Genomic DNA, 53929 nt, shown 5'->3' on the forward strand with positions numbered 1-53929 from the left:
ACGGCCGCAGCAGCGCGGCGCGCTCGGCCGGGGTCAGGCCGGGCGCGGCCGACTCCAGCGCGGCCGGGTCGGACAGCAGGCCGGCGACCAGCTCCTCGGGGGTCAGCGGCGGCCACAGCGCGTCCAGCGCCCGGCGGACCGGCTCCTGGGCCCACAGCGCCCGGCGGGCGTGACGCAGATCCTCCTCGTCCTCCGGGGCGTCCAGCCGCCGGGCCTCGTCCAGGGCCAGCGCCCTGAGCATGTCCATCACGAACAGCTTGCGGGCGGCGTTGTGCGGCAGGCGGGCGCGGGCGGCCCGGTCGCGGGCGCGCACGCAGACGTCATGGCCGGCCCGCAGCGTCATCCACTGCACGACCACCTCCACGCCGTCGCGCAGCGAGGTGCGCACCGGGACGTCCACCTCCAGGTCGCCTTCGGGGACGCGCCGGCGGTCGCGCAGCGCCGCGGCGAGCACCTCTGCCATGCCCGGGCCGCCCTTGAGCGCGGCGGCCGCCGGGGGGTCGGCGGCGACGGCGTGCACGCCCGGGTACAGCTGCCCGACCGACGACAGCACCACGTCGGTCTCACCCAGCGACGGCAGCACCTGGCCGATGTAACGGGAGAAGACGGCGTTGGGACCCACGATGAGGATGCCGCGCCGTTCCAGCACGTCGCGGTGGGTGTAGAGCAGGAAGGCCGCCCGGTGCAGGGCGGCGACGGTCTTGCCGGTCCCGGGCCCGCCCTGCACCACCAGCGCCCCCGCCAGGCCGGAGCGGATCACCCGGTCCTGCTCGCGCTGGATGGTGGCGACCACCTCGCCCATCCGCCCGGTACGGCCGCGCCGCAGGGCCGCCAGCAGCGCCGCCTCGCCGACGAGCGTACGGCGCTCGCCCTCGCCGAGGTGTTCCAGGTCGAACACCTCGTCGTCGAGACCGACCACGACGCGGTCGCGGGTGTGCAGGTGACGGCGGCGCACGAGCGCGCCGGGATCGCCAGGGGTGGCGGTGTAGAAGGGGCGGGCGGCCGGAGCCCGCCAGTCGGTCAGGATGATCTCGCCGTCGGCGTCGCGCAGCCCGGCGCGGCCGATGTAGCGGGTGTCGCCGTCGGTGTCGTCGATCCGGCCGAAGCACAGGCCGCGCTCGACCGCCTCCAGGCGGGCCAGGCGGCGGGCGTGCTCGTCCGCGCTGACCTCGCGTTCGTAGCGGGCCTGGTGCAGGCCGCCGGTCTCGCGCCCGTAGGCCTCCTCCAGCGCGGCGCGGGTGTGCCGCCGGACGGCGTCCAGCCGCTCGTAGGTCCGGGTGACGTGGGCTTGCTCGACGCGCAGCGCGGCGGCGAGAGCGGATTCGTGTTGACGGAGTTCCATCTCTCTGATAAACTCCTACTGAGGGATTCTAATCTTTTCCGAGGAGAAGGATCGAGCATAACGCTCTCGTTCTCCCGTGTCATCCTCTGTCCTTCTTTTTCTGCCGCCCTCTGGGTCGCCTGCTCCCCGACGTGTCCTTGACGAGCCGCTGACAGGCCCGCTGCGCCGGGCGCCGACGGGTCCTCGGCCACCGCACCACGGACGTCACCGGGACCGGCGGCACCTGATCGACGCCCTTGTCACCACGATGGGCGACCGCTGGGTCCGGCGCTCAGGTGGACGAACATTCCGGGGCCCGTAAGCTTTCGATCATGGACGTTACCCTCAGCGACTCCGTACGGCGGATCCTCGACGCCCCCAACATCGGCGTCCTCGCCACCCTCAACCCCGACGGCGGCCCGCAGACCTCGGTCGTCTGGGTCGGCACCGACGGTGACGACGTGGTGATCTCCTCCCAGGCCGGAAGGCGCAAGGTCCTGAACCTGGAACGGGATCCGCGCGCCAGCCTCAGCGTGTTCGACCTTTCGGATCCCGAGAGGTACGTCGAGATCCGCGGGCTCGCGACGGTCGCCGAGGACGAGGGAAGGCGGCTGGCGGTGAGGCTGGCGGAGAAGTACGAGGGCGCCGGCGCCGGGGAGGAGTACCTCCGGCTTCCCCCGGAGAACGTGCGGGTGGTGATCCGGATCACGCCGGGACGCGTTCTGGGCAACGCGACGTGACGGGCCCGCAGGGCCGAGGCCGAGCGTGAGGGAAGGCGAGGCGGGACGGGGTTCTCAGGGGCGCAGCGCCAGCTTGCCGACGGTCGCCCGGCTCTCCGGTTCGGCCAGCGCCTTCGGGCCGTCGGCCAGGTCGTACACCGCGGGCCGGCCGGGGTGGAGCACCCCGGCGGCGATCGTGCCCAGGCTGTCCACGGTCGGTGCGCCCGCCAAGGTCGTGACGGCCGGGCTCAGCGATGGTGCGCCGCAGCGCCGCGTGGGGTATGTGACCACGCCGGAGCCGGCCGGATCGGCGATCATCCGCGATCTGCTCGGCGAGTTGCGGGCGATGAAGGGCGTGCCCTGCCCCGCCGGCGGTTGAACCGGCGGGCGGCCGCAGGAGTGAGCGTCATCTCGCGGCAGAGTGGGCAGCTCGATCCAGAGCGTGCCCGGCCGGTGAACGGCCGGCATCGGGACGTTGGGCGTCTTGGCGAGCGCGGCACGAGGCGCAAACGGGCGGCATGGCGCTGGAGGCCCTCCACTCAGGTACTGCGATACGGGGAAATATAACTGATGGTTACGTATGGATCGCTACGTGGTGGGCCTTGGCATACGTTATCCATGCGAATATTGTTATCCAAATGGATAACAAACTCGCCGGCCGTGGTGCCGGTCCTGGTGAGTCGCCAGTAATCGCCGGGCGGACATACGTCGTCACCGGCTCGGCATCCGGCATCGGCGCCGCCACCGCGGCGCTGCTCCGCGAACGCGGCGCCAAGGTCATCGGCTGCGACCTCGGCGACGCCGACATCCAGGCCGATCTGTCCACCCCTGACGGACGACGGTCGCTGGTCGACCAGGTGACCGAATACGGGCCCATCGACGCGGTGCTCGCCATCGCGGGAGGCGGCAAGACCGGTCTCCTCGAGACCAACTACTTCGGCACCGTCGCGACCCTTGAAGGGCTGCGGCCGCTGCTGGCGCAGAGCGAGGCGCCCCGCGCCGTGGCCGTGTCGTCGACCTCCTCTCTCGCCCCCGCGAACGAGCGTGTGCTGCAGGCATGCCTCGACGGCGACGAAGCCGCCGCCGTCGCCTACATCAACGCGGATCCGTCCCTGGCCGGTGCCGCGGGTGCGTACGGCGTCGCCAAGCGGGCGCTGAATCGATGGGCCCGCAGAGTCGCCCCGACCCCCGAATGGGCCGGAGCCGGCATCGCCCTCAACGTCGTCGCACCCGGCATCGTCGACACCCCCGCAGCCTCGTGGATCTTCGCGAGCGAAGACGTACGCACCGCCGTCGAGAGCGCCTCGCCCCAACCCTTCGGCGGATTTCCAGGACGGCCCGAGTGGATCGCCGAACTCATCTGCTGGCTCGGCGGCACGGACAACCGCTTCGTCACCGGTCAGGTCATCTTCGCCGACGGAGGCGCGGAAGCCGCGACGATCGGAGATCTTCACTGGCGCTGAGGACCGCTGACACACGGCCGGGCTTTCGAAGCGGTGTGTCCCCTGATCGGCTCGGACGGCCAGTGCCGGAAACCCGGCGGGTCTCCGGCCCGCGACCCGGTGGACGCCGGTCACTGAGGGGTGGCGCCCCTTGTCCTTGCCTTCGGGGATGACCGGCTTGCGGGCGACCTCGGGCACCGGCACGCCCCGGGCGCGGAGCGTTCGGGGCGTAGGCCGCCATGTCGTCGTCGAACACCTTGGGCCGTCCGCCGTGCCGGCCGCGTTCGCGAGCCGAGGCATGCCCTTCGAGGATTTCTCCCGGATGTAGCAGGAGGTTCTGAGGATGACGGGGCCGGGGCGAAACCCCCCGGCCCGCACGGCCTCGCCCGCCGTACGCGCCCGAGCATGGGCCGGCACCGCCGGGGCCCGTTCACCTGGGATTTCGTGGGTACGTTGAAGGAATGGTTCCAACGATCACCCTCAATGACAGGACACGGATCCCGCAGCTGGGATTCGGCACCTATCTCATCCCGCCCGAGGAGACCGCCGGCATCGTCGGCCAGGCCCTGCAGGTCGGCTACCGCCACATCGACACCGCCCAGATGTACGGCAACGAGGAGGGCGTCGGCGCGGCCATCGCGGCCTCCGGCGTTCCCCGTGAGGAGCTGTACGTCACCAGCAAGCTCAACAACGGCAACCACCGACCCGACGACGTGCGGCGCTCCTTCGACGAGACGATGAACCGGCTCGGCCTGGAGCGGCTCGACCTGTTCCTGATGCACTGGCCGCTGCCCACCCTCTACGACGGCGACTACGTCTCGACCTGGAAGGCCATCACCGGCCTGGTCGCCGACGGCAGGCTGCGCACCGCGGGCGTGTCGAACTTCCAGCCCGGCCACCTCGACCGGATCATCACCGAGACGGGGGTGGTGCCCGCGGTGAACCAGATCGAGGCTCACCCCTACTTCGCCAACGACGCCGCGCGCGAGGCCTCCCACCGTCACGGCATCGCCGTGGAGGCGTGGAGCCCGCTCGGGCAGGGCGGCGCCGTCCTCGCGGACGAGAAGATCACCGAGATCGCCGCCGCCCACGGCAGGACCACCTCACAGGTCATCCTGCGCTGGCACATCCAGCGTGGCGACATCGTCTTCCCCAAGACGACGCGGCGCGAGCGGATGGTGGAGAACTTCGGCCTGTTCGACTTCTCCCTCACCCCGCAGCAGGTCGAAGCGATCAGCGCGCTCGACAAGGGTGAGCGGGGACGGGTCGGACCGCACCCGGACACCTTCGACTACGTACCGGACTGACCTCGGCCCGCCCGGCCCCGCGCGGGCCGGGTCAGCCCCGGGTGGCGGCGCCGCAACAAATCCGGCGCTTGCTGCGGCGAACCTCGGGAAACGCGAGCGTCACAGATCGCAGCGGCGATCACCGACAGCTACTTGTGAAGACCGCCGCTGGAGGACAGAGCCGAATCGCGCTCTGTGGCCCAGAGCGAGCCGGGGTCAGCGTCCGTTCATACGCAGCACAGTGACGGCGCCGACCGTCGCATAGCCCCGCCATTCGAGTGATGCGGCGGTCGAATGGCTGGTGAAGTCAACCACCCACCCGCCGTCCTGTCGCTGCCCGAGTTCCAGGCGGTCGAGGTCGTCCGACACGGCTTCGGGGTCGAGCAGGCCGCGGATCGATCGCCCGGGCTCGGGCGCGTAGTCGAGAGGATGAAGCGTCTCGCCCTCGGCCCCGCCGGCCACGGCGAGTGCCCCGTTCTTCGGGACGAACCGTCCGAGGCGGTCGAGCAGGTCACGCGCCTCCGGGTGGGTGTCGGCTGCGATGTCGAGGAACTGGAGCGCGAAGGACAGCACGTACGCGAAGGGCGCTTCGTCGATCCCACGGATCGCGTCGAAGCAGTACCGCGTCGCCGTTGCCAGCCATGGATGGTCTCGTACGGCTTCATCCCAACGCGCGGCGCGATACGCCTGCGTCGCCACCGCGGCCGTGATCTGCAGCGATGGCTCCGAGGGATCCGCCTGCACCCAGAACGGGGCGCACGCCGAGGGGTCGCTGATCGGAAGCGCGAACGGCAGCCCGCCATCGGGAAGAGCCACGGAGCCCAGCCAGTCGAGGAGGGCCGCGGTGTGCGGCGAAGTCGCGGGGCCGGCGTCAGCGAGCGCCTCCAGCGCGTGCTGGGCGCCTCCCGGCTGGCTCTCCGGTGCACGAAGGTCCGGTTCGAGTCCCCACCCGTAGCCGCCGTCGGGGTTTCGGTAGGCGTCGAGTCCGTGGATGACGGCCTGACGAGCAGCGTCGCTGCCGGTGGTGATGGCCTCGAAGCGCTGCCGATCGAGAACTCGCGCGTGCGAGGCCATGAACGCTCTCGCGCGACCCAGGTTGATGCTCATACGAGAACGCTGTCATCCGTCGGCTACGTCAGGCTTGGACGAAACGGCCAGCCGGGGAAACGAACCCGAAGCAAGAACAGACGGGCATTTGAGAGAGTGTCATCCTGGTGAAAAAGCTAAGCGACGCGTGTGAGCGTGGCGGGTGTCTGGCCGGTGAGCCGTTTACTCTCCCTGTTGAAGTGGGCTTGGTCGGCGTAGCCGGCTGCCGCCGCGGCATCACTCAACGGCAGGCCTGCTCGCGCCAGGTGGAGCGCGTGCTGGAAACGGTGAATCCGCATGAGCGTCTTGGGGCCGTAGCCGAAGAGCCGGTTGCTGAGCCGACGCAATGATCGCTCCGACAGGTCGTGGAGCTCTGCTGTCTCACGCACGCTCAGACCTTCGCGAGCGGCGCGGTCGAGAGAGGCCGCCATACGAAGGACGAAGCGTTCCGGGTCCGCCCGCGTCCACAGGGCGATGAAAACCCGTTCGAGCGCGTCGATCGCGTCGTCCTCGAACGACCAGCCGTCATGCCTGGGGAGCGCGACGAGTTCCGACAACTCGACGCGCCGCTCCGTCAGTTCGTGTGCGGGCACACCGAGAAGTGTGTACGCCACGCCCGGAGCGAGTTGGAGACCCCAGGTCACCTTGCCGGCATGCGTCGGCACGATGACCGTCCGAGTGTCGGGGCCTGCCACGACGAGACGGTCCTGGAACCACATCAGATCCATCACGCCGTCGGGGGCGATGCGCTTCTCGGGGCCATCCGAGAGCGCCCGCCACATCGTCGCGCCGGTTCGGACGCCTCGTCGTGTCGCATAGCTCCCCATGTATCGTCCACCCCCGCACCACGCACACAACTGCGGCCGACTGTAGTGCCCACGACTTCGGAATATACGAGGTTCGCAGGCCCGGACCCCGCTACCGCTGTCCGCTGCACCGCTGACCCTCATGGCGACCGCCCGACATGACGTCACGGAACGGTACACGTCACCTGGCTATGGCCAAGCCATCCGGGGCCAGGATTTCTGACACCAGCTCGATTCCCCCGACACGCTCGGCGTGCGCTGTCGGGCCGGTCAGGCGACCCGGCCCGAAGCCCGCTGCGGTCGGGTCCTCCTCCCGGAGCGGAACAATCGAGAAGTGCCGGTTCGCCGTGTACGAAAACTCATGTCCGCGCACTCCGGGGATGTGCCGAGCGGCCTCGTACGGGCCGATTTCGGGGCCCTTCACGAAGGTCGTGATGACGTGGCGGCCGAACGGGTCCTCCAGTTCCGGCTCGTTGCCGGACAGCCCGGAACGGGCCCGGACCTGCGATATGATCTCCGTTGACATCTGAGCCTCCCCGGTACGGACCCCGGTCCACCGAGGAGGCTCTTTTGCGTGCCCGGGGGCGGTCACGTCCCCGCTACGGCCGGCCGCCGCGCCTGGCCGACGGCCCGGACGCAGGGCCCCGCCGTCCACCGTCCTCACCAAGGAGACTCATGTCGAATTCGTACGCGCCCACCGTCACCGCGGCGGCCGCGGGCACCTGGAAGCTCGGTGACCTCACGGTCAACCGCGTCGGGCTCGGCGCGATGCGCCTGACCGGCAGCGCCGCCTTCGACCTGGGCGTGCCGAGCGACCGGGAGCGGTCGATCACCGTGCTGCGGCGCGCGGTCGAGCTGGGGGTGAACCACATCGACACCGCCGCGTTCTACTTCTCCTCGCTGCGCTCGGCCAACGAGCTGATCAACCGGGCTCTGGCCCCGTACCCGGACGACCTGGTCATCACCACCAAGGTCTGGCCGGGCCGGGACTCCTCGGGGGAGTGGTGGTGGGCCACTCCGCGGCAGCTGCGCGGCCAGGTGGAGGAGAACCTGCGCCAGCTGGGGCGCGACCACCTGGACGTGGTGAACCTCCGCGTCCCGCCGAACAACAGGACCGGCTCGATCGCCGAGCACTTCGGCGCGCTGGCCGAACTGCGCGACGCCGGGCTCATCCGGCACCTGGGCGTGTCCAACGTCACGCCCGGCCATCTGGCCGAGGCCCAGGCCATCGCGCCGGTGGTGTGCGTGCAGAACTCCTACGGTCTCGGCGCGCCGGCCGCCGAGCGGGAGTTCCTGCGGGCCTGCGGCGCTCAGGGCATCGCCTTCGTGCCGTTCTTCGCGATCGCCGGCGCCGGCCGCGAGGCGGGCGCGATCGGGACCGACGACGAGACGGTGCTCGCCGTGGCGCGCGCGCACGACGCGACGCCCGCGCAGGTACGGCTGGCGTGGACCCTCCAGCAGGGGCCGCATGTGCTGGCCATCCCGGGAACCGGTGACCCCGGCCACCTGGCCGCCAATGTGGCCGCCGGCGCGCTGCGGCTCTCCGCGGAGGAGATGACGGCCCTCTCGGCCGTCGGCGGCGAGTAGGACGGATCCGCGTGAGGACCCCGGCGGGGCCCGGCGGGGCCTCCGCCGGGCCCCGCCGGGGTCCTCACGCCGGACGAGTGCGGGGCCCGTCAGGCCGGTCGTGTCACCCGGCCGCGGTGAAGTAGGCGGCCGGATCAAGGGAGTTGAGCGCGATCCAGCGCTGCGCCGTCGCTTCGGCGGGCGCTCGGCCGCCGCCCGCCGAAGCGCGGAAGAAGCCCTGCACGTCGAGGGCGATGCGGGGATCGTCGTCGATGCGCCGCGCCATGTCGTAGTAGACGGCCAGTTCGTGGGCGCACCGCGGGGCGCCGGCCGGGCAGGAGCAGCCGACGCTGTCGAGGACCGGCGCGGGCGGATGGCCCGCGTCGGCGATCGCGCGGTACAGATCGTCGGTGAGCAGGGGCTGGATGCCGCTCAGCCGGCGGGAGATCTCGGCCGTCGCCTCCGGGGACATCGGCGCGACCTCGATCGTGACCGTCGAGGTGCCGCGGCCTCGGTGCACGACGGCGCGCACGGTCCGGTCGTCGAACGTGATCTGCACCTTCCCGTCACGCGCCATGCGCCGCGCGCCCGGCAGCCGGGGATCGGGACGGGTCTGGCGCAACGACTCGGCGAACCGGACCCAGTCCCCGCCCCACGCCGTGTAACCGTAGTCGTGGTCGGCCATGGTCAGTTGACCCGCTTCCGGCGCAGGACCTCGATGAGATGGTCGTCGTCCAGGCGGGTCAGCTCGGCGACGCTTGACATGTCGGTGACGTCCGACAGTGCGGACTTGCGGTCGTGCATGGCCGCGATGTGCTCCTCGACGGTGGTTCCGGTGGTCAGGGTGGTGACGGTGACCGTGCGGGTCTGACCGATCCGGTGGACCCGGTCGGACGCCTGGGCCTCCACGGCCGGGTTCCACCACCGGTCGAAGTGGATGACGTCGGCCGCGCGCGTGAGTGTGAGCCCGGTGCCCCCGGCCTTCAGGCTGAGGACGAGGACCTTCGGGCCGTCGCCGGACTGGAACCGGCGGACGATGCCGGCCCGCTGCTCCTGGTTCAGGCCGCCGTGGAAGAACGGCGTACTCACCCCGAACCGTTCGGCGAAGTGCCGGACCAGCAGCTCACCGGTCCGCCGGTACTGGGTGAAGACGAGGGTCGGAGCGTCGTTCTCCAGGTTGCCGGCCACGATGTCGGTGCACAGGTCGAGCTTTCCCGACCTGCCCGGCAGCTCACCGAGGTCGTCCGTGATCAGGCCCGGATGGTTGCAGACCTGCTTGAGCGAGGTCAGGACGGCGAGGACCCTGGTCTGCCGCCGGGCTCCACTGCCGAAGCCGTCGTCGATGACCTGCTCCAGCAGCCGGTCGTACAGCCTCTCCTGCTCCTCGGTGAGGTCGCAGATGAGATCGGCGTGGATCTTGGGCGGGAGCGACGCCGCGACCTGCGCCTTCTTCCGCATCAGCACGACCGGTTCGATGGCCCCGCGCAGCCGGGCGGAAGCGGCCGGGGAGCCGGCCGCGATCTGCCGCACGAAACGACGGCGGAACCGCGTCCGGTTCCCGAACAGGTGCGGTGCGACCAGATCGAGCAGGGTCCACAGCTCGTCGAGGTGATTCTCGACGGGCGTCCCGGTCAGGGCGATCCGCGCGTCGGCCGCGATGGTGCGCGCGGCCTTCGACACCTGCGTACGGGGGTTCTTCAGGGCCTGCGCCTCGTCGAAGACCGCGGTGCTCCACCGGATCCCCGCCAGGGCCGGGCCGTGCGTGCGCAGCGTGGGATAGCCGGTGAGCACCACCGTGCCGCCGTTCACCGGGGACAGCGGCCCGCCGCGCCAGATCACGGTCCGCAGGCCGGGCGCGAACCGTGCGATCTCGTGTGCCCAGTTCCCCACCAACGACGTGGGACAGACCACCAGCTGCGGCCCCTTCCCGGCGCGTCCGGCGACACAGCCGATGGTCTGCAGGGTCTTGCCGAGTCCCATCTCGTCGGCCAGCACCGCGCCGCCGTGCGTGTCGACGGTCTCGCGCAGCCAGCTCACCCCGCGCACCTGATACGGGCGCAGCTCGGCGGTGAGCGCCGTGCGCATCTCGGCCCCCACCGCGGTGGTGCGGCGGAAGACGCCGCTCGCGTGTTCCGCCGTCGTGACGGCGACCCCCGTGGCGTCGGGGACCGCGTGCGCGGCGATCGGCAGGGCCGGTTCGCCGCCCGCGCTCCACGACCGCCAGACGTCCACCGACCGGCCGGGCGAGTCGAGGGGCACGGCCGCGAGCCGGTCCGGCTCGATCAGCACGCAGTCGACGTCGGACACCTTGAGCCCGCCGAGGTCCGGCGTCGGGACGACCAGGGGGACGGTCTGGACGTCACCGACCGGCGGGGGCGCCCCCACGGTGCCGTCGGCCCAGGTCCACAGGGCGAACATGTGCCGGTCGGGCAGGTACGTGGCCTGACCGACCGGCCGCGTCCCGGGGAGTTCCTTCCTGGTTCCCATGGCGTCAGCGGGCACCCGCGCCGGCGCCCTCGCGGACGGTCGGATCCTCCGCGCCGGCCCGGGGGGTTCCCAGGGTGGTGCCCAGGACGGTGTCGTCCAGCCGGGCCGGCAGCGAACACGCCGGGAGAATGGCGAGCACCGACTGCTGCCCGGACTCCGGCGACATGGATTCAGTCATCAACACCTTCGGATGCGGTCCGGAAAAGCGACAAGCGGACCATAGGCAACCGTCGGGCTTATGTCAATTCCTGAACGACCGGTGACGGCCGGCGATTCCCCGGCGCCCCCAAGGGCACAACCCCAAAGGTTCTGTCAATTCTTGAAGATGTGAACGGACCGGCGGTTCGGCGCGCTTCCGAGGGCATACCGCCAAGCGTCCCGTCAATCTCTGATCCCGTTGTTCGACCCGGCGCGGATTCCGTGCCCTGCCCCGTGTCCCGCCTTCTGCCCCGCCCCGCGCCGGCGACGGGCCGATGGCGAGCGCCACCGTCGGGCGGCCGCTCCCGGAGCTCGCCCTGAAGCCTCTGGGAACGGCGGAGCGCGCCCCGTGCGGACGGCTTTTCCCGTCCTGCCGGTCCGGCGGGCCGGACATTCTTCCCGGCGTATTCTTCGAATGGTGTCATCGGAATTCAGCCGGGTCGGTGGAACGGAAAATCGGAGCATCATCGGAAGGGCGGGGGTTAACCTTAATGGCCGTTGACGAAGCGAGAGCGGAAGTCACGCATCGGACATTCGGGAAAGCGTGTGCGGGGTCAGGCGGAACGGCGCAGGGACAGGGCGAGGACGGTCGTCCAGGTGAAGGCGACCAGGCCGTTGACGGCGATTTGGACGCTCATGTGCTCCGGCGACATGGGCAGCAGCAGGACGAGCCCGGCGGCGCCGTTGCCGATGGCCGTGTATACGGCCCGGCGACGAGCGCACCGGACGGCCAGCACGACGGCGGCGACGGCCAGCGCGGTGAAGGAGACAGTGGCCGCGGCCGAGTGCGCGACGGCGTGCCAGGACATCTGCGCCGCCGGCCCGTCGGGGGTTCCGGCGGGGAAGCCGTTCTCCGGGTCCATGGTGAACAGGCCGGCTGCGATCATCCCGGCCCCGAAGATCCCGACGAGGATGGGCAGCGCCCGCCGGCCGGCCCCCTCGGTGACGGTACGCCTGACACCGCCGGCCAGCGCCAGGCCGCCCAGGCCGGCGAGCACGAACGTGGCGATCTGGATCCAGCCGAGATCACCGGCGGAGAGCTGGCTGATCGGGTGGCGGGTGATGTCGAAGCCTTCGCGGGTGAGCATCTGCACGATCGCCGAGGCGAAGAACACCGGCCCGGCCAGGGCTCCGGCGAGCAGCAGGTGGGCCGCCGGGCGGCGGACGCCGGCGGTGGACAGGGGGCCGGCTGCGGTGGTGGTCATGACTTCCTCCTTGAGGGTGGGTTCCTGCCGCCACCTCGGATCCGGCCCCTGGCTCTCGACACGGCCACGATGTGATCTGAAACACATCCGGCTCGTGTCGAAGCACGCGGGCGGGCTCCGAGGTACCGGCGAACAGTCACCGAGACCACAAGGAGAATGAGATGTCCGAGACGACGGAGACCTGCCTGCCGAGCGCCGATCTGAAGGCCCTGGACCGCCTGACCGGCACCTGGGCGGTCACCGGCGGCGCCGAGGGAACCGTGCGGTACGAGTGGATGCCCGGAGCCCGCCATCGGGCATGACCCGAAGGCGGGCTCAGCGTGTGGTGATCATCGCACCGGTTCCAGGACGGGACGCGGTCCGCCGGGGCGGTCCCGGATGGCGCCGATCCCGCCGGGACCCGTGCCCGGACCGATCGCGTGCGGCGGCCGCGTTCCGGTCAGTCCCCGGCCATCACGGTGAAGGCGAACCCGGTGCTCGTCGAACGGCACAGTGGAATGTCGCACTTGACCCGGCGCAGCACCTCGTTCCTGCTGAGGCCGAGCCCTCGCGCGATGAGCCGATCCACGCGCACCGGCACCGGATCCTCGAAGACGACCTCCACCCGGACCGGCCACGCCTCGTCGAGGCGTGGCGGAGGGGTGTCCAGCCGCCAGGCGCCCCTCCAGTCCAGAGCGAAGCGGTTGCGCCGGGCGAGCAGCGGATCCAGCAGTGTGGACGCCACCAGTTCCGGATCGTTGGCGTGGTAGCCGTCGAGCTCGGCCGGATCGAAGGATCTGACCGGCGCCCGCTCGTGCACGGTGAGTTTGCTCGTCCGGCCGCAGGACGTGCAGCGGACCAGCAGCCACACGTCCAGCAGTTTGCCGTTGGCGTTGACGCGGAACCTGCCCTCGCCCGTGGTGGCCGACTCCGAGCGGCAGTCCACGCACCGCAACGACAGCAGAGGCAGCCTGGTCCGGCGAACGACCCAGGGCAGCACGATATGAGGTTGTGAAGACATGATCTCTCTAGACCTGACACGAGGCCGATTGCGCGCGGCCTCAAACGCCGTATGACCGGGCGCACGCGGGCAGCCCGGCGGAACCGACGGCAGCGTCGGCTACAGGTGAGCGGAAGAAGGTGTCAGGTCAGAAAGCAGGCGGGGTCACGCGGTTTTGTCCTCTGTCTTCACCGTGGCGGGACTGTCTTCACTGTGGCGGGGCCGCGAGCACCCTACGGAGGACACGGGGGAAGGTTCAAGCGGTTTTCCGGCGAGGGGTCCCGGAGCCCGGCGATCGCGCGCACGATCGCCACGGGGCGGACCGGGCCGGTCAGGGCTCCGGGTGCGGGCCGGCCAGCCGGTCGCCGAGCCGGCTGCGCCGGTACAGCACCCGCCGCCCGTCGCGGGCCCGGGTGACCAGGCCCGTGCCGTACAGCACGCGCAGGTGCTGGGAGACCGCGCTCGGGGTCACCCCGAGGCGGCGGGCGAGCTCGGCCGTGGGCAGCGGCTCGGCCAGGAGGGTGAGCAGCCTGGCCCGGGGCGCGCCGATGAGGGACACGAGCGCCGCCGAACCGGCGGCCGGCGCCGGGCTCCACAGCGTCGCCGTCCCGCGGCTCGGGTAGATCAGCAGCGGCGGCTCCTCCGGCCGGAGCGGGGGAGTGGGCCGGTGGGCGAACACCGACGGCACCAGCAGCAGCCCCCGGCCGGAGGCCTCGACGCGGTGCCGGCCGACGATCCTGTCGATGTGCAGCACGCCGTCGCGCCATCGCAGGTCGGGGTGCATGTCGGCGAACAGCAGGCGGGCGCCGCCCACGGCCAGCCGCCGCGCGCGGTAGGTCATGTCGGCCTCCAGTAGCAGCCGTATCCGGGGCCACATCGGCCTGATCGCGACATCCCAGTAGCGCCGCAGGGCCTCGCAGGCGGCGTCACGGAAGGCGGCGGCGGAGCCGTCGCCGGCGACGGCGGCGCGCAGGGCCTCCGGGAGCCGCCCCGGGGCGTGGGCGGCCCGCAGGTCACGCCGGACCAGTGCGGGTGTGGTCCGGCCGACCGTGGCCAGTTCCTCCTCGAAGGCCGGGGCGAAGCCGGCGGGCCGGGGGAGGACGGAGGCGCGCCAGGCCGGATGCGGCTGCGGCAGCCGCGGATCGCGCAGCACCCGCAGGCTGACCACGGTCTCGTGCAGGGGCGAGAGCGCGAACCGGGTGTCGGCGAGATCCTCGACGCCGAGCACGAAGCTGGTCATCGCCCCGTACGCTACCCCAGGTCGCGCCGGGCCCGGGTGATGCGGCTCCGCTTCCCGGGAGGGACAGGCCCCTTCCGTGGACGCGGGTCCCAGGCCGGCGTCACCGCGCCCGACGGGACCGGACATAATCACGCGTATGGATCATGTCGCGGTGCGGAAGTTCGTGGACGGCTGGGCGGCGGCGTGGAACGCCCATGACCTGGACGCGTTGCTGGCTCATTTCGCGGAGGACGTGACGTTCCGTTCGCCGGTCGCGGCGCAGCTCCTCGGCGGCGACGGGGTCATCCGGGGCAAGGCGGCGCTGCGCGCCTACTGGGCGGAAGGGCTGCGGCGCATCCCCGACCTGCGCTTCGAGGTCGTCGGCTCCTACATCGGCGTCGACTGCCTGGTCATCAACTACCGCAACCAGAAGGGCGCCCTGGTCAGCGAGGTACTGATCTTCGACGGTCCGCTGGTGACCGAAGGGTACGGGACGTATCCCGCCGGCGACGCGAACCCCGCCGGTGCGACAGCGGGCTGAACACACCGGCTATCAGGTCCTTGAACGACCCGCGCCCATCGGCACCCGGCCCGCGCGGGCCCGGCCGTACCCGGCGCCGCACCGCGGCATCGGCGGCGGACGTCGCCGACGCCGCGGAACACCTAGTTGGTGCAGTCCTGGTCGTTGAGGGCCAGCGCCACCTGGTAGATCTTCCCGTGGTTCAGCAGGAAGTAGTAGGTGGCCCTCCGGTTGCCGGGGACGGCGGCGACGGGGTAGTTGCCCTCCTCCCGCAGCCCGGGGTATGCCTTGCGCAGCTGCCGATGGGTGGAGCCGATCCCGATCCCCTGCGGGGTCCTGACCCCCTTCGGGGCGACGACCAACGCCACCCCCTTCCGCTTGGAGATGTACAGGCCCACGCTGTCGCGGCCCGTCGGATGGGCCTTGAGGTCCCATCCGGAGCACGGGGAGAGCCGGCCGGCACGGGTCTTCCGGACGATCTTCCCGGTGGCCTCGGCCTGCCTGGCGCTCATCCCCAGCTTCACCCCGCCGTAGCCGTACGGTCCCAGCACTCCGGGGCGGACCGCATGGGCCGGGCGAGCCGGGTGCGCGGGAGAGCCGGCGGAAGCGTTCGCGGCCGCCGCGCCGGTCAGCGCCACACCGGCGGCGAGGGCGACCGCCATCGCCGGACGTGCCACCCATCGGTCAGTCGAAAGTCTCATCTTTCGTCCATCCTGTTCTCTTCGTGATCGCGTGTCCTGTCTCTTCGACTGACGAACGGCGGCGAAAGTTCATCGCCGGATCCGGCGATGCGGGCGGTTCCCGAGCGGGACACGCCGGCCGGGCAGGCGGCGCCCGATGGTACGTTCGCCTCACCGGACGGCACCGGACCCGGGAAGAGACGCCGTGGCCCGGCCTGCGAAGGAGCGTCATGATCGGCTCGTGGGGATGGGACCTGCTGCTGGGCGTCGCCGCCGCGCTGGTGCTGACATGGGCGGCGCTTGTGGCGGTGCTGGTCGTGGTACGGCCGCGCGGCGATCTGCTGCGCGAGGCGCTGCGACTGCTGCCGGACGTACTGCGCCTGGTGCACCGGCTGGCCGCCGACCCGGACCTGCCCCGCGGCGTGCGGATCAGGCTCGCCCTCCTCCTGGCCTACCTGGCCTTCCCTCTGGACCTGGTGCCGGACTTCATCCCGGTCCTGGGGTACGCCGACGACGCCGTCGTCGTCACCGCGACGCTGCGTTCGGTGGTGCGCCGCGCGGGGCTGGCCGCGGTGCGCCGCCACTGGCCCGGCACCGAGGACGGCTTCGCCGTACTGTGCCGGCTGACGGGGATGACGTAGGGGGGCTCTCGGGAGGGCGGTGAGGTCAACGCCGGCCGAGACCGTCGAGGACGAGGGGGAGGAAACGCTCCGGAATCACCCCCGGATGGCAGGCGAACGCGCCGAGCAGGTCCATGAGATCGACGACGCCGGCGTCCGGACGCATCGCCCCGTCCGCCTGCGCCTGCCGTACCAACTCGTCGAGCCGCCGCACCAGTGCCTGCCTCGCCTCGGGCGCGGAGGTCCCGGCCAGCGCGGCCGCGATGGCGCCGCGACCCTTGTCCACGCTGTGAGTGACGAAGGCGCGAACAGCCGCCCACGCGTCGGGCTCGGCCGTCACGGCACGGTCCAGGGCGTCCAGGAGCTCGTGGACGTACTGCTCGGCCAGGGCGGCCAGTAGCACATCGCGGTCGGGAAAGCGGCGGTAGAGCGTGCCGACGCCGACGCCGGCCCGGCGGGCGATCAGTTCCATCGGCGCGTCCGCGCCGCGCTCGGCCACCGCGTCGCGTGCCGCCTCCAGGATCCTGTCCCGATTGCGGCGGGCATCGGCGCGCATTGAACTCCCCCTTAACCGGAAGACCATCTTCCGCTTATTATAAAGGCGGAAGGTGACATTCCGCTTAGGGGGTTACGATGATCGTGGTGACGGGCGCGACGGGCACGATCGGGCGCGCACTGGTCGAGGAACTCGGCGGTGCGGCCCGAGCCGTGGTACGGCGCGCGGAACAGGGTGAGGAACTGGGATGCGACTACGTGGTCGGCGACCTGGAGCGACCGGAGAGCATCCCACTCGCGCCGGGTGACAGGCTCTTTCTCAACAGCGCGCTGTGGCCCGGTTTCGTACAGGCGCACAAGGCGGTCATCGATCGCGCCGCGGCCGCCGGGGTGGCGCAGGTGATGACCGTCTCCGTGCGCGGTGTGACATCGAGCAGCCTGCTCGGGTTCGGCATGCACGGGCAGGTCGACGAGCACCTCAGAGCCTCAGGACTGCCGTGGTCGATCCTGGCGCCCGTCGGCTTCATGCAGAACCTCGCGGGCGACGTCGACGAGGAGGGGCGGATCCTCGGCTCGTACGGCAGAGGCCGCGTCGGCTACATCGACGCGCGTGACATCGCGGCGGTCGCGGCCGCGCTGCTCACCCGCCCCGTCGAAGCCGACGCCGTCCACGAACTCACCGGGCCGACGGCGCCGACGCATGACGAGATCGCCGCCGAACTGACCCGTTCGCTCGGCCGGACCGTGCGTTACGTGGACCTGCCGGTCGAGGAAGCCGCCGTTCACCTGGAGAAGCGCGGCATGCCCGCCCAGGCCGCCCATGACCTGGCCCGGCTCATGGCGCAGATCGGAGACGGGCGCTGGGCGAGCACGACCACGACCGTGGCCGACATCCTGGGCCGCCGGCCCCGCTCGCTACGGGAGTTCCTCGGATAGGTCGGATGGAGCGGCGGCACGGCGGAGGATCCCCGGTCTCCGGGACCGGGGATCCGGCCGGACCCGGGCTCGGAGCACGACTCGGCCGAGGGCCGTACCGGGCCTCAACCGGCGTCGGGGGAGGTGAGGCGGGCGAGGACGACACCGCCGATGATCAGGGACAGCGCGGCCAGGCGACCGGCCGTGACGGGGTCGCGGTGGACCACGACGCCGAGGACGATCGCGCCGGCCGCGCCGATGCCGGTGAAGACGGCGTAGGCGGTGCCGACGGGCAGGGTCTCCATCGCCCGCGACAACAGGTACACCGCGACGGCGGCCAGCGCCAGGCACAGTAGCGTGGGCAGCGGCCGGGTGAAGTTCTCGGTCGGCTTGATGCTCTGCGACCAGGCGATCTCCACCAGTCCGGCCGCCACCAGCAGGAACCAGCTTGTGTTCATGTTGTGTTGATGGCGACGCTGCGTGTCGCGGCTCGGGGTTGTGTTGATGGCGACGCTGCGTGTCGCGGCTCGGGGGCTGGTAACCGCTGTCTTCCCTCGTCACTCACTCGCTGCGCTCGCTCTTTCCTCAGTCCAGACACCGGCGCCCCCGAGCGGGTCCAGACGCCGGCGCCCCCGAGCGGGTCCGGTCAGCGGTGCTCCCTCGCGGGCCAGTTGGCGGGCCAGGGGGCGGATGGCGGCCTCGGCTGTGTCGCGGGAGGAGGCGTGCTCTTCACGTAGATGTTCCAGCGCCGGATCGACCAGCGAGTTGGTCAGTTCGGTGCTGACGAACACCGCGTCGTCGACGCCGAAGTGCCCGGTGAAGAAGTCGCGCAGGTAGCGCTCCTGGTGGTCGTACGGCTCACGGGGCGCGCCGGGTCCGTAGGCTCCGCCGCGTGCGCAGGCCACGACGAAGCGCCGCCCGGCCAGGGACATGCGCGGAAAGGTGATCTGGTCGATCCACGCCTTGAGCGCGGCGGGAATCGAGAAGTTGTACATCGGGGTGCCGATCAGCACGACGTCGGCGGCGACCACCTCATCCAGCAGCGGCCGCACGACGGCCCAGGCGGCGGCCTGTTCGGGGGTGCGGACCGCTTCTCCGTAACGGCCGATGTCGGTGACGGCGTGGCGCAGGACGTGGTCGCACAGTTCGGTCCATGCCTGGCCGATCGGCGGTACGGGGTCGGCGGCCAGGTCCCGGTAGGTGACCTCGCCGCCCGCGGCCCGCCATTCCTCGGCGAAGGCGGCGCTCAGCGCGCGGGAGAAGGACGCGCGGCGGGCGCTGGCGTCCAGGTGAAGCAGTCGGGGCATCGCGGATTCCTCTCAAGTGGACAGAGCGTCCATTTGCTTGGACTGTAGCATAAGCGGACATCATGTCCACTTGGCTAGAATCGGAGACGTGACGCCACGGACCGATCTGCCGAACGACATCGCCGCGCGACCGCGCGAACAGGCCGACCTGCTGGCCGGCGCGTCCGCGCGTCCGCGTGAGCGCGCCGACGCCGCGCGAAACCGGGAGAAGGTGCTCGCCGCCGCCGAGCGGCTGTTCGCCGAGCGCCGCCCGGTGACCATGGAGGAGATCGCCCGGGTCGCCGGGGTGGGGCGGGGCACGCTCTACCGCCGCTACCCCGACCCGGCGTCGATCGCGCTGGCCCTGCTCGACGAGCACGAGCGCGAACTGCAGGAAAAGCTGCTGCGCGGTGATCCGCCGCTCGGGCCGGGCGCGCCGCCGGCCGAGCGGCTGGCCGCGTTCTACGCCGCGATGACGGAGCTGCTGGAGCGCCACGGGCATCTGGTGCTCGGCGCCGAGACCGGTTCCTCACGCTTCACCGCCGGCGCCTACGGCTTCTGGCGCGCGCACGTACGGTCCCTGGTCGTGGCGGCCGGGGTGCCCGGGCCGGGAGCGCTCGCCGACGCGCTCCTGGCCCCGCTGGCACCGGAGGTCTACGACGTGCAGCGACGCAACGGCGTACCGCGCGAGGAGGTCGCGGCCGCCCTGTCCAGGATCGCCCGCGCGGTCCTGGCGCCGTCCTGATCGGCTCCGGAGGAAAGGCGCCGGGGCAAGAGCCTCCGAGCCGCGACGCGCGGCGTCGCGATGAACACGATCACCGGGCGGAGGCCGTACGGTCACCGTGCTTCGTCTCCCGGGTCGACGGCCGTGAGGCGGGCATGAGGGCCGCGGGGAGGACCGCGAGGGCGGTGAGCGCCGCCAGCCAGAACATGCCGGAGTCCACGGCCTGGCCGGGGGCCGCCGCGGGCGTCGCGGCCGCGGCGGCGGGCATGAGGCCCGCGGCCACGGCGATACCGAGGGCGGTGCCGATGTTGACGGCGGTCTGCTTGAGACCGCCGACGACCCCGGCGTACCCGGCGGGTGCGTCACCGACGACGGTGCCGGTGGCGGTGACCATCACGGCGGAGAAGCCCGCACCGAGGACGGCGAAGCCCACGCCGGCCGTCCACCCGTCGAGCGGGAAGGACAGCGCCGCGATGCCCGACGCCGCCAGGAGCACGCCGGTGACGGCGGTGCGGCGCGCCCCGTACCGGCCGAGCGCGGCACCGGCGGCGGGGGCGCCGGCGACCATGAACGCGGTCAGCGGCAGGGCTCGCAGGCCGCCGGTCAGCGCGTCGAGCCCGAGCAGATCCTGAAGCCGGAACGTGGCCGAGAACAGCGCGCCGAACATGCCGGCCGCGGTGACCAGCAGCATCGCCATCGATGCGGTCACCGGCGTCGACCGGATCACGGCGCCGGGCACGATCGGGTGGCCGGCCCGGCGTTCGTGCGCGGCGAACGCGGCCGCGGCGGCCGCGGCCGTGAGAAGCCCGAGCAGTGTCGGCGCGGTGACCCAGCCGCGGTCCGGCGCCTGTGACAGCGTGCCGGTCAGCGCGGCCAGGGCGAGTGCGATCAGGGCCGCGCCGCCGACGTCCAGCCTTCCCGCCGCCGACCGCGGCGCGGACGGCGCGGGCGGTGTGCGCACGGACAGGGCGAGCGCCGCGGTGGCGAGCGCGAGGGGGACGTTGAGGGCGAACACCGAGCGCCAGCCCAGGTGCGCGACGAGGAATCCGCCGAGGACCGGGCCCGCCGCGGCGGCGACGCCGATGGCGGCGGTGCGGACGGCGACCGGGCGGGCGAGCCGGTCGCCGGGGTAGGCCAGGCGCAGCAACGCGAGCGTCGCCGGCTGCAGCAGCGCGGCGAACACGCCCTGGACGGCGCGCAGGCCGATCAGCCAGCCGACGGTGGGTGCGAAGGCGATGGCGGCGGAGGCCGCCCCGAAACCGAGCGTGCCGGTGACCAGCAACCGGACGTGCCCGTGGCGGTCTCCGAGGCGTCCGGCGAGGACCAGCAGCGCGGCCACCGCGACCAGGTAGGCGGTGCCGGCCCACTGAACCTGTGCCAGGCCGGCGCCCAGCTCGCGCCGCAGGCTGGGCTGCGCGGCCAGCAGCACGGTGCCGTCCAGCGCGACGATCGCCGCGCCGGCCACGCTCGCCGTCAGCGCCAGGCGGCGTCGTACGGCTCCGCTCACCGGCGTGCCGGTCCGAGGTGGGCGGTCAGGGCCGCCTCGACGAGCCGGTCGAGACGGCCGATGTCGGCGGGCACGGTGCCGAGCATCAGCGGCAGGCTTCCCCAGCTCCACAGCTGGGCGAGGCCGTGCAGGTTCGCCCACAGGGCGGCGGCCGTCACCTCCGGCGGCTCCCCGGCGTCCCCCGGGGTCGCGGAGCCGGCCGCGGCCCCCTGCTGTTCCGCCCGGTGCCGGGCGACGAGCCGGGCGAGGTCGCGGAACAGGGGCCGCGTCGTCTCCCGCAGCCGGGGCCGCTCCGGGGTGGGGCCGCCCGCCTCGCCGGTCTCGTGGCCGGGCGTGCGGTCATCCGTACGGTCGCCCGGGTGGTCCTCGCCGGCCCCGTCGCCCGCCGGGCCGTCGGCCGGGCGGGCGGCCGGGTCGTCGCTGTCGAGCAGGTCGTGGCGGAACATCAGCTCGAACATGCCGCGGTTCTCGACGGCGTAGGCGACGTAGGCCACCCCGATCGCCCGCAGCCGTTCGCGCGACGTGGCCGCCCCCTCGCCCGCGGCGGTGAAGCGGGCGGCGAGGTCGGCGAACCCGCGATGGGCGATCGCCGACAGCAGCGCGTGGTGGGTGGGGAAGTAGCGGCGTGGCGCGCCGTGCGACACCCCGGCCCGGCGGGCGATCTCCCGCAGCCCCACCGAGGCGTCGCCTCCGGCCGTCACGAGTTCCACGCCGGCGTCGACCAGCCGCTCCCGCAGGGAGCCCCCAGATTCCATAGACAGTGTCTACCACCCTTTGGTAGACACTGTCTACCAAAGGGTGGATCCTGCTGGAGGTCCTGCGGTAGCCGTGGTGATCGGCCGATCGGTCGGCAAGATCACGTCGATGGGAGGACGCTCCGCCTTCCTCGTCCCGGCGCTGGTGACGGCGACCGGCGTGGTGCCGCCGGACAGGACCGGCACGGCGGTCTCCACGGTCGCCTCCGGTTTCACCGTGGCGACGCTGCTCGGTGTGCCTTTGGGAGCGCTGTTGGGGAGAGCATCGGATGGCGCACCCCGTTCGCCGTCCTGACCGCACCGGCACTGGCAGGCGTCGTGCTGCTCGCAGTCGTCCTGCCCAGGCAGCCGGCCCCGGCCACGCGGCTGCGGGAGGAGGTCCGGGTGGTGACCCGCCGCCCGGCCCTGCTGACCATCGCCACCACCGCGGTCGGATTCTCCGGCGTCGCCACGGTGTTCACCGACATCGCCCCACTGCTGACGCGTGTATCGGGTTCCTCCTCCACGGCGGTCTCGGGACTTCTGCTCGCCCACGGGGCAGGCAGCCTGAATCCCGCGGACGGGAGGACCCGGGCGTGGGGACACCGGCCCCGAACTCCCCACAGCCGTCCGTGTCTCCTCATGATCTCCCCATGCCACCTCCGGCGGTCCCGCCGGAGGTGGCGAGGCCGTCTCACGCCACGGCGGTCCCCTCGAGCTCCACCATCAGGCCGGGGAGCGCCAGCCGGGTCACCCCGAGCATCGTGGTGGGCGGCGCCACCCCGGCGGCGCCCAGCCGCGACGCCAGCACGCCGTAGTGCTCGAAGAGCCGGTCGACGTCGGTGGTGTGGACGTCGAGCCGGACGAGGTTCGCCAGGGACATGCCGGCCTCGCCGAGCACGGCCTCCAGGTTGTCGAGGCTCAGCGCCAGCTGCGCCGCCATGTCGTCGGCGTGCCGGGGTGTGCCGTCGCCGCCCATCGCGGCCTGCCCGGAGCAGTACAGGGTCCGGGTGTGTCCTGAGACGATCTCACCCTGGTTGTATCCCAGCTGCATCGACCACGCCCACGGGTTGACCGCGGTTCGCTCCATCACCACATCGGCTCCATTCGATTCATCGAGGACGACTCATTGAGGACAGGGACAGCCGGCGGCTCGGCGGCCGCCGGCTGCGACGTCGCGATGACAAGCCTCCCGGCGAATCACGACATCCTTTGTCGTGTATCTCGGTAGGGTTCTCGCATGCGCGCCGACCGGCTGGTCTCGCTGGTTCTGCTGCTGCGGCGGCACGGCCGGCTGTCCGCGGCCACGCTCGCCCGTGAGCTGGAGGTGTCGACCCGCACCGTGCTGCGCGATATCGAGGCGCTGTCCGCGGCCGGCGTCCCGGTCTACGCCGAGCGCGGCCGGCACGGCGGGTTCGCGTTGCTGCCCGGTTTCCGGACCGAGCTCACCGGCCTGAACCCCGACGAGGCCCTCGCCCTGCTGGTCGCCGGATCGCGGCGCGGCGCGCAGGCGTTCGGCCTCGGCTCGGCGCTCGCCTCGGCGATGCTCAAGGTGGTCGACGCGCTGCCCGAGAGCTATCGGGACACCGCGGCCGCCGCGGCCGGGCGGCTGCTCATCGACCCGGAGACCGACCTGCTCTCGCGCCGGATCGCCACCGAGGAGGCGCCCGACGCCGTGGCGGCCGGGGTGCTGCGCGCGGTGTTCGCCGGGCGCCGGCTGCGGATCCACTACGCGGCCGCGGACCAGGCCCCGAGGTGGCGCACGGTGGACCCGATCGGGCTGGTCACCGTACGGGACCGGGGGTATCTGCTGGCCACGAGGTCCGGCGCGGAGCGCACCTACCGGCTGTCGCGCATCCTGGCCGCCGAGGAGCTCGCCGAACCCGCGCGGCGGCCGGAACGGGTCGATCTGGAGCGGGCCTGGCGGGAACGCGGCACGCGGTTCCGGGCCGGCGGCGACCAGGTCACCGTGGTGGCGTGGGTGGATCCGGCGCGGCGGGAGGAGCTGGTGGGCACCGCGCTGGCCATCCTCACCGAGGAAGCGGGCCCGGACGGCCGGCTGCGGATGGAGGTGACCTTCCAGGACCCGAGACACGCCGAATGGGCGCTGTGGCAGCTCGCCACGGACGCCGAGGCCCTGGCCCCGCGGTGGCTGCGCGACTCCCTGCGCGACCGCGGCGCCGCGGTCGCCGCCCGCTACCGGACGCCGTCCTGACGGTCGCCTTTCGCCACGCGCGGCCGTCCTGACGGTCACCGCCTCCCGCGGGCCGCCGGCGCGCCGGGACCCGCGCGGCCTCGGACGACCTCGAGCGACCCCGGGCGGGGGAGCCGTCAGGCGGTGCCGAGGGCCGCGACGGCGGAGGCGACGGCCGCCGGGCGGACCTCCTCGGCGGCGAGGTGGGCGAACTGCACGGCGCAGTCGGCGAGCCCGCCGAGCGCCACGGTCGCGCCGATCTGCCGCTCCAGGGCGGGGGAGGGGCCGACCAGCAGTACGGCCAGCCGCTCGCGCCACTGGAAGATCATGTCGACCATCCCCAGGTCGGCCAGGGCGGGCAGTTCCCTGATCATGAGCGTCACCACCTCGCGGTGGCGGTAGTGCAGGTCGAAGTAGGCGGCCAGCAGTTCGGCGGGGTCGGCCGGGCCGGCCGCCTCCTGCTCGGCGATGAACGCCTCGCCCTCCCGCATCATCGGCTCGACGATGCTGCGGACCAGCTCCTCGCGTGAGGCGAAGTGGTAGTACAGCGCGGGCTTGGTGATCCCCAGCCGGTCGGCGATGTCCTGCAGGCTGGTCTGCTGCACACCCTGGGCGATGAACAGCTCGCGGGCGACCCGCTGGATCCGGGTCTTGGTATCGCTCCTGGCCACCGGATGAGGATAGCGCCCCCGCTTAACGTCTGGTAAGTTCGTCGCCGCCGACTTACCTATCGTTAAGTAAGGGAGTTGCCGTGCGCATCCTCATCTCCGGGGCCAGCGTCGCCGGCCCCGTCCTGGCCTACTGGCTGCACCGCCACGGCTTCACGCCCACCGTGGTGGAGCGGGCGCCGGCCCCGCGCAAGACCGGCGGTCACGCCGTCGACCTGTTCACCCCCGCCATGGAGATCGCCGAGCGGATGGGCGTGCTGGAGCGCATCCAGGCGAAGGCCACCGGCACCGAGCACCTCACCTTCCACCGGGAGGGGGTCGCGCGACCCGTCGAGGTCGGGATCGGCAGGTTCCTGCGCTCCGTCTCCGACCGGCACGCCGAGATCATGCGCGACGACCTCGCCGAGATCCTCCACGACGCCACCCGCGACGACGTCGAGTACGTCTTCGGCGACTCCATCGCCTCCATCGCCGAACGCGACCACGGCCTGGACGTCACCTTCGACGCAGGCGCCCCCCGCCGCTTCGACCTGGTGATCGGCGCCGACGGCCTGCACTCCAACGTGCGGCGGCTGACCTTCGGCGAGGAGTCGCGCTTCACCCACTGGATCGGCGCCTACCTGGCCGTGCTGTCGATGCCCAACGACCTGGGCCTGGACGGCCGCATGGTCACCTACAGCGGCCCCGGCCGGATGGCCGGCGTCTACGGAGCGCGTCACATGGACGACGCCCGGGCGGTCTTCCTCTTCCGCACCGACCGGCCGCTGGACTACCGCCACCGCGACACCGAGCGGCAGAAGGCCCTGCTGCGGCAGGCGTTCGCCGGGGCCTCACCGCAGGTCGGGCGCATGCTGGACGAGCTCGACCGCACCCCGGCCTTCTACTTCGACTCCATCACCCAGCTGCGTATGGACACCTGGTCACGCGGCCGCGTCACCCTCGCCGGAGACGCCGGCTACGGCCCGGGGCCCGCCGTCGGCGGCGGCACCAGCCTGGCCGTCGTCGGCGCCTACGTCCTGGCCGGGGAGCTGGCCGAGGCCGGCGGCGACCACACGCGCGCCTTCCCCGCCTACGAGCGCGAGCTCGGCGACTACGTCCGGCGCAGCCGAGCCTTCGCCCTGGGCGCGGCCCGCGGTCTCGTCCCGGGCAGCCACGCCCGGCTGCGGATCCTGGCCGCCGCGGCCCGGCTGGTCACCGTACTGCCCGAGGGGATGGTCCGCGCGCTGGCGAAGCTCAACCGTTCGGGGGTGCGGCTGCACGACACCGTCACGCTCAAGGACTACCGGCCCGAGGGCCCCGTAAGGGTTCAGAGCCGGTAGCGGGGAACGCGTGGGTCACGCCGACGTGCGCACCGACGTGCGCACCGACGTCGTCGCCGCGGGCCGCCTCCAGCAGATCGACAACGCCGACGCCTGAACCGCGCCGGGTTTTGCGGAGACTCGGGGCAGACCACACACGCAGTTTGACCTGTGGGAGATCGCCCCGTCCGGTAAACCGGCCCGGTCCTGGCTGACCGTCATCGAGGACGATCATTCCCGTGCGATCGAGGGGTACGCGGTCAACCTGGGCGCTCCATCGAGCTCGTCCGCACCCACGATTCGCATCTGGCAGTTCCGGCCGCCCCGCGCTGCCGGCGCTCCTGGTCGGCCTCGAAGCCGACGTCGGCGCAGGTGTTGAACATGACGCCCTGACCGTCGATCTCGTAGAAGCGGGGTGTGAACGCCTGGGCGAAGACGCCGTCGAAGTCGGCCGAGAACTCTGTGTCGTCCATGGCAGAGCCTTTCTCAGGGGCGGTGAGCGGCCTGGCGCCAGGCCGGCGGAAAACAACCGGCGAATGGGATGCCGGCCACCGTTGACGCTCTGATGTACTTCATACAATATATTGTCTATGCATCTGGAGCACTCAGTCACGTCAGCGCGGGACGCGGCGTATGCGTACCTCCGCAGCGGGCTCGTGGAGGGGCGCCTCCGCCCCGGGGAAATCCTTGACGACGCCACGATCGCCCAGGAGATCTCCATCAGCAGGACTCCGGTCCGAGAGGCGCTCATCCAGCTGGAGCGCGAAGGCATGGTGACCGCCGCGCCGCGTCGCAGGCCCAAGGTCGCCGAGGCCCAGCCGGACGACCTGGTGTCGATCATCGCGCCGCTCGGCACGCTGCAGGCGCTGGCCGCTCAGCTCGCCGCGCCGCACGCGACCGACGACGACGTGGCCGCCATGCGCGGCCACAACGACGAGCTGCTGCAGGCGATCGAGGACGGGGACATCGTCCGGGCACGCCTGGCGGACATGGCCTTTCATCGGGTGCTGGTGAGCAGGGCGGACAACCGGTTCCTCACCTCCTGCATCGACTCGCTGGAGATGCACACCAGCCGCGTCATGTCGCTGTATTTCCGCAACCGCGGACCTGATGGACAGTCCGCCCACGAGCATGCCGAGATCATCCAGGCCGTTCTCGACCGTGACTCGGCAGCAGCGGCCAGCGCTACGAGCAGCAACTATCTGCGGGGGCTTCGCCTCGGCGGGGAGGAGGCATGATGGTTCGCTCGGTGAACAGGATCGTGGAGGACCTGCGGGCCGATCGCCGCACCGACCCCGATGCCGTCAACCTCTCCTCCGACACCCAGACCAGGCCGACCGGCGGCATGCGGCAGGCCATCGCGCAGGCGGTCGTCGGAGACGAGCAGACACGCTCCGACCCGACGACTCTGGCCCTGGAGGAACGGGTCGCCGACCTGCTCGGCCATGAGGCGGCCGTCTTCCTGCCCTCCGGCACCATGTGCAATGAGATCGCGGTGCGGCTGCACGTGGGTCATGCGGGTGACGAGGTCCTGGCCGAGGCGTCGTCCCACCTGATCAACGCTGAGGCCGGCGGTCCCGCCGTGCTCTCGGGCGCGGTGCTCACTCCCATCCAGGGCGAACGTGGCGTCTTCACCGGTGACCGGCTGGCGAGCATGATCCGGCCGCCGGGCAACCGGTACACGCCGGTCACCCGGCTGGTGTCCGTCGAGCAGACCGCCAACGCCGGTGGCGGACGCGTCTGGCCGCTGGACGCCATCCGGGAGGTCACCGAGATCGCGAGGGAACGCGAGATCGCCACCCACCTGGACGGTGCGCGCCTGCTGAACGCCTCGGTCGCCGGCGGGGTCGAGCCGCGGAGCTACGCGAGCCTCTTCGACACCGCCTGGATCGACTTCTCCAAAGGTCTGGGCGCGCCGGTGGGGGCAGTGCTCGTGGGCAGCACGAGCCTGATCGAGCAGGCATGGCGCTACAAGCAGATGTGGGGCGGCGCGCTTCGCCAGTCGGGCATGCTCGCCGCGGCGGCCCTGTACGCGCTCGACCACCATGTCGAGCGGCTGTCCGTGGATCACGCCAATGCCAAGGCACTGGCCGAGGGGCTGGCCGGCATCGACGGCATCGACATCGACCCGGCACATGCGGAGACGAACATCGTCTACTTCGAGGTCGACGACGCCCCCGCCTTCGAGGCCGGGCTCGCCGCGCATGGCGTGCTCGTCGGAGCCAAGGGACGCCGCCGCGTCAGGGCCGTCACCCACCTCGACATCACGGCGGACGACATCGCCGCCGCGATCGCGGCGGCCAGGAAAGTCATGGGAGAACGACGATGATGCACACGGCCCCGAGGCCGGATCCGGTGGCGAACCTGCCTCGCCTGTCCGCGCTGTTCGCGCAGGCGGGAGTGGACGCGCTGGTGGCCTCCAGCGTGGAGAACGTCATCTACCTCACCGGCTATGAACACTGGCCGCTGCACGTCTTCCGGGAGCACGACGTCTTCGCCGTGGTGCGGGCCGACGGGCACCGCGCCCTGATCGCCCCCCGCAACGCGGGCGAATACCTCGCCATGTGCCCGCCCGACGACTGCGACCTGTACACCTACGGCGACTTCTTCGTGGCATCCGCCCCCTTCGAGGAGCTCTCGACGGTGGACCGGGCGCTGATGGCCGTCAGGCAGGAGCCACCGCACGACGACACGGCCGCCCTCGCACTCGCCCGAGCCCTGCGCGACCTGGGCGTGGCCGGCCGGCGAGTGAGCATCGACGGCCAGGCCATGAGCGCGGGAGCGCGGGCCCGGCTGGCCGAAAGCCTCTCAGCGGTCTCCGAGGTCGACGGCAACACGCTGATGCGCGCCGTACGGCGGGTCAAGACCGCGACCGAGATCGAGCGCCTGCGCGAGGTGGCGCGCGCCACCGAGGGCGCGATGCGCTCCATGCTGGAGAGTGCGCGCGTCGGCGACTCCGAGCCGGAACTGGTCCGCCGCTTCCGGCACGCGGCGCTGGAACGCGGCATCGAGCCGGGGCACTGCGAGACCAACATCGGCGAGCGCGCGGGCGGCTGTTTCCCGCCCGACCCCGACGTCAGGGTGCGTGAAGGGGTGGCGATCAGGTCCGACTGCGGCGGACGGTCGCGCGGCTACTGGGCCGACACCGGACGCAACTCCTTCGTCGGCGACGTGCCGAGCGCACTGGTCAAGGCGCTGGACGCGACGCGAGCCGGCATGGAGACCCTGGCCGAGCTGGTCAGGCCGGGCGTGGTCGTCTCGGAACTGGCGGCGGCGGGCATCGAGGCCGTCCGACGGGCGGGGCTCCCCGAATTCCGGCGTCACCACGTCGGGCACGGAATCGGCCTGGAGATGTACGAGCACCCCATCCTGAGCCCCCGGCCGGGCGGCGAACGCCACACCCTGATCGAGGGCGAGGTCATCAACCTCGAAGTGCCCTTCTACGCCGTCGGCATCGGCGGACTCCAACTGGAGGACACGGTGGTCGTCACCGCCAACGGCCCCGAGTTCCTCACCTCCGGCCCGAGCACGTGGACGCCGTGAGCGCCCTGCCGTCCGGTGTCCTGCTCACCGGAGCGGCGGGCACCATCGGCACCTCATTGCGCGAAACCGCGCTCCGCCGGATCGCTCACCTCCGCCTCTCGGACCTCCGTCCCCTCGGCGCGACAGCGGCCCACGAGGAGTTCCTCCAGGCCGACCTCACCGACCTCGACCAGGTCAGGGCGGCCGTCCGCGGCATGGACGCGGTCATCCACCTCGGCGGCGTCGCCGACGAGACCGGTTTCGCCGCACTCAAGGGCCCTAACCTCGAAGGCGTCCGCAACGTGTTCGAGGCCTGCCGGCTGGAGCGGGTGCCACGGGTGATCAACGCCAGCTCCAACCGGGTCACCGGCTTCCACCCCGTGGACCGGACACTCGACGGGACGGAAGCCGTCCGCCCCGACGGCCTGTACGGCGCGACCAAGGCGTTCGGGGAGGCGCTGGCGAGCCTGTACGCCGACCGGTTCGGCCTCGACGTCGTCTCGGTCCGCATCGGTTCCTTCGAGGAGCGGCCGTCCGAACCGCGCCACCTGCACACCTGGTTCAGCCCCGCCGACGCGGCCAGGCTCTACGAGGCGTGCCTGGCGGCGCCGGCCGGGTTCGGCCACATCGTGATCTACGGGGTCTCACGCAACACGCGCTCATGGTGGTCGCAGAACGCGGCCGCGAGAGCGCTCGGCTACGAGCCGCAGGACGACGCGGAGCGCTTCGCGCACCTCCTGCAGCCATATGCCGAGCGTTACCAGGGGGGTCAGTACACGCACTACGAGTACGGAGGCTGGGCCGCCAGACCGGGCGCCGACTCCACTCTCTGATCGAAGGATCGCACCATGCTCACACCCCCCGCCCAACCCACTGCCACGCGTAAATCGCGGGTGATCGCCGCGGCTGCGGTCGGCACCATGCTGGAGTGGTACGACTTCTCCGTCTACGCGGCGCTGGCGACCTGGATCGCGGCCGCTTTCTTCCCCGCCGACACTCCTGGCGTCTCGCTGTTGAGCGCCCTGGCGGTGTTCGGCGTCGGCTTCCTGTTCCGCCCGCTCGGCGCCGTGGCCTTCGGCCACATCGGCGACCGGATCGGGCGCAAGGAGGCGCTCGCGCTGACCATCATCGTGATGGGCGTCTCCACCGCCCTGCTGGCCGTCGCCCCCACCCACGCGACCGCCGGCATCCTCGGCCCCGTGGTGCTGGTCGTGGCCCGCTGCGGGCAAGGCTTCTCCGGCGGCGGCGAGTTCGCGGGCGGCGCCTCCTTCCTCATCGAGCACGCGCCGGAGGGCCGCCGGGGCTTCTACGGCGCCATCCACTACATGGCGCTCATCGGCGGCAACCTGGTCGGCGCCGGCATCGTGGCGGGGCTGAGTTTCTCCCTCACCCAAGCGCAGATGGAGACCTGGGGATGGCGGGTGCCGTTCGTGATCGGGGCCGTCGCGGCGTTCGCCGGTCTCTACATCCGCCGCCGCCTGGGTGACACCCCGGTCATGGAGGGGGCCAAGAAGCAGGACGACATCCCCCGCTCACCCTTCATCGAGGCGCTGCGGAGCGACGGCCGCGCCGTCCTGCGCGGGATGGGCCTGGTCGTCGGGTTCACCATCATGAGCTACACCTACGTCAACATGCAGTCCTACATCGTCACCGTCTCCGACCTGTCGCAGGGCACGGCGGTGGCGCTCTACAGCCTCTCGCTGCTCGTCCAGCTCGGGATGATCGGCCTGTTCGGCCGTCTGTCCGACCGCGTCGGCCGCAAGCCCGTCCTCGTTGCGGGCGCGGCGCTGATGGTCGTGGTCACCTACCCGAGCTTCCTGCTCATCTCCTCGGGCTCCACCGGCCTGATCCTCGCCGGCCTGATGCTCATGGCGGTGGCGATCGCCGTCTACGCCGGCGCCTTCACCACCGTCATCACCGAGCTGATGTCCAGGCGCACCCGATACACGGCTCTGGCGGTCAGCTACGGCTTCGCGGTGGCCATCTTCGGCGGCACCGCCGGCTTCGTGGTCGCCTGGCTGCGACAGGCGATGGGCTCCAGCCTCGCGCCCGCCCTGTTCGGCGTCGTGGCGGCGGTCATCACCCTCGTCACCGCGCTCACCACCCGTGAGACCCGGTTCGCCCGGCTCGAAGACTAGGAAAGGCCTGCCATGACATCCGGATCACCGGCCGGTGAGACGGTCATGACGATCGGTGGCCCCGTTCCCGCCGCCGAGCTCGGCGTCACCCTCATGCACGAGCACCTGTTCATCAACCAGATGCGAGAACAGCGGCGAGCGGGGCTCGTCAACGACCTGGACATGATCGTAGGTGAGGTCGGCAGGTTCGCCGGTGCGGGTGGCGGCACCATCGTCGAGCTGACCGTGGCGGAGCTGGCCGACGGCGCCGCCCCCGATCCGGCGGGCTGCCACACGCGTGAGGAGGCGGGCACCGGCTGCTCGTCCGGCAGCGCCCGCCCCCTCGCGAACGTGACCGCGCTGGCCCAGGTCGCGGCCAGGACCGGCGTCCGCCTGGTGCTGGGAACGGGCCATTATCGCGACCCCTACCTGGACCGCGACTGGTTCGACCGGCACTGCGCCGACAGCATCGCCGACGAGCTCGTCCGGGACATCAGGGAGGGCATCCCTGGGACCGGGGGGGTACGCGCCGGCATCATCGGCGAGATCGGCGCCGACAAGTGGTATCTGTCGGCCGCCGAGGAACGTTCCTTCCGCGCCGCGGCCCGGGCGCACCGCCGTACCGGTGTCCCGGTGACCACGCACGCCGCGCGGTGGCCGGTGGGCCTGGTCCAGCTCGACCTGCTGTGCGGGGAAGAGGGGGTGCCGCCGGAGCGGGTGATCATCGGTCACGTCGACACGGTGAAGGCGCCCCTGGAATACGCGCTCGATCTGGCCGCCAGGGGAGCCTGGGTGCAGTTCGACAACCTGCGCTCACGCCGCCCGCAGGACCTCGACCACCTGGCCTCCCGCGTCCTGGGCTTCGCCAGGGCAGGACGGCTGGATCGGCTGCTGCTCTCGCACGACCTGTGCACCACCGCCGACTGGCCGGACGAGGGCGGGGTCGGGCTCACCCACCTGCTCACCACCGTCAGAGGGCACCTGGTCGCCGCGGGCCTGGAGGAAGAGGAGTTCGACCAGCTCATGATCGGCAACCCACGCCGCGCGCTGGCGGGCACATGATGGACGCCGTCGCAACCGCCGTCTCCGCGCTGCGGGAGAACGGGGTCCAGGTCGAGACGGACAAGCGGCGGATCGCGGAGTACTCCTACGACGCGTCCAACTACCGCGTGCGGCCCGCCGCGGTCGCCTTCCCCCGCGACGCCGGCGAGGTGACCCTGATCGCACAGCGGTGCCATGCGGCGGACCTGCCCCTGACCGGCCGCGGCGGCGGCACGTCCATGGCGGGCAACGCGATCGGCCCCGGGCTCGTCATCGACTTCTCCCGGTACCTGAACAGAATCCTGGAGATCGACGAACAGCAGGCGACCGCGCGCGTGGAGGCCGGTGTCGTACTCAGCGACCTGGCGCGCGAAGCGGAGGCCGCCACCTGCGGGAGGCTCACGTTCGCGCCCGATCCCTCCTCCAGGACCAGGGCCACCATCGGCGGCGCCGTCGGCAACGACGCCTGCGGCAACCGCTCCGTGCGGCACGGCAGGACGTCCGACCACGTGCTCTCGCTGGACGTGGTGACCGCCGACGGCCTGCGCCTGACCGCGCACCGCGGCGGCCTGACCGCGACCGACCCCGGCGACACGGCGTCCGCCCGCAGGGCCGCCGAGCTGTCGGCCGGGCTCGGCGATCTGGCCCGCCACCACCTGGCCGCCCTACGCACCGAGCTGAGCAGGATCCCGCGCCAGGTGTCCGGCTTCCACCTGGGGCACCTGCTGCCGGAGAACGGCTTCGACGTGGCGCGCTCCCTGGTCGGCAGCGAGGGAGCGTGCGCGCTGGTGGTCGCCGCCACGGTCCGGCTGGTCCCGGTGGCGCCCGCGACACGACTGCTGTGCCTGGGCTACCGGGACGTGGTCGAGGCGGCCATGGACGTCGAGACGATCTTGCAGTTCCGGCCAACCGCCGTGGAGGGCATGGACCGGGTGATCGTCGACACGATGCGGCGGCGGCGCGGGCACGATTCGGTCAGCGGGCTGCCGGAGGGCGAGGCGTGGTTGTATGTCGAACTCGACGGCGATCACCTCGCCGCCGTCGACGACTCCGCCGCCGACCTGATGCGCCGCCTGGTCGCGGCGGGACGGCTGGTCGACGGGCGGGTGGTCGACAGCGCCGGCGATCGCGCCTCGCTGTGGCGGGTGCGCGAGGACGGCGCCGGGCTGTCCAGCCGGCTGCCACCGCAGGCTCTGGATGAGTCGAGGGATGAGTCGTCGAGGGATGAGTCGTGGCCCGGTGAGGAGTCATGGCCGGGCTGGGAGGATTCGGCCGTCGCACCGGAACGCCTGGCGGCCTACCTCGCCGACCTGCGCGGGCTGCTGTCCGCGCACGGGCTGCGAGGGGTGATGTACGGGCACTTCGGGGCCGGCTGCGTCCACATGCGGGTCACCTTCGACCAGCGCACGAGCCAGGGCAGGCGCGTGATGCGCGACTTCCTGCGCGCCGCGGCCGAGCTCGTCGTCTCCCACGGCGGCTCCCTGTCCGGTGAGCACGGCGACGGACGGGCCCGATCCGAGCTGCTGTCGCTCATGTACTCCGCCGAGATGATCACCGCCTTCGAGGAGTTCAAGGACCTCTGGGACCCCGACGGCCTGCTCAACCCCGGCATCATCGTGCGCGCGGGAAACCCGACCGGCGACCTCGCACTCGCCGAGGTGCCGGACCGGGGCTGGGAGACGGCCTTCGACTTCGCTCCCGCCCACAGCGTCGCCCCCTTCGCCCATGCGGTCCAGAGTTGCGTGGGCGTGGGCCGCTGCCGTACCACCGGCGGGGGCTTCATGTGCCCGAGCTACCGCGCCACCCGAGACGAGAAGGACTCCACCCGCGGCAGGGCACGGGTCCTGCAGGAGATGCTCAGGGGAGACACCGGCTGGCGCTCGGAGGACGCGCGCGAGGCACTGGACCTGTGCCTGTCCTGCAAGGCGTGCTCCAGCGACTGCCCCACCGGGGTCGACATGGCGACCTACAAGGCCGAGTTCCTCCACCACTACCACCAGGGCCGGCCACGCCCGGTCTCCCACTACAGCCTCGGCTGGCTCCCGCGGTGGCTGCGTGTCACCGGACGGCTCGCGCCGGCGGTGAACGCGCTGCTGGCCACCCGGCTCGGACCCCACCTGGCCCGGCTCGGCGGCGTGGCGCCCGGCAGGGCCCTGCCCCGCTTCGCCGGAAGGCGAGAGCTGAGCCGTGCCCTCGGCCGGCCGGGCCCGTCCGGCGGGCCCGACGGGCTCGTGCTGGTCGTGGACAGCTTCACCAAGGGCTTCCGCCCGCACGTGGCCGGTGCGGCGGCGCGGGTGCTGCGCACCGCCGCGGACTCCGTCGAATGCCGCAGCGACGTATGCTGCGGCCTCACGTGGATCTCCACCGGGCAGTTGCGCGCCGCCGCCGAACGGCTCAGCCGGACGGTCGAGCTCCTCGACGACGGCACCGACCGGCCCATCGTCGTGCTCGAACCGAGCTGCGCGGCGGCTCTGACCAAGGACCTGCCCGAGCTCGTCGGCACCCCGGCCGCCCGCAGGGTGGCCGCCCGGGTGCGCGGCTTCTCGGCGATCGTGACCGAGTTGGCCGCGGCAGGCTGGCGGCCCCGGCCCGCCGCCGACCGGGCGCCGGACGGCGTCGCGGTCCAGACCCACTGCCACGAGTACGCGGTCCTCGGCGCGGCCCACCAACGCCAGGCTCTCCAGGCGGCCGGCGTCACAGTCGCGCGAGAGTCGGCCGGCTGCTGCGGCGTGGCCGGCAACTTCGGCTTCGAGGCCCGGCACTTCCAGATGAGCATGCGGGTCGCCGAGCAGTCCCTGGCCCCCGCCCTGCGCGACACGCCCGGCCTGCCGGTGCTGACCGACGGGTTCAGCTGCCACATGCAGGTGCGCCAGCTCGACCCCGGCAGGACGGCCATGCACCTGGCCGAGTTGCTCGACCCCGCTCCAGAAGAAAGGCACCACCCATGACCACGCACGGCCTGTTCATCGACGGCACGTGGGGCCCGGCCGCATCCGGGCGGACCTTCGCCGTAGAGAACCCGGCGACCGGCGAGACCATCGCCATGGTCGCCGACGGCGACGGCGACGACGCCCGCCGCGCCATCGAGGCCGCGGGCGCACGGCAATCCGGCTGGTCGCGAAGCGCGCCGCGCGAGCGCGGAGAGATCCTGCGCCGCACCTACGAGATCATCATGAACCGCGCGGACGAGCTGGCAGCCCTCATCACCACCGAGATGGGCAAGCCGCTGGCCGAAGCGCGCGGCGAGGTGATGTACGGCGCCGAGTTCTTCCGATGGTTCGCCGAGGAAGCGGTCAGGATCGGGGGCGACCACACTCTCAGCGGAGACGGACGCACCCGCATCCTGGTGACCAAGGGCCCGGTCGGGCCGTGCGTGCTGGTGACCCCGTGGAACTTCCCGCTCGCCATGGGCGCGCGCAAGATCGGCCCGGCCGTCGCCGCCGGCTGCACCATGGTGTTCAAGCCGGCCGAGCAGACGCCGCTCACCTCACTCGCCCTGACCCGCATCCTCACCGAGGCGGGACTGCCGGCGGGAGTGCTGAACGTCGTCACCACCTCCGACCCCGGCGGCGTGGTCGGCCCGTGGATGAGCAGCGGCATCGCCCGGAAGATCAGCTTCACCGGGTCCACCGACGTCGGCAGGCTGCTGCTCGCCCAGGCCGCCGAGAACGTCATGCGTTCGTCCATGGAGCTGGGCGGCAACGCGCCCTTCCTCGTCTGCGAGGACGCTGCCCTCGACCGCGCCGTCGAGGGCGCCGTGACCGCGAAGATGCGCAACATGGGCGAGGCGTGCACGGCCGCCAACCGGTTCTTCGTCCACCGGTCCGTGGCCGGCGAGTTCAGCGCCAAGCTGGGCGAGCGCCTGTCGGCGCTCAAGGTCGCCGACGGCGCGGCCCGAGGAGCCGAGGTCGGGCCGCTCATCGACCGGTCCGGGCTGGAAAAGGTCGAACAGCTGGTGGACGACGCGGTAGGCAGGGGCGCGTCGGTCGTCGTGGGCGGATCGCGGCTCAGCGGCAGCGGCTACTTCTACGCCCCCACGGTGCTTGCCGACGTGCCCCCGGACGCCGCGCTGATGTCCACCGAGATCTTCGGCCCCGTGGCGCCGATCATCCCGTTCGACGACGAGGAGGAGGCCGTGCGGCTGGCCAACGACACCGAGTGGGGGCTGGTCGGCTACGTGTTCACCACGGACCTCGACCGCGCCTTCCGGCTCGGCGAGGCGCTGGACGTCGGCATGGTGGGCGTCAACACCGGCCTGGTCTCCAACCCTGGGGCTCCCTTCGGCGGCGTCAAGCATTCCGGCCTGGGTAGAGAAGGCGGACGAGCCGGGATCGAGGAGTATCTGGAGAGCAAGTATCTGGCCATTCCCCGTTCCTGATGGCACCGTCAGACCGCGGCGAAGGAACCCCCTCGAACGGCCAACGGGCGAGCTGAGCTGAAACCAGGAAGCTGATTTCCCGGTTCAGGACGTATATGGCGGCTGATGCCACGTTGGTTAACGGCACCCCGACCAGGCCGCGACCGCCGCCGCGTTCCCTTACGCCTACCGGCCGCCGGCACCGATCCTGCATCTGCTGGGCCCACGGCTTCCGAACGATCTGACCGAGCCCACCAGATCCAGCCTCTACCTGACCTCCAGTGACGAAATGCGAGGTGTCACCGGCGTATACGTCAACGCCAAAGGCGAACGCGTTCCCTGGCCCGAAAGCGTCCTCTACCTCATGGAGCCCCGGCCGCCGGGCGGGGCCGCCTCGCCGCCGCGACGGGTGAGCGGCCCGGCCGGCGCCCGCCGTACGGGCGGCCGTACGGGCACCCGCGTGGTGGGTTCCGGCCGGGCGGGTGGCGGGGAGCGGCCGCGGGCGCCGGTCCCGCGTCCCCGCCGCGCCGTACGGTCCGGGTTCCTCCGTACGGCGCGGCGGGCCGTCCCCCCGGGGGCCTCAGACGGCCTTGGAGAAGCCGGCGTCGACCGCGAAGTCGGCGCCGGTGGTGCTGGCCGAGCGCGGCGAGGCCAGCAGGGCGATCACGTCGGCGGCCTCCTGCGGGTCCACCAGGCGCCCGGTGGTGAGGTTCATCATCTGCGGCGCCACGGTGTCGAGCACGCTGTCGCGGTCGGTGCCGGCCTGGGCGGCGATGATGTCGGCCGCGCCGCCCTCCTCGGTCCACCACGCCGTGCGCACCGCGCCCAGGGAGACGGTGTTGACGCGGATGCCCTGCGGCGCGTACTCCTCCGACAACGTCTGGGTCAGGGTGTTCAGGGCGGCCTTGGCGGCGTTGTAGTCGACGTTCATCGGGCCGGGCTGGCGGGCGAGACCGGAGGAGACGTTGACGATCGAGCCTCCGCCGCGCGACAGCATCAGCGGGATGGCGGCCCGGGTCGCCCGGACTGCGGAGAAGAGGTTGAACTCGAACATCCGCAGCCAGTCTTCGTCGGTGGGCGCCATGAACGAGAACCGCGGCAGGCTGACGCCCGGCGGGGGACCGCCGGCGTTGTTGACCAGGATGTCCAGGCCGCCGAACTCCTCCTCGGCGCGGGCCACGACCCGGGCCGGGGCGTCGGGGTCCATCAGGTCGGCCGAAACGTGGACGAGGTCGCTCCCGGCCAGGGCGTCGAGGTCCGGGCTGGTCTTGCGGGAGGCGGCCACCACCCGGGCCCCCTCGGCCAGCAGGGTGCGCACGACGGCCAGTCCCACGCCCTTGGAGGCGCCGGTGACGACGGCCACCCGGCCGGACAGCTGCAGATCCATCGAAAGTCTCCATTCCTTGCGGCGGTCTTGTGCCGCCTGCCGCGCTCTGCCGCGGCCGTTCCTCACGGTGTGGCGGCCCGCCGCGCCTCCCGGGCCGGGCGGCGGGCCGTGACCTCGACGGTAGGGCGGCGGCGGAGGCGGCGTCCGGCGGCGGCCGGACGTGCAATTCCGGCGGGGATCGGACCCGCAATCCCGGCTCCCGGCGGGCCCTTCGCGGCCTCGTCGCTCCCCGGCGGCGGCTTCCCGTTCTCCGTGAACACCGCTCTTGGGGAGATGGCCCCCGCCGGGCGGGCGCGGGAGCATCTCCCCAGAAGACGATCCCGCGCGGAGCGGGTGAGCCACCGAGGAGATGTCATGCGAAAGATCGTCGCCGGTTTCTTCCTGTCCCTGGACGGCGTCATGGAGTCGCCGGAGAAGTGGCACTTCCCCTACTTCGACGAGGAGATGGGCCAGGCCGTGGCGGCGCAGGCGGAGGGGGCCGACGCCATGCTGCTGGGCCGGGCCACCTACCAGGAGTTCGCCGGCTACTGGCCCACCGCGGACGACGACCCGATGGCGGCGCAGATGAACGAGACGCCCAAGTACGTCGTCTCCTCCACCCTGAAGACGCTGGAGTGGCAGAACTCGACGCTGATCAGCGGGAACGTCACCGAGGAGATCGCCAGGCTCAAGCAGGGGCCGGGCAGGGACATCTCGATCAGCGGCAGCGCCACCCTCGTGCGGTCGCTGCTGCGCGAGGGGCTGCTGGACGAGCTGCGGCTGCTGGTCCACCCGATCGTCGTGGGAAGCGGCCGGCGGCTGTTCCCCGAGGGCGGCGAGCAGACGCCCCTGAAGCTGGTGGAGTCGCAGACCTTCGGCACCGGTGTGGTGCACCTGGTCTACCACCCGGCCTGAAGGCTCCGGAGCGCGGAGGGACGCGGGGGTCCGCGCGGGCACGGGAACCGTACGGGACGGCCGTACGGCCTCTCAGAAGCTCAGGAGCCCAAGGGCTCAGGGGCTCAGGGCACCCCGCACAGCCGCAGCGCGGCGGTGACGGCGGCGGCCGCGACGACGACCAGCGGGAACGGCGCGCGGCGCAGCACCAGGATCCCGGCGGCCAGCACGCCGGCCGGTCTGGCCCAGCCGGCGAAGCCGCCGCCCTCGGTGAGCGCGGCGGTGGCCGCCAGCGCGGTCAGCAGCACCGCGGTGGCGGCGGGCAGCAGCGACCGCAGGCGGCCGGGGAGCTCCATCCGGCCGCGCAGCAGCGGCCCGGCCAGCCGGAACGCGTACGTTCCCGCGGCCAGTACGGCGATGGCGAGCAGGGGCATCGGTGCGTCTCCTTCGTCGGGATGGTCAGGCGGGATGGTCGGGCGGGAGGAGCTCGCCCGGGGGCGGGCCGGACGCGGGCGGGCGGCGCCGGCCCGCGGGCCGGGCCCGGCCGTCTCACGCCGGGTCCCCGCCGTCCGCCGGGCGGGCGGGGGGCAGCACCAGGCCGCCCAGGGACAGCAGCACCGGCAGGCCGGCGGGCAGGAACGGCGTGGCGGCGACGGCGGCGGCCGCGCCGTACAGGGCGGCCCGGCGGGTGGCGCGCTCACGCAGCGCGGGCAGCGCCAGGGCCAGCAGCACGGCGGGGAAGGCCGCGTCCAGCCCGAGGGCTCCGACGTCGCCGAGGGCCCGGCCGGCCAGCGCGCCGCCCGCCACGGCCAGGTTCCATGAGGCGAACAGCGCGAGCCCGCAGGTCCAGAAGGTGACGCGGCGCGCCCGCGGCCCGCGTCCGGCCAGCACGAAGGCCACCACCTCGTCGGTGATCAGGTGGGCGCCCGCCAGCCTGGCGGCGAGGCGCCCACCGGGGGCGTCGGCGACGGCGAAGCCGAAGGGCAGCAGGCGGGCGTTGAGGACGAGCCCGGAGACGACGGCGGCGAGCGGGCCGCCGCCGGCCAGCACCACGCCGAGCGCGGCGAACTGGGCGCCGCCGGCGAAGACCAGCAGCGACATGAGGACCGGCACCTGCGGCGGCAGGCCGCCGGAGACGGCGATCGCGCCGAAGGAGGCGCCGACGAGCGCGTCGGCCAGACAGACCAGGGCGATGTCGCGGAGGGTGCCGCGCCCGATTGTTCGCCGTAATGAACGCATGGACGTTATACTGAACACTCTGCCAGTGGTTCGTCAAACCGAACGAAATGATCCGATGGAGTGAACGCATGGCCGACGGCGCCCCCGCACCCGCCGACCCCTCGCCCTCGCGCCTGATCGCGTCGATCGCGGCGTCGATCCGCCGGGAGCGCGAGCGCGCCGGCCTGTCGCTGAGCGAGCTGTCCCGCCGAGCCGGCCTGGCCAAGTCCACCCTGTCGCAGCTGGAGGCCGGCACCGGCAACCCCAGCGTGGAGACGCTGTGGGCGCTCGGCGTCGCCCTCGGCGTGCCGTTCGGCCACCTGGTCGACCCGCCGCGGCCGGCCGTGCGGATCCTGCGCGCCGGCGAGGGGGAGGCCACCCGCTCCGAATACTCCGACTACGCCGCCACGCTGCTGGCCTCATGCCCGCCGGGCGCCCGGCGCGACATCTACCGCATCGAGGCCGAGCCGGGCGAGCCGCGCCTGTCGGAGGCGCACCTGCCCCACACCGTCGAGCACCTGGTGATCGGCGCGGGCCGGGCACTGGCCGGCCCGGCCGGCGAACCGGTCGAGCTCGGCCCGGGCGACTACCTGACCTATCCCGGCGACGCCCCGCACGTCTTCCGGGCCCTGGAGCCCCGCACCAGCGCGGTGATCGTCATGGAGCACCGGTGACCCGGCCGCGAGACACAACTACTTGACACCAAATAGCAAGTACTTGCTATCGTTCGTCAAGTGAGTACGGCGGAACACGTCGCGCTGGCCGGTGAGCTGGCCGCGCTGACCCAACGAAGGATCACCGACCCCCTGGAGATCCTGCTCGGCTCCGGCGAGCAGACCGGGCCGGTCAGGGAACGGCTGCGCATCGAGGCCGAGGTGTGGGCCGCGCAGCTGCTGGGACGCGACGAGCGGCTCGCGGTCCGCACCGCGGCGCGGCTCATCGCCGCGCTCTTCCCCTCGGACGGCCCGTTCGACCCGCCCGACGAGTGGTGGCGCACGGCCTTCGGCCGGGCGGTGGCCCGCCGCGCCGGCCACCCGGGCAGGCAGGCGGTGCCGTTCTCCACGGCCGGGGCGATGCTCGGCATCACCCGCCAGGGCGTCCACGACCTCGTCAAACGCGCCAAACTCGACCGCCACCCCGACGGCGGGGTGAGCACCGACTCCATACGCCGACGCCTCAACCAGCCCCAGGAGCGCCATGCCGCACGACACGACCGTCACTGACCACGACATCCCCCTGGCCGTGCGCGACTCCGGCGGGCCCGGAGACCCCGTCCTGCTGCTGCACGGCCTCGGCGGCACCCTGGAGGCCTGGGACGCCCTCGACCTCGCCGGCCACCGCACCGTCGCCGTCGACCTGCGCGGCCACGGCCACTCCGGCGACGGCCCGTGGAGCTGGGAGGCGGCCCTGGACGACCTGGAGGCCGTGGTCAGGTGCCTCGGCCTGGGCGAGCCCGCCGTCGCCGGCCACTCGCTGGGCGGCATGCTCGCCGTGCAGTGGGCCCTGCGCCACCCCGGCTGCCCCGCCGTCGTCAACCTCGACGGCCTGCGCTCGGCGGAAAGCGACCCGGGCAACTACCCGGGGATGGACCCGGCCGAACGGGACCGCGACCTGGCCGCCCTCAGGGCCGCCTTCGACGCCCAGGCCGCCAGCATGGGCCGTCCGCTGCCGCCCGAGGCTCAGGCGATGTTCCCTCCCAGAGCTCTGACGACGAGGGACGACGGCCAGGTCTACGCCCGGCCCGACGCCGAACTCCTCGCCGCGATCCGCTACACCCCGCCGTTCCGCGACACGATCCCGCTGCTGCGCCGCCTCACCTGTCCCACGCTGGTGGTGATCGCCGCCCAGGACCCGCCGGGCATGTCCGGCGGGGAGCTGATGGCGGCGTTCCGCAGGGGGGTGCGCCGCGACCTGACCGGCCTGCCGTCCAACGTCCGCGTCGAGGAACTGGACGCCGGCCACGACATGCTCGCCGAACGGCCCAAGGAGGTCGCCGAGCTCATCGCGGCCTTCCTGGCGGCGAACCGCGGCGCCTCACCGGCCTGAGGCCCGCGGCGGGACCGGCCCGGCCCCCTGCAGGCCGGCCCCCGGTAGGCCCCCGGGGCGCACCCGAAGACGCGGCGGAAGACGGCGATGGAGGCACTGGCCGACGACCGGCCGCACCGGTGCGCCACGACGGTCACCGGCGTGCCCCCGGCCGGCAGGACCAGCGCGTGGTGAGGACGCACCTGGGTGCGCCCCGCCGACACACCCCGCCGACACACCGCGCCGGAAACCGTCGCCGCCGCCGCGCGCCGCTTAACCTGCGGGAAAGAGGCCGCGCCGACCAGGGCCGGCCCGGTTCGCACCCGCGTGGTCCTTTCCGCGCGGAAAGGACCACGCGGAAAGGACCGAGCGGGTCCGATGGGAACGCCACGGGAGCCCGCCCGGGGAAGCGGGGGAGAGGAGGGGGATGTGAGGCGTCACCTCCTCCGCGCCGTCACGGCCGCGCCGTGCCTGGCAGCGGTCCTCGCCTGCGCGGCCTGCGCCGGCGGCCCCGCGGGCACCGCCCCGGACGCCGCCCGCGGCCCGGCCGCCCCGTCCGGGAACGCGGCGGCCCCGCCCCCGGACGGCGCCGCGGGGGACGGCCTGCCCCGGGGCTTCACCCGGGCCGGCGGGCCCGGAAGCGGCCTGACCTTCGGCGTGCCGCGCTCCTGGGTCGCCCTGGAGGCCACAGGCCATGGCCTGGAGCGGCGCCTGACCCGGGCGGGCCTGACGGACAAGCAGATCCACCGGGCCGAGACCGGGCTGGAGCCCGTGGCCGCCCGCGACGGGATCTGGGCGTTCGACCCCGGCTCCATGAGCCGTTCCCCGCACCGCTTCACCACCGGCCTCACCGCCGGCTGCCGGTCCGGCGCCGCCTCCGCCGGGCAGCTGCTCGCCTCCGCCGTACGGCGGCTGGAGCCGCTGCGGGGACGCGTCGTGCGGGCCGGCACGGTGCAGGTCGCCGGGGGCGCCGCGGTGCGCGTCGGATACGTCTTCACCGTCGGCGGCGTGCGGCTGCACGGCCTGCGCCTGCTGCTGCCCGCCCCCGGCGACCGGACCTGCGTGCTGACGCTGAGCACCGACGACGCCGCCCGGCGGGGACTGCTGGAGCGGATCGGCCGGACGCTGCGGCCCCTGTGAGCCGGCCGGCCCCGCCCGCCGGGGAGGACCGGATTCCCGGCGTCGGATTCCCGGCGTCGGGGGAGGCGGTTCGGTGACGGCGGGCCGTACCCCGGCGGGGGACTCCCCGGCCGGCCGGGGCTGCGCCGGCGTTCACGGCGGTGCTACGGTGTCCGGCAGCGACGACCGGTTCGCCCTACGGAGATCGAAGGAGGTGGGTTGATGACCGTCGTGGAGATCACCGCTGTGCGCGGTGCCCGGATCATCCTCACCTTCCGGGCCTCGTCCTGACCTTCGCCTGCCCCTCTCCCTGACGGGAGCGGTCCCGGCACGGCTGCCGTCCGGCGGGGCCCCCTTGTCGAAAAGGGTCTCCACGTTGTCTTCTCATCGGCATCCTTCGCATCACCATGCTCTCTCCTGCGCCACGCGCGCCCCGGTCCCGGCCGGCCACCCCTCCCACCGCACGGCATGACGGAAAGGAACCCGGTCATGGACCTTCCCCGCATCTTCACCATCCGCGAGAGCAGCCACCGGATCCACAACCCGCTGACCGGGGCCAAACTCGCGGCCCTGGGCGAAGCGCTCCACCTCGCCCCCGGGACACGGGCGCTCGACCTCGCCAGCGGCTCGGGCGAGCTGCTGTGCACCTGGGCGCGTGACCACGGGATCACCGGCACCGGGGTGGACATCAGCACGGTCTTCACCGAGCGGGCCCGCGCCCGCGCCGCCGAACTCGGCGTCGCCGGACGGGTCGGGTTCGTCCACGGCGACGCCGCCGGCCATGTCGCCGACCGGCCGGTCGATCTGGCCGCCTGCGTCGGCGCCACCTGGATCGGCGGCGGCGTGGCCGGAACGACCGAGCTGCTCGGCCGCAGCCTGCGCCCCGGAGGCCTGATGCTGATCGGCGAGCCGTACTGGCGGCGGACCCCTCCGGACGAGGAGACCGCCAAGGGCTGCCACGTCGATCGCATCGCCGACTTCCTGCCGCTGCCGGACCTGATCGGGAGCTTCCAGGACCTCGGGTACGACGTCGTGGAGATGATGCTGGCCGACCAGGACAGCTGGGACCGCTATGCCGCGGCCCAGTGGCTCAACCTGCGCCGCTGGCTCGACCTCAACCCGGACGACGAACTGGCGCCCGCGGTACGGGAGGAGCTCACCGAGGAGCCCGCCCGCTACGCGCGCTGCACGCGTGAGCATCTCGGCTGGGGAATCTTCGCCCTCATGAGGCGCTGACGCCCCCGGTCCCGTGCGGGGCGGCGGACGGTGCGACGTCCGCCGCCCCAAGCGGGACGTGCCGTCACCCGCGGCACGGCGCCGGCGGCACGGGCGAGCCGGTCCCCGCCTCCTCCCGCCGCCGGCTCGAAGGGGGCGGGACGGCCGCCGCGCGGCGGCCCAGAGCCCAGACCGCGAGCGCGCAGCCGGCGAAGGCCGCGCCGAGGACGCTGGAGCCCGTCCATCCGGCGCCGGCGAACGCGAGGGTCGTGGTGGTGGCGCCCAAGGCGGAACCCAGGGAGTAGAAGATCATGTAGCCGCCGCCGACGCTGCCGGTGCGGTCCGGGTGGGCCGTGGTGAGCAGGTGCTGGCTGCTCACGTGCACGGCCTGGACGGCGAAGTCGAGCACGACCACGCCGATGACGACGAGCCACAGCGACCACGACGCCTGCCCGACGGCGAGCCAGGAGGCGGCGAGCAGGAGGAGCGCCCCGCCGGTCACGGCGTCCGCGGCCCCGGAGTCGGCCCGGCGACCCGCCCGGCCGGCGCCGAGGGCGCCGGCCAGCCCGGCGAGGCCGAACAGCCCGATCTGCGCCGTGCTCAGATGCCACGGGGCGGCCGCGAGCGGCAGCGCCAGGCCGCTCCACAGCGTCCCGAAGGAGGCGAACAGGAAGAACGCGATCAGCCCGCGCGAGAGGAACAGGCGCTCGCGGAACAGCCCGCCCAGCGACCTCAGCACCTGCCGGTAGGCGGGGCGGGCGGCGCGCGTGTCCGGCGGCAGGACTCTCACGGCGAGCAACCCCAGCGTCGCCAGGAGCACGGCGAGCACGGCGTACACGCCGCGCCAGCCCCACACCGCGGCCAGCGCGCCGGCCGCGACCCGCGCCCCGAGGATGCCGATGACGACGCCGGAGGTCACCGCGCCGAGGTCGCGGCCGCGTTCCCCGGGCGCGGACAGGGCGGCGGTGTAGGCGACCGCCGTCTGCACGACGACCGCGAACAGGCCCGCGACCACCAGGGCGGCGAGCAGCGTCCAGACGCCGGTGGCCGCCGCGGCCAGCGCCGCGCCCGCCGCGGTCAGCAGGAGGTGCCAAGCGATGAGCCTGCGCCGGTCGGCGACGTCGCCCAGCGGGACGAGGACGGCCAGCCCCGCCAGGTAGCCGAGCTGCCCGGCGGCGACGACCCACCCCCGTGCGCAGGAACCCCTGACGCCGCCGGTCACGGCGAGTCCCCCCGGCCCGGCGCCGGAGGCCCCCGGCGGTGGCCGGATCCGCGTGCCGAGGCGGAGGACGACGGAAACGGGCGGCGGCGGTAACGTCTTCACCGGAACGGACAAGATCACGATCTCACCAGGAGGCGGGCACCATGGCGATCCCCGACGAGGATGACGGCGCCTCCCGCCGCGAGCGGCTGCGCCGCCACGGCGAGGTGACCGCCGCGCTGGCGCCGCTCGGCGGCCGGCGGCTCGGCGAACTGCTGGAAGGCGCCGGCCCCCTGGGCGCGGGCGTCGGCGGCGCCGCACTGCTGCTGGACGTCGGCGGCGTGCCGGTGTTCGTCAAACGCGTCCCTTTGACCGACGCCGAGTGCCGCCCGGAAAACGTCATGTCCACCGCCGACCTCTTCGGCCTGCCCGCGTTCTGCCAGTACGGCCTCGGCGCGCCCGGCTTCCCCGGACCGGGCTTCGGCGCCTGGCGCGAACTGGCCGCGCACACCATGGCGACCGGCCGGGTGCTCGCCGGCCACACCGGGGCGTTCCCCCTGCTGCACCACTGGCGGGTGCTGCCCGGAGCGCCGCCGCCGACCGCCGAGCACGACGACATCGACGCCGTCGTGGCCTACTGGCACGGCTCGCAGGCCGTGCGTGAGCGGCTGGAGGCGCTGAAACGCGCCCCGGCGAGCCTGGTGCTGTTCACCGAGTTCGTCCCGCACACCCTCGACGCCTGGCTCGCCGCCCAGGTCGCCGCCGGACCCGAGGCCACCGCCGCGGCGTGCGCGATGCTGGAGTCGCAGATGCTCGGCGAGGTGGCCTCCATGAACGCCGCCGGCCTGATGCACTTCGACGCCCACTTCGCCAACCTCCTCACCGACGGCCGGCGCCTGTACCTCGCCGACTTCGGTCTGGCCACCAGCGCCCGGTTCGACCTGTCGCCCCAGGAGGCGGCCTTCCTGGAGCGCAACCGCACCCACGACGCCGGCTACGCAAGGATGCGCCTGGTCAACTGGCTGGTCAGCGACGTGTGCCAGGTGAGGGGGGAGCCGGGCAGGCCGCCGGAGCGGCGCAACGCCTTCATCCGGGCCTGCGCCGCCGACGGCGCCCTGCCCGCCCTGCCGGACGGCGCCGCCACGACGCTCCCGGACGGCGTCGCCGAGACGATCCTGCGCCACGCGCCCGTCGCCGCCGTCATGAACGACCTCTACTGGGAGCTGTTCGGCACCAGCAGGGCCACGCCCTACCCGGCCGAGCAGGTCGAGCGCGCGCTGCGCGCCGCACCCGCACCGGGCACGGCGGGCACGGGGCCGCGGCCCTAAACTGGCGCGCGACGATCCAGCACTGGAGGTGAGGCCGTGCAACCGGAGAAGAACGGTGCCCCCGGTACATCGATCTCGGCGGTGCTGGAGCGCATCACCTACGCCAACGAGGAGACCGGCTACACCATCGCCCGGGTCGCCACCGAACGCTCCGGCGACGACCTGCTCACCGTGGTCGGGCCGCTGCTGGGCGCCCAGCCGGGCGAATCGCTGCGCCTGACCGGCCGCTGGACCTCCCACCCCCGCTACGGCAGGCAGTTCGAGGTGTGGTCGTACGCCACCGTGCTGCCGGCCACCGTCCAGGGCATCCGCCGCTACCTGGGCTCCGGCCTGATCAAGGGCATCGGCCCGAAGATGGCCGAGCGCATCGTCGACCACTTCGGCACCGAGACCCTCACCGTCATCGAGACCACCCCCGAACGCCTGGTGGAGGTCCCGGGCCTGGGCCCCAAGCGCACCAAGATGATCGGCGCCGCCTGGGAGGAACAGAAGATCATCAAAGAGGTGATGATCTTCCTGCAGGGCGTCGGGGTGTCCACCTCCATCGCGGTGCGCATCTTCAAGCAGTACGGCGAGGCCTCCATCTCCGTGGTGAGGAGCGAGCCCTACCGGCTGGCCGACGACGTGTGGGGGATCGGCTTCAAGACCGCCGACACCATCGCCCAGGCCGTCGGCATCCCGCACGACAGCCCCGAACGCGTCAAGGCGGGCCTGCGCTACACGCTGTCGCAGGCCGCCGACGACGGCCACTGCTACCTGCCGGCGCCCAACCTCGTCGCCGACGCCGTCAAGATCCTTTCGGTGCCGGCCGAGCTGACCGCCTCCTGCCTGGAGGAACTCGTCAGCGAGGAGGGCGTGGTCCGCGAGGAGGTGCCCGCCGGCGACGGCGTCGTCCCGGCGGTCTACCTGCTGCCCTTCCACCGCGCCGAGCTGTCGCTGGCCTCCTCGCTGCGCTCCCTGCTGAACTCCTCCGCCGACCGGCTCGGCGCCTTCACCGGCGTCGACTGGGACGTCGCCCTGGAATGGCTGGGAAGGCGCACCGGCGCCGACCTGGCCCCCGAGCAGGCCCACGCCGTACGGCTGGCCCTGACCAACAAGGTCGCGGTGCTGACCGGCGGGCCCGGCTGCGGCAAGAGCTTCACCGTGCGCTCCATCGTCACCCTGGCCCGCGCCAAGAAGGCGAAGGTCGTCCTGGCCGCGCCCACCGGCCGGGCCGCCAAACGACTGTCGGAGCTGACCGGGCACGAGGCCACCACCGTGCACCGGCTGCTGCAGCTGCGCCCCGGAGGCGACGCCACCTTCGACCGCGACAACCCCCTGGACGCCGACCTCGTCGTCGTCGACGAGGCCTCCATGCTGGACCTGCTGCTGGCCAACAAGCTCGTCAAGGCCGTCGCCCCCGGCACCCACCTTCTGTTCGTCGGCGACGTCGACCAGCTGCCCTCCGTCGGCGCCGGCGAGGTATTGCGCGACCTTTTGGCCGCCGCCGAGGACGTCGTGCCCCGGGTGCGCCTGACCCACATCTTCCGCCAGGCCCAGGAGTCGGGCGTGGTCACCAACGCCCACCGGGTCAACTCCGGCCTGATGCCGGCCCTGGAGGGCATGGCCGACTTCTTCCTGTTCCCCTGCGAGGAGGCCGAGGAGATCGCGGCGCTGACCGTGGACGTGGTGGCCAACCGCATCCGGCGCCGCTTCGGCCTGGACCCGCGCCGCGACGTGCAGGTGCTGGCGCCCATGCACCGCGGCGCCGCCGGCGCCGGCAACCTCAACACCCTCCTGCAGGAGGCCCTGACCCCCTCCCGCGAGGGCATGCCCGAGCGCCGCTACGGCGGCCGCGTCTTCCGCGTCGGCGACAAGGTCACCCAGCTGCGCAACAACTACGACAAGGGCGCCGCGGGGGTGTTCAACGGCACCGTCGGCACGGTCGTCGACATCCGCCCCGACGACCACGGACTGACCGTGCTGACCGATGAGGACGAGCACGTCGAGTACGCCTTCGACGAGCTCGACGAACTCGCCCACGCCTACGCCGTCTCCATCCACCGCTCCCAGGGCAGCGAGTACCCGGCCGTGGTCATCCCGCTGGCCACCAGCGCCTGGATGATGCTGCAGCGCAACCTCCTCTACACCGCCATCACCCGCGCCAAGAGGCTCGTCGTCATCGTCGGCTCGCGCCGCGCACTGGGCCAGGCGGTGCGCACCCGCGGCGCCGGCCGCCGCCACACCAGCCTCACCCACCGGCTGCGCCCGGCCTGAGCGGGAGGCTCAGTCCCGCTCGGGCCGGACGCCCGTACCGTCCTCGGCGCTCTCGCCGTCCGTGCCGCCTTCGCCGCCTTCGCGGTCGCGCCGCCCGGCGGACCAGGCTCCGGCGTCCCGGCTGTAGCGGATCAGCGACCGGGCGAACCGCAGGCGCTCGGCCGGCTCCCACGCCGCGGTGATGTGTTCGAAGACCTCACGCTGCGCGGAGGCGAAGCGGCGGCGCTCGGCCTCGCCGGCGGCGGTGAGCTCCAGCACGGTGCGCCGCCCGTCGGCCTGGGAGACGGCCCGCCGCAGCAGCCCGTCGGCGATGCAGGCGGCGACCGTACGGCTGGCGACGGGCTGGGTGACCCCCATCTCCCCGGCCAGGCCGCCGACCGTCATCTCCCCGGCCGCGTCGGCGACCACGTTCAGGACGAGGTTGCGCGTGAGATCCGCGCGCCCGCCCGCGGTGCGCCGCCGCAGCCGCGACAGCGCGGGCCCGACCTGGTCGAGAAGGGCGTCTTCGGCCTCCGGGGACGGTGCGGAGCTGCTCATGCGGCCATCCTAGGGAACACCGGCCGCCACGCATATCCATACCATGAAGCATGCACATAGCTTTAGGTATATATTCGGGGTGTCCGTGCTCAAGGATCGAGGTAGACGATGTCCATGACCGCCATCACCGGCGCCCGGGTCTTCGACGGCGACAAGACGCTCGGCGTGACCACCGTGCTCATCGAGGACGGGCGGATCGCCCGCGTCGGCGGGCAGGCCCCGCCCGGCGCCGAGATCGTCGACGGCCGCGGGGCGACGCTGCTGCCCGGCCTGATCGACGCCCACGTCCACACCGGCCCGGGCACCCTGGCGCTGGCCCTGCGGTTCGGCGTGACCACCGAACTGGAGATGCAGGGCACCCACACCCGCGGCAACCGGGCCCGCATCAGCGACGACGACACCGTCGCCGACGTGCGCTCCAGCGGCTTCGCCATCACCCCGCCGGGCGGCCACCCCAGCGAGCTGTTCCCCGAGGGCTTCCGCCCCGGCCCGCCCGCGGGCACGAAACCGGCAGGGCCGCCCCCGCTCATGCCGTTCTCCACCACCCCGCAGGAAGCCGCCGCGTTCGTCCCCCGGCTCATCGAAAACGGCTCCGACTACATCAAGTTCATGGTCGACGACGGCAGCATCGAAGGCCACCCCGGCCTGCCCATGCTGGACCAGGCCACCCTGAACGCCGGCGTCGCCGAGGCAAAAAGGCACGGCGTGCTCACCGTCGCCCACACCCTGACCGCGCAGACCACCCGCATGGCCCTCGAGGCGGGCATCGACGGCCTGGCCCACCTGTTCATGGACCGCCCCCACACCGAGGAGATCATCGGCCTCATCAGGGACGCCGGCGTGTTCGTCGTCCCCTGCGTCGTGCTGAACGCCTCCATGATGGGCATCACCGGCGCCGCCCTCGCCGACGACCCGCGCGTCGCCTCCCGCCTGGACGCCGGCTGGGACGAGACCCTGCGCTCCTGCTACGGCCACCACCCCCAGGGCAGGATCGACGACGTCCTGGCCACCGTCAAAGCCCTCGATGAGGCCGGCGTGGACCTGCTGGCCGGCACCGACGCCGCCCTGCCCCTGCCCTTCCTCGGCGGCGTCGCCCACGGCGCCAGCCTCCACCACGAACTGCAGTACCTGGTCCGCGCCGGCCTCACCCCCGTCCAGGCCCTGCGCGCGGCCACAGCCACCCCCGCCCGCCGCTTCGGCCTCGACGACCGCGGACGCGTCGCCGAGGGCCTGCGCGCCGACCTCCTCCTCGTCGACGGCGACCCGGCCACCACCATCTCCGACACCCTCAACACCCGGGCCGTCTGGCGCCGCGGCTCCCGTCTGGCGGCCTGACCTCGCCCGCCGCCCCTCACCCGGGCGTCTACGCGTCCGGGAAGCCGGCCAGCTCGTCCACGGCCCTCTCCAGCGCGGCGTGGACACCACGTTCCAGCATGGTCTGATAGGCCGGGTCTCCTGCCGCCGCGATGCGCCGGATGCCCTGCGCCGAGGCGCTCACCCGCTGCCGGACGATGTCGACGAACCGCCCGGCCGGTCCGTTCCAGCCGTAGGCGTCGAGAAACAGCCGCAGCCTCCGGGGCCTGTCCGCGAACGCGGTGAAGCCCTCCGCCGCCACGACGTCGCGGGCGTGCAGCGGCACCCAGGCGAAGGCGGTGAAGGCGAGGTCCCACTCCGATGTGACGGGAGCGGCGAAATCCCAGTCGAAGAAGCCGGTAAGGCGTCCATCGGCCCAGGCCGCGTTGTAGGGGGCCGCGTCGTTATGGCCGACGATCATGCCGGGCCGCCAGGTCCCTCCCTCGCGCCAGACCGCGTCCGCAGGAGGGACGAAGGTCGCCACGGCCGCGTGGAAGTCACGAAGCCAACGACCCACCTGGCAGAGCGCGTCCTCACCGTGCACCCAGCCGGGCCACGGCCGTACGGTCCCGACCGTTTCGCCGGGCAGGAAGGAGAGCACCTCCCGGCCTCGATCGTCGAATCCCAGCGCGCGCGGAGCCCCGTCGAACCCGGCGGCCTCCAGATGCCGCAGGAGCGCGTGCACGGAGGGCGTCCACGGACCGGCGACACGGCGGACGGTGTCCCCGGCCCGAACCGCTCCGCCGGTGTTCCCTCCGGGAAGGCGATGTTCTTCGATCACGGCTTCATCCTGGCGTACGGCGTGACCGCGTTCCAGCCGGGCGGGGGCCGCCCGTCGGCCGGGCGGGCGGCCCCCGCCGCACCCGGCGGGAAAGGAGCCGCCCCCGCCACCGGCCTCACCACGCCGCAGGAGGCCCGCGCCCTGCGCGCCGCCCCGCCCCCGCCGCCCGGCGGAGCGGGCTCCGGCGTCCCGGCTCAGCGGCCCCCGGCACCCTCCGCCGCCGCGGGATCGGCGCCGGCCAGCTCCAGGAACGCCGCGGCCGCCGGCGACGGCCGAAAGTCCCAGATCAGGTACTCGGCCCGCGTGGGGGCGTCGCGGAGCCGGACGACGCCCAGATCGGCGAACCGCGGCGCGTACGCGGCCGGCAGCATGCCCACCCCCAGGCCCTGCCGTACCAGGTCCACCATGAACTCCGCCGAGGACACCTCGAACGGCACCTCGCGCCGCACCCCCGCGGCCGCGAACGCCTCATCCGACTGCAGCCGCCCGGCGTGGCCGGCGCGGAAGTCGACGAACGGCTCATCGGCCAGGCCGCGCAGGTCCGCCTCACCGCCCGCCAGCGGGTGCTCCGGCGCCACCACCGCGACCAGCTCGCCCGTGCCCAGCCGCAGGCCGCGCACCCCCCGGGGCCGCGCGCGCGGCGGCAGGCCGAGGAACGCCGCATCGAGGCCGCCCCTGCGGACCTGCTCGACGAGTTCCTCGCTGCCCGCCGAGACGAGCGTGATGTGCACCCGCGGGTGGCGCCGGCGGTAGTCCCGCAGCGCGGCCGGCAGGTCGACGGCCGTGACCGTGGGGATCGCACCGACGGCCAGGCGCCCGCGGATCTCCCCGCTCGCGGCCGCCACGTCGGCCCGCGCCCGCGCCGCGGCCTCCAGGCACGCCCGCGCCGCGGGCAGGAACGCCTCCCCGGCCGGCGTCAGCCGCACCCGCCGGCTGGTCCGCTCGAACAACCGGGCGCCCAGTTCCCGCTCCAGGGCGGCGACCTGGTGACTGAGCGCCGACTGCACCACATGGCAGCGCTCGGCCGCCCGGGTGAAGTTGCCGATCTCGGCGACCGCCACGACATACCTCAGCTGCTGCAACTCCACCCACCCATCATGAACCACGATCGATCACGATGAAAACCATGTGTTGGACTCATCGATCGGGTGTCGCGCACCCTTGACCCCATGACGCACACCCCGCGGCACGCCCCCGCCCCCGTCCCCGCTGTCGCGGCCCCCGCCCGGCTTCCCCGCTCCCTGCTGCTGCTGATGTCGGCGGCCACCGGCCTCGCGGTCGCCGGCAACCACTTCGCCCAGCCGCTGCTGGAGGTCATCGGCCGCCAGCTCGGGCTGAGCACCACCATGGCCGCGCTGATCGTGACCGCCGCCCAGGGCGGCTACGCCCTCGGCCTGATCCTCCTGGTCCCCCTGGGCGACCTGGCCGAACGCCGCCGCCTCAGCGTCGGCCTGCTCGCGGCCACCTCGGTGTTCCTCCTGGTGTCGGCCAGCGCGCCCAGCGGCGCGCTGCTGCTGGCCGGCACCGCGCTGACCGCGCTCACCTCGGTGGCCGCGCAGGTCGTCGTCCCCTACGCCGCCACCCTCGCCGCACCCGGCGAACGCGGCCGCGTCGTGGGCACCGTCATGACGGGACTGCTGCTCG

General features: G+C 72.9%; 58 protein-coding genes (2 of these 58 cut by a window edge). 31 read left to right on the plus strand and 27 right to left on the minus strand.

The annotated features are described in order from the left end of the window. Positions 1-1342, minus strand: the 5' portion of a protein-coding gene (locus tag ACZ6W9_RS10635; RefSeq protein ID WP_470117385.1) for a HelD family protein. The gene continues 956 nt to the left of window position 1, outside the view; only the first 1342 of its 2298 coding nucleotides appear in the window; its start codon is at positions 1340-1342; the stop codon falls past the left edge of the window. 311 nt (positions 1343-1653) lie between these two features. On the opposite strand from ACZ6W9_RS10635, the gene ACZ6W9_RS10640 reads away from it, so the two are divergent. After that, positions 1654-2061, plus strand: coding sequence for a PPOX class F420-dependent oxidoreductase (locus tag ACZ6W9_RS10640; RefSeq protein WP_389969153.1), 408 nt, complete (start codon positions 1654-1656; stop codon positions 2059-2061). A 54-nt stretch (positions 2062-2115) separates the two neighbouring features. Here ACZ6W9_RS10640 and ACZ6W9_RS10645 read toward each other — a convergent pair whose 3' ends face one another. After that, entirely contained in the window at positions 2116-2271 is a 156-nt protein-coding gene (locus tag ACZ6W9_RS10645; RefSeq protein ID WP_470117387.1) for a hypothetical protein, read from the minus strand. Between the two features lie 4 nt (positions 2272-2275). Between ACZ6W9_RS10645 and ACZ6W9_RS10650 the strand changes: the two genes are divergently transcribed. The 3 genes from ACZ6W9_RS10650 (at position 2276) to ACZ6W9_RS10660 (ending at position 4789) form a co-directional block, all read left to right on the plus strand. Beyond that, positions 2276-2419: a hypothetical protein gene (locus tag ACZ6W9_RS10650; RefSeq protein ID WP_470117389.1), complete on the plus strand. Its 144-nt coding sequence runs from the start codon at positions 2276-2278 to the stop codon at positions 2417-2419. A 259-nt stretch (positions 2420-2678) separates the two neighbouring features. Next, positions 2679-3503, plus strand: coding sequence for an SDR family oxidoreductase (locus ACZ6W9_RS10655; RefSeq protein ID WP_470117391.1), 825 nt, complete (start codon positions 2679-2681; stop codon positions 3501-3503). 440 nt (positions 3504-3943) lie between these two features. Continuing rightward, complete coding sequence (locus ACZ6W9_RS10660; protein ID WP_389969148.1) at positions 3944-4789, plus strand: aldo/keto reductase; 846 nt, start codon at positions 3944-3946, stop codon at positions 4787-4789. Positions 4790-4984: 195 nt separating this feature from the next. Here the strand turns inward: ACZ6W9_RS10660 and ACZ6W9_RS10665 are convergent, their stop codons facing one another. The 3 genes from ACZ6W9_RS10665 to ACZ6W9_RS10675 all read right to left on the minus strand — a co-directional run bounded on the left by ACZ6W9_RS10665 (position 4985) and on the right by ACZ6W9_RS10675 (position 7186). Continuing rightward, positions 4985-5875, minus strand: coding sequence for a hypothetical protein (locus tag ACZ6W9_RS10665; protein ID WP_470117393.1), 891 nt, complete (start codon positions 5873-5875; stop codon positions 4985-4987). Positions 5876-5991: 116 nt separating this feature from the next. Continuing rightward, positions 5992-6681: a helix-turn-helix domain-containing protein gene (locus ACZ6W9_RS10670; RefSeq protein ID WP_389969144.1), complete on the minus strand. Its 690-nt coding sequence runs from the start codon at positions 6679-6681 to the stop codon at positions 5992-5994. Between the two features lie 160 nt (positions 6682-6841). Beyond that, positions 6842-7186, minus strand: coding sequence for a hypothetical protein (locus ACZ6W9_RS10675; protein ID WP_470117395.1), 345 nt, complete (start codon positions 7184-7186; stop codon positions 6842-6844). Between the two features lie 149 nt (positions 7187-7335). On the opposite strand from ACZ6W9_RS10675, the gene ACZ6W9_RS10680 reads away from it, so the two are divergent. Beyond that, the gene (locus ACZ6W9_RS10680) at positions 7336-8247 is read left to right on the plus strand and encodes an aldo/keto reductase (RefSeq protein ID WP_470117397.1); all 912 of its coding nucleotides are present in this window, start codon (positions 7336-7338) and stop codon (positions 8245-8247) included. A 103-nt stretch (positions 8248-8350) separates the two neighbouring features. Here the strand turns inward: ACZ6W9_RS10680 and ACZ6W9_RS10685 are convergent, their stop codons facing one another. The 4 genes from ACZ6W9_RS10685 to ACZ6W9_RS10700 form a co-directional block, all read right to left on the minus strand. Further along, a complete protein-coding gene (locus ACZ6W9_RS10685) occupies positions 8351-8911 on the minus strand; it encodes a hypothetical protein (protein ID WP_470117399.1) in 561 nt (186 codons plus the stop codon). A gap of 2 nt (positions 8912-8913) precedes the next feature. Further along, complete coding sequence (locus ACZ6W9_RS10690) at positions 8914-10713, minus strand: DEAD/DEAH box helicase (RefSeq protein WP_470117401.1); 1800 nt, start codon at positions 10711-10713, stop codon at positions 8914-8916. A 4-nt stretch (positions 10714-10717) separates the two neighbouring features. Next, positions 10718-10891, minus strand: coding sequence for a hypothetical protein (locus ACZ6W9_RS10695; protein ID WP_470117403.1), 174 nt, complete (start codon positions 10889-10891; stop codon positions 10718-10720). Between the two features lie 574 nt (positions 10892-11465). Continuing rightward, on the minus strand, positions 11466-12116 hold the full coding sequence (locus ACZ6W9_RS10700; protein WP_470117405.1) for a DUF998 domain-containing protein: 651 nt from the start codon (positions 12114-12116) through the stop codon (positions 11466-11468). A 161-nt stretch (positions 12117-12277) separates the two neighbouring features. On the opposite strand from ACZ6W9_RS10700, the gene ACZ6W9_RS10705 reads away from it, so the two are divergent. Continuing rightward, positions 12278-12418: a hypothetical protein gene (locus ACZ6W9_RS10705; RefSeq protein ID WP_470117407.1), complete on the plus strand. Its 141-nt coding sequence runs from the start codon at positions 12278-12280 to the stop codon at positions 12416-12418. A gap of 137 nt (positions 12419-12555) precedes the next feature. Here the strand turns inward: ACZ6W9_RS10705 and ACZ6W9_RS10710 are convergent, their stop codons facing one another. Further along, positions 12556-13095 carry a DUF1062 domain-containing protein gene (locus tag ACZ6W9_RS10710; protein WP_389969128.1) on the minus strand — a complete coding sequence of 180 codons (540 nt, stop codon included), beginning with the start codon at positions 13093-13095 and terminating at the stop codon, positions 12556-12558. Positions 13096-13426: 331 nt separating this feature from the next. After that, a complete protein-coding gene (locus ACZ6W9_RS10715; protein ID WP_470117409.1) occupies positions 13427-14335 on the minus strand; it encodes an ArsR/SmtB family transcription factor in 909 nt (302 codons plus the stop codon). Between the two features lie 136 nt (positions 14336-14471). On the opposite strand from ACZ6W9_RS10715, the gene ACZ6W9_RS10720 reads away from it, so the two are divergent. Further along, positions 14472-14855, plus strand: coding sequence for a YybH family protein (locus ACZ6W9_RS10720; RefSeq protein ID WP_389969124.1), 384 nt, complete (start codon positions 14472-14474; stop codon positions 14853-14855). A gap of 122 nt (positions 14856-14977) precedes the next feature. Here ACZ6W9_RS10720 and ACZ6W9_RS10725 read toward each other — a convergent pair whose 3' ends face one another. Continuing rightward, positions 14978-15535 carry a hypothetical protein gene (locus ACZ6W9_RS10725; RefSeq protein ID WP_389967895.1) on the minus strand — a complete coding sequence of 186 codons (558 nt, stop codon included), beginning with the start codon at positions 15533-15535 and terminating at the stop codon, positions 14978-14980. A 209-nt stretch (positions 15536-15744) separates the two neighbouring features. Here ACZ6W9_RS10725 and ACZ6W9_RS10730 point away from each other — a divergent pair, with 209 nt between their 5' ends. Beyond that, positions 15745-16155, plus strand: coding sequence for a YkvA family protein (locus tag ACZ6W9_RS10730; RefSeq protein WP_470117412.1), 411 nt, complete (start codon positions 15745-15747; stop codon positions 16153-16155). A gap of 25 nt (positions 16156-16180) precedes the next feature. On the opposite strand, the gene ACZ6W9_RS10735 is transcribed toward ACZ6W9_RS10730, so the two are convergent. Beyond that, the gene (locus ACZ6W9_RS10735; protein ID WP_389967891.1) at positions 16181-16690 is read right to left on the minus strand and encodes a TetR/AcrR family transcriptional regulator; all 510 of its coding nucleotides are present in this window, start codon (positions 16688-16690) and stop codon (positions 16181-16183) included. Positions 16691-16767: 77 nt separating this feature from the next. Here ACZ6W9_RS10735 and ACZ6W9_RS10740 point away from each other — a divergent pair, with 77 nt between their 5' ends. Beyond that, positions 16768-17565: an NAD(P)H-binding protein gene (locus ACZ6W9_RS10740; protein WP_470117414.1), complete on the plus strand. Its 798-nt coding sequence runs from the start codon at positions 16768-16770 to the stop codon at positions 17563-17565. 104 nt (positions 17566-17669) lie between these two features. On the opposite strand, the gene ACZ6W9_RS10745 is transcribed toward ACZ6W9_RS10740, so the two are convergent. Continuing rightward, positions 17670-18002, minus strand: a complete 333-nt coding sequence (locus ACZ6W9_RS10745; RefSeq protein ID WP_389967887.1) for a DMT family transporter — start codon at positions 18000-18002, stop codon at positions 17670-17672. A gap of 99 nt (positions 18003-18101) precedes the next feature. After that, a complete protein-coding gene (locus tag ACZ6W9_RS10750) occupies positions 18102-18851 on the minus strand; it encodes an FMN-dependent NADH-azoreductase (RefSeq protein ID WP_470117416.1) in 750 nt (249 codons plus the stop codon). 88 nt (positions 18852-18939) lie between these two features. Between ACZ6W9_RS10750 and ACZ6W9_RS10755 the strand changes: the two genes are divergently transcribed. Continuing rightward, positions 18940-19575, plus strand: coding sequence for a TetR/AcrR family transcriptional regulator (locus ACZ6W9_RS10755; RefSeq protein WP_389967883.1), 636 nt, complete (start codon positions 18940-18942; stop codon positions 19573-19575). A gap of 70 nt (positions 19576-19645) precedes the next feature. Here ACZ6W9_RS10755 and ACZ6W9_RS10760 read toward each other — a convergent pair whose 3' ends face one another. Further along, a complete protein-coding gene (locus ACZ6W9_RS10760) occupies positions 19646-21061 on the minus strand; it encodes an MFS transporter (protein WP_389967881.1) in 1416 nt (471 codons plus the stop codon). Next, positions 21058-21816, minus strand: coding sequence for a TetR/AcrR family transcriptional regulator (locus ACZ6W9_RS10765; RefSeq protein WP_470117419.1), 759 nt, complete (start codon positions 21814-21816; stop codon positions 21058-21060). The genes ACZ6W9_RS10760 and ACZ6W9_RS10765 overlap by 4 nt, the downstream gene beginning before the upstream one ends. Before the next feature lie 76 nt (positions 21817-21892). On the opposite strand from ACZ6W9_RS10765, the gene ACZ6W9_RS10770 reads away from it, so the two are divergent. Continuing rightward, complete coding sequence (locus tag ACZ6W9_RS10770; protein WP_470117421.1) at positions 21893-22111, plus strand: hypothetical protein; 219 nt, start codon at positions 21893-21895, stop codon at positions 22109-22111. A gap of 378 nt (positions 22112-22489) precedes the next feature. Here ACZ6W9_RS10770 and ACZ6W9_RS10775 read toward each other — a convergent pair whose 3' ends face one another. Continuing rightward, positions 22490-22885, minus strand: coding sequence for a RidA family protein (locus ACZ6W9_RS10775; RefSeq protein WP_389967875.1), 396 nt, complete (start codon positions 22883-22885; stop codon positions 22490-22492). Positions 22886-23035: 150 nt separating this feature from the next. On the opposite strand from ACZ6W9_RS10775, the gene ACZ6W9_RS10780 reads away from it, so the two are divergent. Beyond that, positions 23036-24010 carry a helix-turn-helix transcriptional regulator gene (locus ACZ6W9_RS10780; RefSeq protein WP_470117422.1) on the plus strand — a complete coding sequence of 325 codons (975 nt, stop codon included), beginning with the start codon at positions 23036-23038 and terminating at the stop codon, positions 24008-24010. Between the two features lie 116 nt (positions 24011-24126). Here ACZ6W9_RS10780 and ACZ6W9_RS10785 read toward each other — a convergent pair whose 3' ends face one another. Next, positions 24127-24660, minus strand: coding sequence for a TetR/AcrR family transcriptional regulator (locus ACZ6W9_RS10785; RefSeq protein WP_389967871.1), 534 nt, complete (start codon positions 24658-24660; stop codon positions 24127-24129). An 80-nt stretch (positions 24661-24740) separates the two neighbouring features. On the opposite strand from ACZ6W9_RS10785, the gene ACZ6W9_RS10790 reads away from it, so the two are divergent. Further along, positions 24741-25976 (plus strand): FAD-dependent monooxygenase, encoded by a 1236-nt coding sequence (locus ACZ6W9_RS10790; RefSeq protein WP_470117425.1) that lies wholly within the window; start codon positions 24741-24743, stop codon positions 25974-25976. 239 nt (positions 25977-26215) lie between these two features. Here ACZ6W9_RS10790 and ACZ6W9_RS10795 read toward each other — a convergent pair whose 3' ends face one another. Further along, a complete protein-coding gene (locus tag ACZ6W9_RS10795) occupies positions 26216-26428 on the minus strand; it encodes a hypothetical protein (RefSeq protein ID WP_389967867.1) in 213 nt (70 codons plus the stop codon). Positions 26429-26545: 117 nt separating this feature from the next. Here ACZ6W9_RS10795 and ACZ6W9_RS10800 point away from each other — a divergent pair, with 117 nt between their 5' ends. From ACZ6W9_RS10800 to ACZ6W9_RS10835, 8 genes are read left to right on the plus strand one after another with little or no spacing between them, the layout of a single operon-like run. Further along, entirely contained in the window at positions 26546-27193 is a 648-nt protein-coding gene (locus ACZ6W9_RS10800) for a GntR family transcriptional regulator (protein WP_362944506.1), read from the plus strand. An 11-nt stretch (positions 27194-27204) separates the two neighbouring features. Next, entirely contained in the window at positions 27205-28284 is a 1080-nt protein-coding gene (locus ACZ6W9_RS10805; protein ID WP_389967865.1) for a threonine aldolase family protein, read from the plus strand. Positions 28285-28310: 26 nt separating this feature from the next. Further along, positions 28311-29498: a M24 family metallopeptidase gene (locus ACZ6W9_RS10810; RefSeq protein WP_389967863.1), complete on the plus strand. Its 1188-nt coding sequence runs from the start codon at positions 28311-28313 to the stop codon at positions 29496-29498. Beyond that, positions 29495-30310 (plus strand): NAD-dependent epimerase/dehydratase family protein, encoded by an 816-nt coding sequence (locus ACZ6W9_RS10815; protein ID WP_389967861.1) that lies wholly within the window; start codon positions 29495-29497, stop codon positions 30308-30310. The genes ACZ6W9_RS10810 and ACZ6W9_RS10815 overlap by 4 nt, the downstream gene beginning before the upstream one ends. A 15-nt stretch (positions 30311-30325) precedes the next feature. Beyond that, positions 30326-31615, plus strand: a complete 1290-nt coding sequence (locus ACZ6W9_RS10820) for an MFS transporter (protein WP_362944443.1) — start codon at positions 30326-30328, stop codon at positions 31613-31615. A 45-nt stretch (positions 31616-31660) separates the two neighbouring features. Further along, complete coding sequence (locus ACZ6W9_RS10825; RefSeq protein ID WP_389967859.1) at positions 31661-32656, plus strand: phosphotriesterase family protein; 996 nt, start codon at positions 31661-31663, stop codon at positions 32654-32656. After that, positions 32656-35583 carry an FAD-binding and (Fe-S)-binding domain-containing protein gene (locus ACZ6W9_RS10830; RefSeq protein ID WP_389967857.1) on the plus strand — a complete coding sequence of 976 codons (2928 nt, stop codon included), beginning with the start codon at positions 32656-32658 and terminating at the stop codon, positions 35581-35583. Before ACZ6W9_RS10825 ends, ACZ6W9_RS10830 begins: the two co-directional genes overlap by 1 nt. Beyond that, positions 35580-37013, plus strand: coding sequence for an NAD-dependent succinate-semialdehyde dehydrogenase (locus ACZ6W9_RS10835; protein ID WP_470117429.1), 1434 nt, complete (start codon positions 35580-35582; stop codon positions 37011-37013). The genes ACZ6W9_RS10830 and ACZ6W9_RS10835 overlap by 4 nt, the downstream gene beginning before the upstream one ends. A 559-nt stretch (positions 37014-37572) precedes the next feature. On the opposite strand, the gene ACZ6W9_RS10840 is transcribed toward ACZ6W9_RS10835, so the two are convergent. Next, entirely contained in the window at positions 37573-38379 is an 807-nt protein-coding gene (locus ACZ6W9_RS10840; RefSeq protein WP_470117431.1) for an SDR family NAD(P)-dependent oxidoreductase, read from the minus strand. Positions 38380-38733: 354 nt separating this feature from the next. On the opposite strand from ACZ6W9_RS10840, the gene ACZ6W9_RS10845 reads away from it, so the two are divergent. Further along, positions 38734-39273 (plus strand): dihydrofolate reductase family protein, encoded by a 540-nt coding sequence (locus tag ACZ6W9_RS10845; RefSeq protein ID WP_362937855.1) that lies wholly within the window; start codon positions 38734-38736, stop codon positions 39271-39273. 104 nt (positions 39274-39377) lie between these two features. On the opposite strand, the gene ACZ6W9_RS10850 is transcribed toward ACZ6W9_RS10845, so the two are convergent. Next, on the minus strand, positions 39378-39686 hold the full coding sequence (locus ACZ6W9_RS10850; protein WP_389967851.1) for an AzlD domain-containing protein: 309 nt from the start codon (positions 39684-39686) through the stop codon (positions 39378-39380). A 115-nt stretch (positions 39687-39801) separates the two neighbouring features. Then, positions 39802-40491, minus strand: a complete 690-nt coding sequence (locus ACZ6W9_RS10855; protein WP_470117433.1) for an AzlC family ABC transporter permease — start codon at positions 40489-40491, stop codon at positions 39802-39804. Between the two features lie 68 nt (positions 40492-40559). Between ACZ6W9_RS10855 and ACZ6W9_RS10860 the strand changes: the two genes are divergently transcribed. The 5 genes from ACZ6W9_RS10860 (at position 40560) to ACZ6W9_RS10880 (ending at position 44850) form a co-directional block, all read left to right on the plus strand. Further along, entirely contained in the window at positions 40560-41144 is a 585-nt protein-coding gene (locus tag ACZ6W9_RS10860) for a helix-turn-helix domain-containing protein (RefSeq protein ID WP_470117437.1), read from the plus strand. 60 nt (positions 41145-41204) lie between these two features. Next, the gene (locus ACZ6W9_RS10865) at positions 41205-41693 is read left to right on the plus strand and encodes a hypothetical protein (protein ID WP_389967845.1); all 489 of its coding nucleotides are present in this window, start codon (positions 41205-41207) and stop codon (positions 41691-41693) included. Continuing rightward, a complete protein-coding gene (locus ACZ6W9_RS10870; protein ID WP_470117439.1) occupies positions 41668-42516 on the plus strand; it encodes an alpha/beta fold hydrolase in 849 nt (282 codons plus the stop codon). The genes ACZ6W9_RS10865 and ACZ6W9_RS10870 overlap by 26 nt, the downstream gene beginning before the upstream one ends. A gap of 408 nt (positions 42517-42924) precedes the next feature. Then, complete coding sequence (locus ACZ6W9_RS10875; RefSeq protein ID WP_389967841.1) at positions 42925-43635, plus strand: hypothetical protein; 711 nt, start codon at positions 42925-42927, stop codon at positions 43633-43635. A gap of 468 nt (positions 43636-44103) precedes the next feature. Beyond that, the gene (locus ACZ6W9_RS10880) at positions 44104-44850 is read left to right on the plus strand and encodes a methyltransferase domain-containing protein (RefSeq protein ID WP_470117441.1); all 747 of its coding nucleotides are present in this window, start codon (positions 44104-44106) and stop codon (positions 44848-44850) included. Positions 44851-44914: 64 nt separating this feature from the next. On the opposite strand, the gene ACZ6W9_RS10885 is transcribed toward ACZ6W9_RS10880, so the two are convergent. Next, a complete protein-coding gene (locus ACZ6W9_RS10885; protein WP_470117443.1) occupies positions 44915-46051 on the minus strand; it encodes an MFS transporter in 1137 nt (378 codons plus the stop codon). Positions 46052-46194: 143 nt separating this feature from the next. Here ACZ6W9_RS10885 and ACZ6W9_RS10890 point away from each other — a divergent pair, with 143 nt between their 5' ends. Both ACZ6W9_RS10890 and recD2 read left to right on the plus strand, forming a co-directional pair. Beyond that, the gene (locus ACZ6W9_RS10890; protein ID WP_470117445.1) at positions 46195-47358 is read left to right on the plus strand and encodes a serine/threonine protein phosphatase; all 1164 of its coding nucleotides are present in this window, start codon (positions 46195-46197) and stop codon (positions 47356-47358) included. A 36-nt stretch (positions 47359-47394) separates the two neighbouring features. After that, positions 47395-49614 carry an SF1B family DNA helicase RecD2 gene (gene recD2 / locus ACZ6W9_RS10895; RefSeq protein WP_389967831.1) on the plus strand — a complete coding sequence of 740 codons (2220 nt, stop codon included), beginning with the start codon at positions 47395-47397 and terminating at the stop codon, positions 49612-49614. A 9-nt stretch (positions 49615-49623) separates the two neighbouring features. Here recD2 and ACZ6W9_RS10900 read toward each other — a convergent pair whose 3' ends face one another. Then, positions 49624-50151, minus strand: coding sequence for a MarR family winged helix-turn-helix transcriptional regulator (locus tag ACZ6W9_RS10900; protein WP_389967829.1), 528 nt, complete (start codon positions 50149-50151; stop codon positions 49624-49626). Between the two features lie 108 nt (positions 50152-50259). Here ACZ6W9_RS10900 and ACZ6W9_RS10905 point away from each other — a divergent pair, with 108 nt between their 5' ends. Then, positions 50260-51486, plus strand: coding sequence for an amidohydrolase family protein (locus ACZ6W9_RS10905; RefSeq protein WP_470117447.1), 1227 nt, complete (start codon positions 50260-50262; stop codon positions 51484-51486). A 28-nt stretch (positions 51487-51514) separates the two neighbouring features. Here ACZ6W9_RS10905 and ACZ6W9_RS10910 read toward each other — a convergent pair whose 3' ends face one another. After that, the gene (locus ACZ6W9_RS10910; protein WP_470117448.1) at positions 51515-52285 is read right to left on the minus strand and encodes an aminoglycoside phosphotransferase/kinase family protein; all 771 of its coding nucleotides are present in this window, start codon (positions 52283-52285) and stop codon (positions 51515-51517) included. 194 nt (positions 52286-52479) lie between these two features. Beyond that, entirely contained in the window at positions 52480-53373 is an 894-nt protein-coding gene (locus ACZ6W9_RS10915) for a LysR family transcriptional regulator (protein WP_470117449.1), read from the minus strand. An 81-nt stretch (positions 53374-53454) separates the two neighbouring features. On the opposite strand from ACZ6W9_RS10915, the gene ACZ6W9_RS10920 reads away from it, so the two are divergent. Further along, positions 53455-53929: the 5' end (the start) of an MFS transporter gene (locus ACZ6W9_RS10920; protein ID WP_389967821.1), read on the plus strand. The gene runs 773 nt beyond the window's last position; 475 of the gene's 1248 nt are visible here — the first part of the coding sequence; it begins with the start codon at positions 53455-53457; its stop codon lies beyond the right edge, outside the window.

The organism is Streptosporangium sp. NPDC053982 (genome assembly GCF_055585205.1).

Excerpts from the sequence above, each read along its gene's own strand:
- ACZ6W9_RS10900 (WP_389967829.1), bottom strand. The coding sequence starts at position 50,151 with ATGAGCAGCTCCGCACCGTCCCCGGAGGCCGAAGACGCCCTTCTCGAC.
- ACZ6W9_RS10835 (WP_470117429.1), top strand. The coding sequence starts at position 35,580 with ATGACCACGCACGGCCTGTTCATCGACGGCACGTGGGGCCCGGCCGCA.
- ACZ6W9_RS10855 (WP_470117433.1), bottom strand. The coding sequence starts at position 40,491 with ATGCGTTCATTACGGCGAACAATCGGGCGCGGCACCCTCCGCGACATC.
- ACZ6W9_RS10730 (WP_470117412.1), top strand. The coding sequence starts at position 15,745 with ATGATCGGCTCGTGGGGATGGGACCTGCTGCTGGGCGTCGCCGCCGCG.
- ACZ6W9_RS10665 (WP_470117393.1), bottom strand. The coding sequence starts at position 5,875 with ATGAGCATCAACCTGGGTCGCGCGAGAGCGTTCATGGCCTCGCACGCG.
- ACZ6W9_RS10820 (WP_362944443.1), top strand. The coding sequence starts at position 30,326 with ATGCTCACACCCCCCGCCCAACCCACTGCCACGCGTAAATCGCGGGTG.
- ACZ6W9_RS10700 (WP_470117405.1), bottom strand. The coding sequence starts at position 12,116 with ATGACCACCACCGCAGCCGGCCCCCTGTCCACCGCCGGCGTCCGCCGC.
- ACZ6W9_RS10690 (WP_470117401.1), bottom strand. The coding sequence starts at position 10,713 with ATGGGAACCAGGAAGGAACTCCCCGGGACGCGGCCGGTCGGTCAGGCC.
- ACZ6W9_RS10765 (WP_470117419.1), bottom strand. The coding sequence starts at position 21,816 with ATGGAATCTGGGGGCTCCCTGCGGGAGCGGCTGGTCGACGCCGGCGTG.
- ACZ6W9_RS10715 (WP_470117409.1), bottom strand. The coding sequence starts at position 14,335 with ATGACCAGCTTCGTGCTCGGCGTCGAGGATCTCGCCGACACCCGGTTC.
- ACZ6W9_RS10890 (WP_470117445.1), top strand. The coding sequence starts at position 46,195 with ATGGCGATCCCCGACGAGGATGACGGCGCCTCCCGCCGCGAGCGGCTG.
- ACZ6W9_RS10660 (WP_389969148.1), top strand. The coding sequence starts at position 3,944 with ATGGTTCCAACGATCACCCTCAATGACAGGACACGGATCCCGCAGCTG.
- ACZ6W9_RS10795 (WP_389967867.1), bottom strand. The coding sequence starts at position 26,428 with ATGGACGACACAGAGTTCTCGGCCGACTTCGACGGCGTCTTCGCCCAG.
- ACZ6W9_RS10640 (WP_389969153.1), top strand. The coding sequence starts at position 1,654 with ATGGACGTTACCCTCAGCGACTCCGTACGGCGGATCCTCGACGCCCCC.
- ACZ6W9_RS10905 (WP_470117447.1), top strand. The coding sequence starts at position 50,260 with ATGTCCATGACCGCCATCACCGGCGCCCGGGTCTTCGACGGCGACAAG.
- ACZ6W9_RS10705 (WP_470117407.1), top strand. The coding sequence starts at position 12,278 with ATGTCCGAGACGACGGAGACCTGCCTGCCGAGCGCCGATCTGAAGGCC.
- ACZ6W9_RS10685 (WP_470117399.1), bottom strand. The coding sequence starts at position 8,911 with ATGGCCGACCACGACTACGGTTACACGGCGTGGGGCGGGGACTGGGTC.
- ACZ6W9_RS10800 (WP_362944506.1), top strand. The coding sequence starts at position 26,546 with ATGCATCTGGAGCACTCAGTCACGTCAGCGCGGGACGCGGCGTATGCG.
- ACZ6W9_RS10735 (WP_389967891.1), bottom strand. The coding sequence starts at position 16,690 with ATGCGCGCCGATGCCCGCCGCAATCGGGACAGGATCCTGGAGGCGGCA.
- ACZ6W9_RS10670 (WP_389969144.1), bottom strand. The coding sequence starts at position 6,681 with ATGGGGAGCTATGCGACACGACGAGGCGTCCGAACCGGCGCGACGATG.
- ACZ6W9_RS10850 (WP_389967851.1), bottom strand. The coding sequence starts at position 39,686 with ATGCCCCTGCTCGCCATCGCCGTACTGGCCGCGGGAACGTACGCGTTC.
- ACZ6W9_RS10870 (WP_470117439.1), top strand. The coding sequence starts at position 41,668 with ATGCCGCACGACACGACCGTCACTGACCACGACATCCCCCTGGCCGTG.
- ACZ6W9_RS10680 (WP_470117397.1), top strand. The coding sequence starts at position 7,336 with ATGTCGAATTCGTACGCGCCCACCGTCACCGCGGCGGCCGCGGGCACC.
- ACZ6W9_RS10745 (WP_389967887.1), bottom strand. The coding sequence starts at position 18,002 with ATGAACACAAGCTGGTTCCTGCTGGTGGCGGCCGGACTGGTGGAGATC.
- ACZ6W9_RS10740 (WP_470117414.1), top strand. The coding sequence starts at position 16,768 with ATGATCGTGGTGACGGGCGCGACGGGCACGATCGGGCGCGCACTGGTC.
- ACZ6W9_RS10860 (WP_470117437.1), top strand. The coding sequence starts at position 40,560 with ATGGCCGACGGCGCCCCCGCACCCGCCGACCCCTCGCCCTCGCGCCTG.
- ACZ6W9_RS10655 (WP_470117391.1), top strand. The coding sequence starts at position 2,679 with ATGGATAACAAACTCGCCGGCCGTGGTGCCGGTCCTGGTGAGTCGCCA.
- ACZ6W9_RS10695 (WP_470117403.1), bottom strand. The coding sequence starts at position 10,891 with ATGACTGAATCCATGTCGCCGGAGTCCGGGCAGCAGTCGGTGCTCGCC.
- ACZ6W9_RS10675 (WP_470117395.1), bottom strand. The coding sequence starts at position 7,186 with ATGTCAACGGAGATCATATCGCAGGTCCGGGCCCGTTCCGGGCTGTCC.
- ACZ6W9_RS10720 (WP_389969124.1), top strand. The coding sequence starts at position 14,472 with ATGGATCATGTCGCGGTGCGGAAGTTCGTGGACGGCTGGGCGGCGGCG.
- ACZ6W9_RS10840 (WP_470117431.1), bottom strand. The coding sequence starts at position 38,379 with ATGGATCTGCAGCTGTCCGGCCGGGTGGCCGTCGTCACCGGCGCCTCC.
- ACZ6W9_RS10825 (WP_389967859.1), top strand. The coding sequence starts at position 31,661 with ATGACGATCGGTGGCCCCGTTCCCGCCGCCGAGCTCGGCGTCACCCTC.
- ACZ6W9_RS10780 (WP_470117422.1), top strand. The coding sequence starts at position 23,036 with ATGCGCGCCGACCGGCTGGTCTCGCTGGTTCTGCTGCTGCGGCGGCAC.
- ACZ6W9_RS10750 (WP_470117416.1), bottom strand. The coding sequence starts at position 18,851 with ATGCCCCGACTGCTTCACCTGGACGCCAGCGCCCGCCGCGCGTCCTTC.
- ACZ6W9_RS10880 (WP_470117441.1), top strand. The coding sequence starts at position 44,104 with ATGGACCTTCCCCGCATCTTCACCATCCGCGAGAGCAGCCACCGGATC.
- ACZ6W9_RS10775 (WP_389967875.1), bottom strand. The coding sequence starts at position 22,885 with ATGGAGCGAACCGCGGTCAACCCGTGGGCGTGGTCGATGCAGCTGGGA.
- ACZ6W9_RS10845 (WP_362937855.1), top strand. The coding sequence starts at position 38,734 with ATGCGAAAGATCGTCGCCGGTTTCTTCCTGTCCCTGGACGGCGTCATG.
- ACZ6W9_RS10830 (WP_389967857.1), top strand. The coding sequence starts at position 32,656 with ATGGACGCCGTCGCAACCGCCGTCTCCGCGCTGCGGGAGAACGGGGTC.
- ACZ6W9_RS10725 (WP_389967895.1), bottom strand. The coding sequence starts at position 15,535 with ATGAGACTTTCGACTGACCGATGGGTGGCACGTCCGGCGATGGCGGTC.